General features: G+C 60.0%; 74 protein-coding genes and 3 tRNA genes (2 of these 77 running past the window's edge). 39 read left to right on the top strand and 38 right to left on the bottom strand.

The window, feature by feature from the left end; all coding sequences use genetic code 11:
- The 5 genes from NPS58_RS03900 to NPS58_RS03880 form a co-directional block, all read right to left on the bottom strand.
- A protein-coding gene (locus NPS58_RS03900) for a hypothetical protein (RefSeq protein ID WP_274113692.1) crosses the window boundary here: on the bottom strand, positions 1-18 show its 5' portion. The gene continues 636 nt to the left of window position 1, outside the view; 18 of the gene's 654 nt are visible here — the first part of the coding sequence; its start codon is at positions 16-18; its stop codon lies beyond the left edge, outside the window.
- Complete coding sequence (gene dnaB, locus NPS58_RS03895) at positions 18-1,358, bottom strand: replicative DNA helicase (RefSeq protein ID WP_274113690.1); 1,341 nt, start codon at positions 1,356-1,358, stop codon at positions 18-20. The genes NPS58_RS03900 and dnaB overlap by 1 nt, the downstream gene beginning before the upstream one ends.
- Complete coding sequence (locus NPS58_RS03890; RefSeq protein WP_274113688.1) at positions 1,355-2,359, bottom strand: replication protein; 1,005 nt, start codon at positions 2,357-2,359, stop codon at positions 1,355-1,357. The genes dnaB and NPS58_RS03890 overlap by 4 nt, the downstream gene beginning before the upstream one ends.
- Before the next feature lie 317 nt (positions 2,360-2,676).
- Positions 2,677-2,877 (bottom strand): hypothetical protein, encoded by a 201-nt coding sequence (locus NPS58_RS03885; protein WP_123108931.1) that lies wholly within the window; start codon positions 2,875-2,877, stop codon positions 2,677-2,679.
- Between the two features lie 27 nt (positions 2,878-2,904).
- Positions 2,905-3,099: a Cro/CI family transcriptional regulator gene (locus tag NPS58_RS03880; RefSeq protein ID WP_274113684.1), complete on the bottom strand. Its 195-nt coding sequence runs from the start codon at positions 3,097-3,099 to the stop codon at positions 2,905-2,907.
- A 104-nt stretch (positions 3,100-3,203) separates the two neighbouring features.
- Here NPS58_RS03880 and NPS58_RS03875 point away from each other — a divergent pair, with 104 nt between their 5' ends.
- Positions 3,204-4,085, top strand: coding sequence for a LexA family transcriptional regulator (locus NPS58_RS03875; RefSeq protein WP_274113682.1), 882 nt, complete (start codon positions 3,204-3,206; stop codon positions 4,083-4,085).
- A gap of 38 nt (positions 4,086-4,123) precedes the next feature.
- The gene (locus NPS58_RS03870) at positions 4,124-4,684 is read left to right on the top strand and encodes a hypothetical protein (protein ID WP_274113681.1); all 561 of its coding nucleotides are present in this window, start codon (positions 4,124-4,126) and stop codon (positions 4,682-4,684) included.
- Positions 4,685-4,755: 71 nt separating this feature from the next.
- Here NPS58_RS03870 and NPS58_RS03865 read toward each other — a convergent pair whose 3' ends face one another.
- Entirely contained in the window at positions 4,756-5,073 is a 318-nt protein-coding gene (locus NPS58_RS03865) for a DUF1654 domain-containing protein (protein ID WP_274113680.1), read from the bottom strand.
- A gap of 477 nt (positions 5,074-5,550) precedes the next feature.
- On the opposite strand from NPS58_RS03865, the gene NPS58_RS03860 reads away from it, so the two are divergent.
- On the top strand, positions 5,551-5,787 hold the full coding sequence (locus NPS58_RS03860; protein ID WP_274113679.1) for a hypothetical protein: 237 nt from the start codon (positions 5,551-5,553) through the stop codon (positions 5,785-5,787).
- A 350-nt stretch (positions 5,788-6,137) separates the two neighbouring features.
- Positions 6,138-6,347, top strand: a complete 210-nt coding sequence (locus NPS58_RS03855; protein ID WP_024717824.1) for a hypothetical protein — start codon at positions 6,138-6,140, stop codon at positions 6,345-6,347.
- Between the two features lie 334 nt (positions 6,348-6,681).
- Here NPS58_RS03855 and NPS58_RS03850 read toward each other — a convergent pair whose 3' ends face one another.
- Positions 6,682-6,900 carry a hypothetical protein gene (locus NPS58_RS03850; protein ID WP_274113677.1) on the bottom strand — a complete coding sequence of 73 codons (219 nt, stop codon included), beginning with the start codon at positions 6,898-6,900 and terminating at the stop codon, positions 6,682-6,684.
- On the opposite strand from NPS58_RS03850, the gene NPS58_RS03845 reads away from it, so the two are divergent.
- From NPS58_RS03845 to NPS58_RS03800, 10 genes are all read left to right on the top strand, one after another.
- Entirely contained in the window at positions 6,890-7,699 is an 810-nt protein-coding gene (locus tag NPS58_RS03845; protein ID WP_274113674.1) for a hypothetical protein, read from the top strand. The two genes, NPS58_RS03850 and NPS58_RS03845, sit on opposite strands and share 11 nt — an antisense overlap.
- 20 nt (positions 7,700-7,719) lie before the next feature.
- Positions 7,720-7,974 carry a hypothetical protein gene (locus NPS58_RS03840; protein WP_274113672.1) on the top strand — a complete coding sequence of 85 codons (255 nt, stop codon included), beginning with the start codon at positions 7,720-7,722 and terminating at the stop codon, positions 7,972-7,974.
- Positions 7,971-8,195 (top strand): hypothetical protein, encoded by a 225-nt coding sequence (locus NPS58_RS03835; RefSeq protein WP_274113670.1) that lies wholly within the window; start codon positions 7,971-7,973, stop codon positions 8,193-8,195. The genes NPS58_RS03840 and NPS58_RS03835 overlap by 4 nt, the downstream gene beginning before the upstream one ends.
- A gap of 163 nt (positions 8,196-8,358) precedes the next feature.
- Positions 8,359-8,481, top strand: coding sequence for a hypothetical protein (locus tag NPS58_RS03830; protein ID WP_274115399.1), 123 nt, complete (start codon positions 8,359-8,361; stop codon positions 8,479-8,481).
- 44 nt (positions 8,482-8,525) lie between these two features.
- A complete protein-coding gene (locus NPS58_RS03825; RefSeq protein WP_274113668.1) occupies positions 8,526-9,626 on the top strand; it encodes a hypothetical protein in 1,101 nt (366 codons plus the stop codon).
- Between the two features lie 7 nt (positions 9,627-9,633).
- Positions 9,634-9,780 (top strand): hypothetical protein, encoded by a 147-nt coding sequence (locus NPS58_RS03820; protein WP_274113666.1) that lies wholly within the window; start codon positions 9,634-9,636, stop codon positions 9,778-9,780.
- Positions 9,781-9,789: 9 nt separating this feature from the next.
- A complete protein-coding gene (locus NPS58_RS03815; RefSeq protein WP_274113664.1) occupies positions 9,790-10,650 on the top strand; it encodes an ATP-binding protein in 861 nt (286 codons plus the stop codon).
- Entirely contained in the window at positions 10,647-11,144 is a 498-nt protein-coding gene (locus NPS58_RS03810) for a single-stranded DNA-binding protein (RefSeq protein ID WP_274113662.1), read from the top strand. Before NPS58_RS03815 ends, NPS58_RS03810 begins: the two co-directional genes overlap by 4 nt.
- Before the next feature lie 250 nt (positions 11,145-11,394).
- Positions 11,395-11,706, top strand: a complete 312-nt coding sequence (locus NPS58_RS03805) for a hypothetical protein (protein WP_274113660.1) — start codon at positions 11,395-11,397, stop codon at positions 11,704-11,706.
- Positions 11,707-11,762: 56 nt separating this feature from the next.
- Positions 11,763-12,269: a hypothetical protein gene (locus NPS58_RS03800; RefSeq protein WP_274113658.1), complete on the top strand. Its 507-nt coding sequence runs from the start codon at positions 11,763-11,765 to the stop codon at positions 12,267-12,269.
- A gap of 66 nt (positions 12,270-12,335) precedes the next feature.
- Here the strand turns inward: NPS58_RS03800 and NPS58_RS03795 are convergent, their stop codons facing one another.
- On the bottom strand, positions 12,336-12,905 hold the full coding sequence (locus tag NPS58_RS03795; protein ID WP_274113657.1) for a hypothetical protein: 570 nt from the start codon (positions 12,903-12,905) through the stop codon (positions 12,336-12,338).
- A 232-nt stretch (positions 12,906-13,137) separates the two neighbouring features.
- Here NPS58_RS03795 and NPS58_RS03790 point away from each other — a divergent pair, with 232 nt between their 5' ends.
- Positions 13,138-13,407 carry a hypothetical protein gene (locus NPS58_RS03790; RefSeq protein ID WP_274113656.1) on the top strand — a complete coding sequence of 90 codons (270 nt, stop codon included), beginning with the start codon at positions 13,138-13,140 and terminating at the stop codon, positions 13,405-13,407.
- 40 nt (positions 13,408-13,447) lie between these two features.
- On the opposite strand, the gene NPS58_RS03785 is transcribed toward NPS58_RS03790, so the two are convergent.
- Positions 13,448-14,038: a hypothetical protein gene (locus NPS58_RS03785; protein ID WP_274113654.1), complete on the bottom strand. Its 591-nt coding sequence runs from the start codon at positions 14,036-14,038 to the stop codon at positions 13,448-13,450.
- A gap of 85 nt (positions 14,039-14,123) precedes the next feature.
- Between NPS58_RS03785 and NPS58_RS03780 the strand changes: the two genes are divergently transcribed.
- The 11 genes from NPS58_RS03780 (at position 14,124) to NPS58_RS03730 (ending at position 18,659) form a co-directional block, all read left to right on the top strand.
- On the top strand, positions 14,124-14,687 hold the full coding sequence (locus tag NPS58_RS03780) for a hypothetical protein (protein ID WP_274113653.1): 564 nt from the start codon (positions 14,124-14,126) through the stop codon (positions 14,685-14,687).
- An 84-nt stretch (positions 14,688-14,771) separates the two neighbouring features.
- Positions 14,772-14,960 carry a hypothetical protein gene (locus tag NPS58_RS03775; protein ID WP_274113652.1) on the top strand — a complete coding sequence of 63 codons (189 nt, stop codon included), beginning with the start codon at positions 14,772-14,774 and terminating at the stop codon, positions 14,958-14,960.
- On the top strand, positions 14,957-15,274 hold the full coding sequence (locus NPS58_RS03770) for a hypothetical protein (RefSeq protein WP_274113650.1): 318 nt from the start codon (positions 14,957-14,959) through the stop codon (positions 15,272-15,274). Before NPS58_RS03775 ends, NPS58_RS03770 begins: the two co-directional genes overlap by 4 nt.
- A complete protein-coding gene (locus NPS58_RS03765) occupies positions 15,271-15,492 on the top strand; it encodes a hypothetical protein (protein WP_274113648.1) in 222 nt (73 codons plus the stop codon). Before NPS58_RS03770 ends, NPS58_RS03765 begins: the two co-directional genes overlap by 4 nt.
- On the top strand, positions 15,489-15,881 hold the full coding sequence (locus NPS58_RS03760) for a phage protein NinX family protein (protein ID WP_274113646.1): 393 nt from the start codon (positions 15,489-15,491) through the stop codon (positions 15,879-15,881). Before NPS58_RS03765 ends, NPS58_RS03760 begins: the two co-directional genes overlap by 4 nt.
- Complete coding sequence (locus tag NPS58_RS03755; protein ID WP_274113643.1) at positions 15,878-16,228, top strand: hypothetical protein; 351 nt, start codon at positions 15,878-15,880, stop codon at positions 16,226-16,228. Before NPS58_RS03760 ends, NPS58_RS03755 begins: the two co-directional genes overlap by 4 nt.
- 46 nt (positions 16,229-16,274) lie before the next feature.
- Complete coding sequence (locus tag NPS58_RS03750) at positions 16,275-16,508, top strand: hypothetical protein (protein ID WP_274113641.1); 234 nt, start codon at positions 16,275-16,277, stop codon at positions 16,506-16,508.
- A gap of 52 nt (positions 16,509-16,560) precedes the next feature.
- Complete coding sequence (locus NPS58_RS03745) at positions 16,561-16,941, top strand: hypothetical protein (RefSeq protein ID WP_274113640.1); 381 nt, start codon at positions 16,561-16,563, stop codon at positions 16,939-16,941.
- Positions 16,942-16,984: 43 nt separating this feature from the next.
- Positions 16,985-17,161, top strand: a complete 177-nt coding sequence (locus NPS58_RS03740) for a hypothetical protein (protein ID WP_274113639.1) — start codon at positions 16,985-16,987, stop codon at positions 17,159-17,161.
- Positions 17,162-17,205: 44 nt separating this feature from the next.
- The gene (locus NPS58_RS03735) at positions 17,206-17,610 is read left to right on the top strand and encodes a helix-turn-helix transcriptional regulator (protein ID WP_274113637.1); all 405 of its coding nucleotides are present in this window, start codon (positions 17,206-17,208) and stop codon (positions 17,608-17,610) included.
- Positions 17,496-18,659 carry a tyrosine-type recombinase/integrase gene (locus NPS58_RS03730; protein WP_274115346.1) on the top strand — a complete coding sequence of 388 codons (1,164 nt, stop codon included), beginning with the start codon at positions 17,496-17,498 and terminating at the stop codon, positions 18,657-18,659. Before NPS58_RS03735 ends, NPS58_RS03730 begins: the two co-directional genes overlap by 115 nt.
- A gap of 79 nt (positions 18,660-18,738) precedes the next feature.
- Here the strand turns inward: NPS58_RS03730 and NPS58_RS03725 are convergent.
- The 9 genes from NPS58_RS03725 to thrS form a co-directional block, all read right to left on the bottom strand.
- Positions 18,739-18,815 (bottom strand) — tRNA-Pro (locus NPS58_RS03725).
- A 106-nt stretch (positions 18,816-18,921) separates the two neighbouring features.
- Entirely contained in the window at positions 18,922-19,278 is a 357-nt protein-coding gene (locus NPS58_RS03720) for a MerR family transcriptional regulator (RefSeq protein ID WP_010222411.1), read from the bottom strand.
- Positions 19,259-19,561, bottom strand: coding sequence for an integration host factor subunit alpha (gene ihfA, locus NPS58_RS03715; RefSeq protein WP_002553164.1), 303 nt, complete (start codon positions 19,559-19,561; stop codon positions 19,259-19,261). Before ihfA ends, NPS58_RS03720 begins: the two co-directional genes overlap by 20 nt.
- Before the next feature lie 3 nt (positions 19,562-19,564).
- Positions 19,565-21,940, bottom strand: a complete 2,376-nt coding sequence (gene pheT / locus NPS58_RS03710; RefSeq protein ID WP_274113635.1) for a phenylalanine--tRNA ligase subunit beta — start codon at positions 21,938-21,940, stop codon at positions 19,565-19,567.
- Positions 21,941-21,976: 36 nt separating this feature from the next.
- Positions 21,977-22,993: a phenylalanine--tRNA ligase subunit alpha gene (pheS, locus tag NPS58_RS03705; protein ID WP_274113633.1), complete on the bottom strand. Its 1,017-nt coding sequence runs from the start codon at positions 22,991-22,993 to the stop codon at positions 21,977-21,979.
- Positions 22,994-23,097: 104 nt separating this feature from the next.
- The gene (gene rplT / locus NPS58_RS03700; protein WP_010222414.1) at positions 23,098-23,454 is read right to left on the bottom strand and encodes a 50S ribosomal protein L20; all 357 of its coding nucleotides are present in this window, start codon (positions 23,452-23,454) and stop codon (positions 23,098-23,100) included.
- A 29-nt stretch (positions 23,455-23,483) separates the two neighbouring features.
- Complete coding sequence (gene rpmI, locus NPS58_RS03695; protein WP_027620572.1) at positions 23,484-23,678, bottom strand: 50S ribosomal protein L35; 195 nt, start codon at positions 23,676-23,678, stop codon at positions 23,484-23,486.
- Positions 23,679-23,738: 60 nt separating this feature from the next.
- On the bottom strand, positions 23,739-24,290 hold the full coding sequence (gene infC, locus NPS58_RS03690) for a translation initiation factor IF-3 (protein WP_274115345.1): 552 nt from the start codon (positions 24,288-24,290) through the stop codon (positions 23,739-23,741).
- Entirely contained in the window at positions 24,290-26,212 is a 1,923-nt protein-coding gene (gene thrS, locus NPS58_RS03685) for a threonine--tRNA ligase (RefSeq protein ID WP_274113630.1), read from the bottom strand. Before thrS ends, infC begins: the two co-directional genes overlap by 1 nt.
- 383 nt (positions 26,213-26,595) lie before the next feature.
- Between thrS and NPS58_RS03680 the strand changes: the two genes are divergently transcribed.
- Together NPS58_RS03680 and NPS58_RS03675 are read left to right on the top strand one after the other, a co-directional pair.
- Complete coding sequence (locus NPS58_RS03680) at positions 26,596-26,889, top strand: hypothetical protein (RefSeq protein WP_274113628.1); 294 nt, start codon at positions 26,596-26,598, stop codon at positions 26,887-26,889.
- Between the two features lie 160 nt (positions 26,890-27,049).
- Complete coding sequence (locus NPS58_RS03675; RefSeq protein ID WP_007956027.1) at positions 27,050-27,262, top strand: cold-shock protein; 213 nt, start codon at positions 27,050-27,052, stop codon at positions 27,260-27,262.
- 109 nt (positions 27,263-27,371) lie between these two features.
- On the opposite strand, the gene NPS58_RS03670 is transcribed toward NPS58_RS03675, so the two are convergent.
- Both NPS58_RS03670 and NPS58_RS03665 read right to left on the bottom strand, forming a co-directional pair.
- A complete protein-coding gene (locus NPS58_RS03670; RefSeq protein WP_274113626.1) occupies positions 27,372-27,683 on the bottom strand; it encodes an I78 family peptidase inhibitor in 312 nt (103 codons plus the stop codon).
- Positions 27,684-27,823: 140 nt separating this feature from the next.
- On the bottom strand, positions 27,824-28,126 hold the full coding sequence (locus tag NPS58_RS03665; RefSeq protein WP_274113624.1) for a hypothetical protein: 303 nt from the start codon (positions 28,124-28,126) through the stop codon (positions 27,824-27,826).
- 192 nt (positions 28,127-28,318) lie between these two features.
- Here NPS58_RS03665 and NPS58_RS03660 point away from each other — a divergent pair, with 192 nt between their 5' ends.
- Entirely contained in the window at positions 28,319-28,525 is a 207-nt protein-coding gene (locus NPS58_RS03660; protein ID WP_274113622.1) for a hypothetical protein, read from the top strand.
- Here NPS58_RS03660 and NPS58_RS03655 read toward each other — a convergent pair.
- Genes NPS58_RS03655 through NPS58_RS03625 form a run of 7 tightly spaced genes read right to left on the bottom strand, consistent with a single transcriptional unit; the run spans position 28,497 to position 35,402 of the window.
- Complete coding sequence (locus NPS58_RS03655; RefSeq protein WP_274113620.1) at positions 28,497-29,471, bottom strand: nucleoside hydrolase; 975 nt, start codon at positions 29,469-29,471, stop codon at positions 28,497-28,499. The two genes, NPS58_RS03660 and NPS58_RS03655, sit on opposite strands and share 29 nt — an antisense overlap.
- A gap of 38 nt (positions 29,472-29,509) precedes the next feature.
- The gene (gene rbsD / locus NPS58_RS03650; protein ID WP_274113618.1) at positions 29,510-29,914 is read right to left on the bottom strand and encodes a D-ribose pyranase; all 405 of its coding nucleotides are present in this window, start codon (positions 29,912-29,914) and stop codon (positions 29,510-29,512) included.
- On the bottom strand, positions 29,911-30,819 hold the full coding sequence (rbsK, locus tag NPS58_RS03645) for a ribokinase (RefSeq protein WP_274115344.1): 909 nt from the start codon (positions 30,817-30,819) through the stop codon (positions 29,911-29,913). Before rbsK ends, rbsD begins: the two co-directional genes overlap by 4 nt.
- A 13-nt stretch (positions 30,820-30,832) precedes the next feature.
- On the bottom strand, positions 30,833-31,855 hold the full coding sequence (locus tag NPS58_RS03640; RefSeq protein WP_274113616.1) for a LacI family DNA-binding transcriptional regulator: 1,023 nt from the start codon (positions 31,853-31,855) through the stop codon (positions 30,833-30,835).
- Positions 31,856-31,858: 3 nt separating this feature from the next.
- Complete coding sequence (locus NPS58_RS03635; RefSeq protein WP_274113614.1) at positions 31,859-32,851, bottom strand: ABC transporter permease; 993 nt, start codon at positions 32,849-32,851, stop codon at positions 31,859-31,861.
- A complete protein-coding gene (locus NPS58_RS03630; RefSeq protein WP_274113612.1) occupies positions 32,848-34,398 on the bottom strand; it encodes a sugar ABC transporter ATP-binding protein in 1,551 nt (516 codons plus the stop codon). Before NPS58_RS03630 ends, NPS58_RS03635 begins: the two co-directional genes overlap by 4 nt.
- 47 nt (positions 34,399-34,445) lie before the next feature.
- Positions 34,446-35,402, bottom strand: coding sequence for a sugar ABC transporter substrate-binding protein (locus NPS58_RS03625; RefSeq protein ID WP_274113610.1), 957 nt, complete (start codon positions 35,400-35,402; stop codon positions 34,446-34,448).
- Between the two features lie 335 nt (positions 35,403-35,737).
- Here NPS58_RS03625 and NPS58_RS03620 point away from each other — a divergent pair, with 335 nt between their 5' ends.
- From NPS58_RS03620 to NPS58_RS03610, 3 genes are all read left to right on the top strand, one after another.
- Positions 35,738-36,826, top strand: a complete 1,089-nt coding sequence (locus tag NPS58_RS03620; protein WP_274113608.1) for an asparaginase — start codon at positions 35,738-35,740, stop codon at positions 36,824-36,826.
- A 153-nt stretch (positions 36,827-36,979) separates the two neighbouring features.
- Positions 36,980-37,249 (top strand): DUF1654 domain-containing protein, encoded by a 270-nt coding sequence (locus tag NPS58_RS03615; RefSeq protein ID WP_274113606.1) that lies wholly within the window; start codon positions 36,980-36,982, stop codon positions 37,247-37,249.
- 6 nt (positions 37,250-37,255) lie between these two features.
- Positions 37,256-37,948: an endonuclease I family protein gene (locus NPS58_RS03610; RefSeq protein WP_274113604.1), complete on the top strand. Its 693-nt coding sequence runs from the start codon at positions 37,256-37,258 to the stop codon at positions 37,946-37,948.
- Between the two features lie 3 nt (positions 37,949-37,951).
- On the opposite strand, the gene NPS58_RS03605 is transcribed toward NPS58_RS03610, so the two are convergent.
- The 5 genes from NPS58_RS03605 to NPS58_RS03585 all read right to left on the bottom strand — a co-directional run bounded on the left by NPS58_RS03605 (position 37,952) and on the right by NPS58_RS03585 (position 39,592).
- Positions 37,952-38,377, bottom strand: a complete 426-nt coding sequence (locus NPS58_RS03605; RefSeq protein ID WP_274113603.1) for an HD domain-containing protein — start codon at positions 38,375-38,377, stop codon at positions 37,952-37,954.
- 14 nt (positions 38,378-38,391) lie between these two features.
- Positions 38,392-38,550 (bottom strand): hypothetical protein, encoded by a 159-nt coding sequence (locus tag NPS58_RS03600; RefSeq protein ID WP_274113601.1) that lies wholly within the window; start codon positions 38,548-38,550, stop codon positions 38,392-38,394.
- 53 nt (positions 38,551-38,603) lie between these two features.
- The gene (locus NPS58_RS03595; protein WP_274113599.1) at positions 38,604-39,173 is read right to left on the bottom strand and encodes an SPOR domain-containing protein; all 570 of its coding nucleotides are present in this window, start codon (positions 39,171-39,173) and stop codon (positions 38,604-38,606) included.
- 108 nt (positions 39,174-39,281) lie between these two features.
- A tRNA-Val gene (locus NPS58_RS03590) sits at positions 39,282-39,358 on the bottom strand.
- A 157-nt stretch (positions 39,359-39,515) separates the two neighbouring features.
- Positions 39,516-39,592 (bottom strand) — tRNA-Val (locus tag NPS58_RS03585).
- Between the two features lie 187 nt (positions 39,593-39,779).
- Between NPS58_RS03585 and NPS58_RS03580 the strand changes: the two genes are divergently transcribed.
- A complete protein-coding gene (locus NPS58_RS03580) occupies positions 39,780-41,063 on the top strand; it encodes an NAD(P)/FAD-dependent oxidoreductase (RefSeq protein WP_274113597.1) in 1,284 nt (427 codons plus the stop codon).
- Positions 41,064-41,084: 21 nt separating this feature from the next.
- Here the strand turns inward: NPS58_RS03580 and NPS58_RS03575 are convergent, their stop codons facing one another.
- A complete protein-coding gene (locus NPS58_RS03575) occupies positions 41,085-41,825 on the bottom strand; it encodes a peptidase C39 family protein (protein ID WP_274113595.1) in 741 nt (246 codons plus the stop codon).
- A 161-nt stretch (positions 41,826-41,986) separates the two neighbouring features.
- Between NPS58_RS03575 and NPS58_RS03570 the strand changes: the two genes are divergently transcribed.
- On the top strand, positions 41,987-42,163 hold the full coding sequence (locus NPS58_RS03570; RefSeq protein ID WP_274113593.1) for a hypothetical protein: 177 nt from the start codon (positions 41,987-41,989) through the stop codon (positions 42,161-42,163).
- A gap of 55 nt (positions 42,164-42,218) precedes the next feature.
- On the opposite strand, the gene NPS58_RS03565 is transcribed toward NPS58_RS03570, so the two are convergent.
- Both NPS58_RS03565 and NPS58_RS03560 read right to left on the bottom strand, forming a co-directional pair.
- Entirely contained in the window at positions 42,219-42,968 is a 750-nt protein-coding gene (locus NPS58_RS03565) for a TerC family protein (protein ID WP_274113591.1), read from the bottom strand.
- Between the two features lie 31 nt (positions 42,969-42,999).
- Positions 43,000-43,242, bottom strand: coding sequence for a hypothetical protein (locus tag NPS58_RS03560; protein ID WP_274113589.1), 243 nt, complete (start codon positions 43,240-43,242; stop codon positions 43,000-43,002).
- 137 nt (positions 43,243-43,379) lie between these two features.
- Between NPS58_RS03560 and nhaR the strand changes: the two genes are divergently transcribed.
- Positions 43,380-44,276 (top strand): transcriptional activator NhaR, encoded by an 897-nt coding sequence (gene nhaR, locus NPS58_RS03555; protein WP_274113588.1) that lies wholly within the window; start codon positions 43,380-43,382, stop codon positions 44,274-44,276.
- Here nhaR and NPS58_RS03550 read toward each other — a convergent pair.
- Positions 44,266-45,411, bottom strand: coding sequence for an MFS transporter (locus NPS58_RS03550; protein ID WP_274113586.1), 1,146 nt, complete (start codon positions 45,409-45,411; stop codon positions 44,266-44,268). The genes nhaR and NPS58_RS03550 overlap by 11 nt on opposite strands.
- A gap of 216 nt (positions 45,412-45,627) precedes the next feature.
- Between NPS58_RS03550 and sstT the strand changes: the two genes are divergently transcribed.
- Entirely contained in the window at positions 45,628-46,839 is a 1,212-nt protein-coding gene (gene sstT, locus NPS58_RS03545; protein WP_274113584.1) for a serine/threonine transporter SstT, read from the top strand.
- Between the two features lie 96 nt (positions 46,840-46,935).
- Positions 46,936-47,577, top strand: a complete 642-nt coding sequence (locus tag NPS58_RS03540) for a YceH family protein (RefSeq protein ID WP_274113582.1) — start codon at positions 46,936-46,938, stop codon at positions 47,575-47,577.
- A gap of 34 nt (positions 47,578-47,611) precedes the next feature.
- Here NPS58_RS03540 and NPS58_RS03535 read toward each other — a convergent pair whose 3' ends face one another.
- Positions 47,612-48,448, bottom strand: coding sequence for a shikimate 5-dehydrogenase (locus tag NPS58_RS03535; RefSeq protein WP_274113580.1), 837 nt, complete (start codon positions 48,446-48,448; stop codon positions 47,612-47,614).
- Positions 48,449-48,702: 254 nt separating this feature from the next.
- Between NPS58_RS03535 and NPS58_RS03530 the strand changes: the two genes are divergently transcribed.
- Positions 48,703-48,885: a hypothetical protein gene (locus NPS58_RS03530; protein ID WP_274113578.1), complete on the top strand. Its 183-nt coding sequence runs from the start codon at positions 48,703-48,705 to the stop codon at positions 48,883-48,885.
- Between the two features lie 308 nt (positions 48,886-49,193).
- Here NPS58_RS03530 and NPS58_RS03525 read toward each other — a convergent pair whose 3' ends face one another.
- Positions 49,194-49,661, bottom strand: coding sequence for an anti-virulence regulator CigR family protein (locus tag NPS58_RS03525; protein WP_274113576.1), 468 nt, complete (start codon positions 49,659-49,661; stop codon positions 49,194-49,196).
- Positions 49,662-49,951: 290 nt separating this feature from the next.
- Here NPS58_RS03525 and NPS58_RS03520 point away from each other — a divergent pair, with 290 nt between their 5' ends.
- Positions 49,952-50,014: the start of an isochorismatase family protein gene (locus NPS58_RS03520; RefSeq protein ID WP_274113574.1), read on the top strand. It continues 456 nt past the right edge of the window; 63 of the gene's 519 nt are visible here — the first part of the coding sequence; the start codon lies at positions 49,952-49,954; the stop codon falls past the right edge of the window.

Below are 50,014 nucleotides of genomic sequence, written 5' to 3'. Positions count from 1 at the left end.
CGTTCTGCGCTCTCTCATCAGAAATTCACCTGCACGACGTTGTCTTGGCGGGAACGGTTAGCCAGCGGCATGAACCGAGAGCGGTCACCCTGGAATGCAGTGGGGACCGTGCCGATCTCGCCGTCACGGTTCTTGCGGATCAGGATTTCCCCGATGCCTTTGTCCTGGGTGTTGGGGTGGTAGACTTCGTCGCGGTACACGAACATCACGATGTCGGCGTCCTGCTCAATGGCGCCGGATTCGCGCAGGTCGCTCAGTACCGGGCGCTTGTCTGGGCGCGATTCGCAGCCGCGGTTGAGCTGGGACAGGACGATCACTGGGCAATCCAGCTCGCGAGCCAGCAGCTTGATCTGGCGCGACATGGCGGTAACGTCTTCGGTACGCCCCTTGCCCTCGCCCTCCATCAACCCCAGGTAGTCGATGACCACCAACCCAAGGCCACCCATGCGATGGGCCTGGCGCCGGGCAATGGAGCGTATGCGCGGCATGGTCATGACTGGCACGTCAGATACGCAGATCGGCGCGTCACGCAACCTGAGAGTCGCTGCAGCCAATTCGGTGGAGTAGTCACTTGCACACTCGCCAGTCTTCAGCGATGGAAGCGGGATACCGCCCACCGCCGCCAGCAGGCGATCCATGAGCTGGGTCTTGGTCATTTCCAGGCTGACAACAAGCACCGGCTTGCGCTGGTTGATCGCCACGTCCGCAGCGACGTTCATCGCCAGCGTGGTCTTGCCCATCGCTGGGCGGCCAGCAACGACGACCATCTGCCCTGGCTTGAGGCCCTGGGTGTACTTGTCGAGATCAGGAATGCCAGAGCCCAGGCCATCCATCACTACGCCGCTTTCGAACCGATCCAGGCGCGCCTGCAGGGTCTCAATGTGCTCGGCGAGGATATCGCCGATCATCTGGCACTCGCCGTCGTTACCGGTGGCGTCCAGGCCCAACACGATGGACTGGGCCAGCGAGATCTTGTCCTCGATATCGGCCTGCTCATGCGCCACCTCGTTGATGCGCTCAGCGGCGGCGGCCAACTGGCGGCAGATAGCACGGTCACGGATGATCTGGGCGTAGGACTTGGCGTTTGCCACACTCGGGGTGTTCGCCTGGATCTCGCCGGCATAGGCCAGGGTTCTGGTGCCACTCGGAAGCTCTGCGCGGCGATCGCTCAGGGTGATCACGTCCACCGGCTGGCCGTCGGCGTGCAGCTCCAGGATCAGGCGGTACAGGTCGGCGCTGTCTTCCCAGGCGAATGCGTCGGCTGCCAGGTCGCTGGACAGCACGTCGATCAGGTGCGGCTGGCGCAGCATTGCACCCAGTACGCCGTGCTCGGCTTCGAGGCTGTGGAGTTCGTTCATTGCGCGGCCTCCGCAATTTCGCGGAACACTGCACGGCTGACCAGGGCCTCAAGGCGCGGGGCCACGTTTGCGCCACGGAAAAACACCTGGCTACGGTTGTTGGCCTTCTGGAAGAAGCCAAGCCAGAAGCCCTGGCCGCTCTGGTGGTCGGGCGATTCGTTCCAGCGCTCGGCGATCATGCTGCGCAGGACCCGGTCGGTTTTGACAGTAACCGCTGGCAGGCTCGGGCAGATCTTGTGGTACAGGTCGATGATCTTGTCGACGGGAACGCCGGCCTCGGAGGCGCCGTTCGGGTTGCGCTTGAACTCTCGGCCCAGCCAGTTGACCAGGAAGCGGCGCCAGTCCTTCTTCGGCTTGCTCCCGCTGGCCCAGGCGGCGGCACGCTTGATTTCGGCTTCAACGTCAATCGGTGCGTACGCTTGCGCCCATTTGGTGATCAGGGTGGTGTCGACTTCGAAGTCCTCCCCATTGAACGAAACTTTCGTGGTTTCGGTTGCCTCGGGCTCGAGCTGGGCGGGTTCAGCCCCCTGGGGGGCAGTAATCTGTTCCGTAGGAACAGTTACTAGGGGTATTTCTTTCGTATAAAGAAGGGAGTCGTCGGAAATTGGTAGTTTCGTTACCGTTGCGAAACTACCAATTTTGGTAATTTCGACTGATTTTGGTTGAGTCGATTTGTCTTTCTTGGGCTCCTGGTAAACCCACTCAGTCGGGTTACAGATGCCGATATCGCCACGGCTTCCGCCAACGCGGTACAGAACGCGACGAGCCAGAAGGTTACTGATTGCACGAGAGGCATGAGCAGGCAGGATGTTGGTCATCTTAGCCACCTCATCGGCAGTCACACGGCGGTGCTCAAGGTTGTAACCGACCACCATGCGGGTGATGGCATGCAGCGTTTTGAACTCCGCCGGGGACAAGTGCACTGCTGCCAGCGCATCCATCAGCTGATTGTCCATCCGGGTAAACCCCCTGGACTTGTCAATGTGGACGATGTTTGTCATGATTCTTCTCGCTGAACTTGCTGTAGAAAGAGCCGACCTCGTCCGTCGGCTTTTTTGTGCCTGGAATTCAGAGAGGGCCTCTGCCCTACCCTCAAGAGTCCCTCGCAGAGGCCCTTATTGGGGGCACAAGCTGCAAGACCTTCGCTTTCCGCCTCCCGACCTCGGAAAGCGCACCACTGGCAATTGATGCCTCGATCATTTCGTTGATGGCTCGGTCGAAGCTCCAACCGTTTGCGCTCATCAACCCCTCAACTTGTCGCCGCGTATCAGGCGGCAACCGTTCTAGCTCTACGGTCATTTGGGCCTCCAAAGGGCCTTCAGCCCGCGATATCTTCTTGCTTGTCCTGCATCAGCTCTTCGATAACGCCGTTGGCTACGGCCCACTCGATAATTTCGTAGAGGTAAGTGGCGTGCTGCATACGAGTCTTCGTTGCTGCCTTGCGGAGAATCCGGTCAAGAACAGGTTCGAAACGAACCTTCACCGGAATGGCGCGTTTCTGACTGGGGTCCTGATACATGCTGTGTTTCCTGTGTGGTTGAAATGGTTAGGCTGCGTTCTTCTGAGATGGGAACGGCCGCGTTTCCTGGGCGACGTAACTCCCATCCGGCTGCTCAACAACGCGAATGTCCCTTTTGGCAGTAAGCGCCTTGTGAATTGCCGGGGCCGTCACACAAAGAAGCCTGGCGGCCTCGGACTGCCCTTTTTCAGCAACGAACTTGTCGAGGGGGGTCTCTTTCATGATCTGGCCTCGGTTGTACATAGGCCGGATATTAACCATCGGTTGATTCTTTGTCCATACCGATGGTTTCTTCTATTTTTTAACCGTTGGTATACATTCGGCCAATGACCAAAAAACGAATCCTCCCCCCTGACCGCCTCGCTGAATGCGAAGCGGCGCATGAGCTGTTCTTGGCCAAAAAGAACGAAATGAAGCTCAGTCAGAAGAAGATTGCGGATGAGGCCGGGATGACCCCTGCTGCCGTGAATCTGTATTTCAAAGGCATCAACCCGCTGAATGCGAAGTTCGCTTCGGTTCTGGCTCGTCTTCTGGATGTGCCTGTTGAGAAATTCAGCCCCAGGCTTGCCGATGAGATTCGTGGCCTGCGCTCAGTCCCTGCCGGTGACACAGATCACAAGACCGGGGCGGCCGAAAAGGTAATGGCAATGCTTCGCGAGCACGCCGGAAAGAAGCTTGACGATGCTGCCCAGCAGAAGATCGCAGCAGCAGTGGCTGAGAGCCTGGCGGATGAACCGAAGACGAACGTGATCTCGGCGGACTTCTCCGGCCTGAAGGTCAAGAAGGATGAAATCTTCATCCCGCAGTACGACATCCGCGCATCAATGGGCCACGGCCAGGTCCCCCCGGATTACACCGAGGCGATCCGTAATGTGATCGTGAAGGAGTCGGTACTGCAGGAAAAAGGCGTGACCTACACGTCTCAGTCTGCGCTGGCGATGATCTTCGGCTGGGGTCAGAGCATGGAGGGCACGATCAACGACAAAGACCCACTTATTGTGGATCGGGGCGTAAACGAGTTCGTCGGGGAAGGAATCTATGTGCTGACCTGGCATGGCCACCTGTACATCAAGCGTCTGCAATTCCACGATGAAGAGCACTTCTGGCTGATCTCCGACAACGAGAAGCACAAAGATCAGCAGGCACGCATTGATGACGTGACCATTCACGCCAAAGTGCTGTTGATCTGGAATGCGAGGAAGGCGTAGCCAGCCTTCAAAAACTCACTGCGCCGGGGGAACAAGGAATGGACATCCTGCTTCAGAAAAGAATTTTTGAATTTGAAGCTGCCAAGCCCCCAAAGAATCTTTCAAAATTTGTTTGCAGGAGCGGTCGCCAGCGCAGTGACTTCAAAGACCCCAAGGAATGGGACCTATACGCGGCTCTGTACAAAACCTTGATATCGATTCGAGGTCATGAACATTACCCCATCTTGGCGAACCGATTGTTTGAATACCTAGATCGCCACCCTCCTTCGCTGATTCCAAATTCAAAATCACAAACGAATCCTCTCTCTCGCAAGGAAAAGAAGTTGCGGCGAGCCGAGAGGAGGGCCAAAGGCAAGCGAGGCCCAGGTTTGGCCGAACAGTTGAAAAAGGCTAAGCCTTCGACTGCCACCATGATCGAGACATGGAAATCCGCTCCAGTGATTGGGCTTGGATTGGAAAGCCGTCTTACGCCAGCCCCAAAGGCAAGGCGAGAGGATGTAAAAATCGACAGGCACACTCGGCCTATAAACAATCAGGATCGGCCTCACATCCTTTATGCTGCAGGCTGGTCGCTAAACTCAGAAGACTCATCGACCTAGAGCTTGAACGATGATTTTTTGCTCCCGCCGTGACCAGAAAGCCCGCCATGTCGCGGGCTTTTTTGTGCCCACTAGAAAGGCGGCCCCTCCTCCAGGTACTCAAGTTCTTCGGATGGCGCCTCGCGGTCATCGTCGCTTTGCATCTCCCATTCGATTTTCACGCTGCCGTCATCGTTGAAAGTCATCTCCAGGCCGTCCGTTTCGGAAAGCAGCCTCATGATTTCCTCCCACTCCGCCTCCCCGTCCGTATCGAGCCGATGAATCACGACCCAGCGCTGCTCGCGCGCGATCGGGTGATTAATCATGCTGGATACTCGAAGCCCTAGCCGCTCTAGCCCGGTCATCACTTGGCGCTCCTGCTGCGGCGCCGACTTCTTCTGCTTGGCCATGTCACCTCCTCATTAACTGTATATCCATCCAGTTATTCAGATCATATCTCACACCCTCGAAAAATAAATTAACCATCGGTATTGACGTTAATAATATACCGATGGTTAACTACATCCATCGAGGCGCTACACAGCCCCTCGGGAGGCCCTCAAGCCTCTCCGCTCTTTACACATCGATGGGAACCTCGCGGATCGATCCCGGCAACGGCACAGCGCGAGCAATAAATTCGATCCCCATGCCAGCTATGGAACTGGTGAACAGACCGCATTGCCTCTACCGGCGACCGGCGCCAGACAGCCCCGAAAGGCTGCCCACGACAGGGATCACCCTGTACGGCTGACGAAGGTGAAACGCCCTAACCGAGAGAACGACCCGGGCATGCAATGCGCCCCGCCACCCCGGCGGTAATAGGACAGAACGATTCACCTCTGCCGGCTCAATGAGCCGGCTTTGGGAATCCACCTGGAGAAACGACCATGGGAAGAGCCGTAACCGTAGCGCTTGAGCCCTTGCTGAAAGCAGGCTGCACCCTCAATGCCGTCACGGAAGAGGATGGGGGTCAGTGGCTCAAGGTGACACTGCCCGATGGCAGGCACATCGGCAGCTGGTGCCTGGACTGCCTCAACTTCGACTGCCGAAGCATCCATTCATCTGGCAATGCTTGGATGGAGGAATGGCTGATTGGCAACAACGTGCCGTATGTGCACGGCTGAACAGACGATTCCCCGGTGCGCCTCAAGCGGGGCGCATCAGGGGGAATCTACTGGAGTAAGCCGAAATGAGAAATTCGGAAAAACCGAATATTTGCCAGAAATGCCAACGTATCCACGACAAGGCAACTTCGATAGCTATTGGCAGGTTTCGACTCGAAGGGCCGGTCGGATACGTAGCACGGGATGTGCCCGATGCCCCGATTCGAGAGACGCGAGATCTAGCTAACGCCGACTACTTCCAGCATTGGTGCCGCTCTGATGATCAGCAAGAGCTGTTCGAAGTATGACGATTTCACTCGCAGCCATTCCCACGAGTGGCTGCTGGGAAATCAACCGCCCTGGAGGGCAGCATGTACTGCACCGATGATGAGATGAAGATCACAAAGACCGGGCGCGTCACCATCACGAAAGACGGCATCAGCGTCGAAGGCTTCAACGTTAAGGGCGCGATGTGCCGAGACGTTGCAGTTATGGCCGCAGCCTGGGCGATTGGCGAGCTGCAACGCGAGATGCTGAAGACCATCGCCAAGCCAGGCGGCGGGAACATCGGCGTCGACTGAACTACCAGCGCCACGTCAGCCTGACGTTAACTGCCCGATGCTCTGCTCCCCATCGCAGGCTGCATCGGTGATGTGACTTGGAGTTTGTCTCGGTGGATCAGGGGCGCCCTGCGTGCGGGGTGCGGCCAGTTAGGTAGCGCTGCCGAAGCTGGCATAAGTCTTTGGGGTTCGAATCCCCGCCAAGTCACATCACCGATGCACCTTTCTTCATCCGCGTTCGGCTTGAATCGGAACCCAGTAGCAGTGATGCCAGGCCCCGCTACCGGCTGCAAGGCTGGTCAGGCGATTCTACGGAAGCGCGGGTATCAGGCTTAGCCATAGGCGCTGGCAGGTGTCAGCAAGCCGAATCATCGATGCAGATCGCATCACCGTAGGCGAATCCGGGGCCTTCTTGGCCAGACCAGATGCATGTGAGGTAGCGCTCACCGCCTGCACCCATTCCCTTCACATCGACCGCATTGGCAGGCGCCAGGCCACCTTTCACGGTGGGTTTGGTCACCTTCGCCTGGCTCCTGGCCAATGCGGTCATATCGAGGCTCAAGATGAACAGCATCAAGTACACCAGCGATGGCCGCAAAGTTGTCGTCGTCGGAAAGCTCAACGCCGAGCAAACGATCGTGCAGGAAATCTTCGTCAGCAACGGCCAGGAAATCCCAAGCGACGAGAACTTCGTCGTGAAAAGCCTGCACGATGCTCCAGCCGTATCGTGGAAAGGCAACGACCTGAAGAAGCAAGAAGAGCGGTATGAGCGTGAAACCAAAAGGCTGAAGGATGATCTTGAATCCCAATCTCGCCGCTTGGGTATCGCCAAGGAGAAGGCAAAGTCCCATGCCGACGCTCTGATGGCATTTGCTAATAAGGCCGAAGACACGCAGTTGGACACTCTGAAGAAGTTCCTCTCCGGCGAAATCACGCACCTCTACAAGGGCGGCTACAGCCCTGAAATTTTCGAGTGGGCAGACGACCTCAAGTCATTCGACACCGATAACGACTCGTGGAATCGCCGAGTCAAGGTTGACGGGATGAAGCTTGTTTCGCTGTTCGGCTACTCGGACGGCAATCTCACCTACCGACTTCACACCTATCGCGACGGCAGTGGCGGGAGCGCAGAGATCCGACCTGCTACCAGCTACGAAGAGGCCCTTGAGTGGGCGCAGGCCGACTTCGATAAGCAGTGTGCTGACTATTTGTCTGGCACCAACCAAAACCTCTACCTCGAAACCTGGCAGAAGATCGAAGGCATCGTGACGCCTCCCGGTGTCGTCGAGAAGTACGAGGCCGCGAAGAACAAGGCAAAGAGCGATCGCATTGCACGACTTCGTGACGAGCTCGCGAAGCTGGAAGCCGAGTAACCCACCACCTGGAGGCGACCATGAATCGCGACCATGAGCTGTATGCAGACAGCGCCCAGGCGCGCGCTTTGGATCGTCGCTTGTCCGGTGACGACGTGCATTGGGCTGAAGGCGTAACCCCCGAGCAGGCCGCCGAGAACAACCGGGCGTGGCTTGCAATGATCAGGCAGCAGGAAGCCTTCAGGAAAGCCAGCGGCAAGAAAGCGATGGCCGCGGCGCTCGACAAGATGGAAGCAAAGTGTGGAAACGGCGCTGCCACGAGGAGGACCGCATGAGCAGGCACGAAAAAGCGGTTGAGATCATTGATGCGCGCTTCGACGCCCTTCGACAGTCCAGCTCAGCAATGCTCCACGGCGAGACATCCATGGCAATCGAGATGGCTTATGCCCTGGGTGCCATCGGCACCGACCTCTACCGACACTACGTGGCTCGCCGCCACAAGATCCTTGAGCGTGACCACCAGCAAACCATGGAAAGCATGGGGAGGCACCAATGAGCACTGCACCCGTTAAATCCCTGATTCACGAACAGGTCGAGGAAGCCCAGGCCGCCCAAGTGCGCGGCACCTTCCACTTTCCCCGCGATATGCTTGTTCGGGATCTGCGCCACCCCATGAAGGCTGACTGGCTGAAGCGCCGGCCTATTGCCCGGCCGAGACCGTGCCCATGACCTCCTTCCAGCGGGCCCGCCGAATCGCCACCTGGCGCGGTTCCTTCATCGCCCTCACCTTCTGCACCGGCTGGCTCCTCCTGAGCGCCCTGGCCGGCTGCATCACCCAGTAATCACCATATCAGCGCCCACCGCATGGATGGCGCGGGAGATTCGCATGTCTGCACAAACCGAGCTGGCCGCTGTGCCGCCGAAAGAAACCGCACTTCAGGTGTTCCAGGCTGCCAACGGCCTTGACCCTTACCTGCAAAAGATACGCGACGAGATTGACGCCTTCGTGCCGGATGTCACCACCCGCAAAGGGCGCGAGGCCATCGCCTCGATCGCCTACAAAGTGGCTAGGTCCAAGACCTTGCTGGACAACGTCGGCAAGGACCTGGTCGCCGAGCTCAAGGAGATCCCGAAGAAGATCGACGCCGAGCGCAAACGGATGCGCGACACGCTGGACGCGTGGCAAGCAGAGGTGCGCCGGCCTCTCAATGCCTGGCAGGCTGACGAAGATGATCGGGTCGACCGCCACAATAACGCGATTGCTCGCCTAAAGCTCAACGCCGAAGCTCTGGACGGCATCACCGCCGAGGACCTGGCTGACCGGATCGCAAAGGTTGAAGCGGTCACCCTGGGCCAGCAGTGGGAAGAATTCGAAGCCGAAGCCGCCCGGGCCAAGGACGATTCGCTGAAGGTGCTGCGCGCTGCCCTCGCCATCCGCCAGCAGTACGAAGCAGAACAGGCTGAACTGGCCCGCCTGCGTGCAGAGGAGGAAGCACGCGGGCAGAAGGAGCGCGAGGAGCGCATCGCCCGGGAAGCTGCCGAGCTCGCTCGCATCGAAGCCGAACAGAAGGCCCAGGCCGAACGTGAAGCAGCCCATCGCCGCGAACTCGAAGCCAAGGCCGCCGCAGATCGCCGCGAGCTGGAACTGAAGCTGCAGGCCGAACAGGCAGAACGCGCCGCAGCTCAGGCCGAAGCCGACCGCATCGCCGCCGTGCAGCGCGCTGAACAAGAGCGCTTGGCAGCTGAGCGTCGGACAGCGGAAGCCGCTGAGCAGGCCCGCCAGGACGAACGCCGCCGCGCTGATGCAGCGGCCGCCGAAATTGTCCGCCAGCAGGAAGCCCGCGAGCGGGACAAGCTGCACAAAGCAAAAATCAACCGTGCCGCCCTTGATGCATTCGTAGCCGGCGGCATGACCGAGGAGTGCGCCAAGCAGGCCATCACCCTAATCGCGCAGCGCAGGATTCCCGCCATCACCATCGCTTACTGAGGCGCCCATGAACACAACTCCCCGCCTGGCCGCCCAGTTCGACTGGAAGATGGTCGGAGCCTTCTCGCCCGAGCAATTCAACGGCGAGCAGCGCAAGGTGTACGAAGACGAGGCCGCGCGCATCCAGCGGCAGTGGGACAACCAACCGAACTGAGGACATCCTATGTTCAAGAAAGCCGAACGCAAGCAGGCCAAGCTACGGCTGGCACTTGCCGGGCCATCAGGGTCTGGAAAGACCTTCTCCGCGCTGCTCATGGCCAAGGGCCTTGGCGGTCGAATCGCGGTCATCGATACCGAGCACGGTAGCGCGTCGCTGTACGCCGACATTGCCGACTTCGATGTGCTCGAGTTACACGCGCCCTACTCGCCTGAGCGCTACGCCGATGCAATCACTGCCGCCGAGCAAGCCGGCTACAGCGTGTTGATTATCGACAGCTACTCGCATGAGTGGACCGGCTCTGGTGGCTGCCTGGAGTCGAACGAGAAGCTCGCGCACCAGAAGTTCAAGGGCAACACCTGGGCGGCCTGGAGCGAAACCACGCCGCGTCACCGCAAGCTGACCGACAAGATCCTGACCAGCCCGCTGCACATCATCTGCACCATGCGGAGCAAGACCGAGACGGTTCAGGGCGAAGGCAAGAAGGTGATCAAGCTCGGCATGAAGTCCGAGCAGCGGGACGGCACAGACTACGAGTTCACCGTGGTGCTCGACATCACCCATGACGGGCATGCGGCCATCGCCAGCAAGGACCGGACGAAGCTGTTCGATCAGCCCGAGGTGATCAGCGAGGACACAGGGCGCCGCCTTCTTGCCTGGCTGAACGACGGCAAGTCGCAGGCCGACCTGCAGACCACGGCGCTGCAGGATGCTCTGTCGAAGATCCCGGTTACCGAGACCATGCAGGAGCTGCAGAGCGTGTACTCCGCCGCGTACCGAATCCTTGAGCAGTCACCTGACCACCTGGCACAGCTGAACGCGGCCAAAGACCAACGCAAAGCAGAACTCGCGGAGAAAGCAGTATGAGGGGCATCAACAAAGTCATCCTGGTCGGCACTTGCGGCCAGGACCCGGAGGTCCGCTATCTGCCGAACGGCAACGCGGTCACCAACCTCAGTTTGGCCACCAGCGAAGCCTGGACCGATAAGCAGACCGGCCAGAAAGTCGAGAAGACCGAATGGCACCGCGTAGTGCTGTTCGGCAAGGTCGCGGAGATCGCCGGCGAGTACCTACGCAAGGGGTCGCAGTGCTACATCGAAGGCAAGCTCAAGACCCGCGAGTGGGAGAAGGACGGCATCAAGCGCTACAGCACTGAGGTGCATGTCGATATCAACGGCACCATGCAGCTTCTGGGCGGCCGGCCAGATAACCAAGGCGCCGGCCAGCAACAACAGCGACAGGCTCAACAGCAACGGCAGCAGCCCCGCCAGGCGCCCCAGCAGAACCAGCAGGCCGCGCCGCCGGATGACTTCGACGACGATATCCCGTTCGCCCCGCTGCACCACCTGGCCGGGACGTAGCCATGAAGGCCCAACGGTTACGCCTCATCTACCCCACGGCCTATTACCAGGGCCGGGCCTGCCGCCAAGATGGAAAGTGCCGCCTCTCTCAGCCCTACGGAAACATGACCGTCGACGGCGGATGGTGGCTTGCGGGTTGGCACGATGCCGATATGGAACTCACCCATGAAACTCAAACGAATGGCCCTACAGCGCCACCAGCGCCGGGCACAGGTTCACTTGCCGCCTAGCGGACTGAAGGAGGTGGTGTATGGCTGCGAGCCAGCAAGACCGGTCGGCAAAGGCAGCCAGCAAGCGAAAGGCTGTTGGCGAGGAAGAGCTGCGAATGCGGGCCCGCCAAGGAACCCGGAATGTTCTGGCCGAACTGATGGAGTGGCACGGAATTGAAGAGCAAGGCGAGGCTATGACCCTGGCCCTGCATCATCTTCACGCCATGGGCCCGGAGGGGTCGAGGCCATTCTTCACGCCTCCGCGCCACGAAATCACAGTCTCTCCAATCGTGGCGCGAAGGCTAGAACTCGCCTACCAGCGCCAAGCACTTCGCATCTGTCACGACGAATAACCCAAATCACACGACCGCATCCGGCCACGGAGGGCGGCGTATGCATGGAGAAAGCCATGATCGGCACACCCTGCGAATACGTTCAGCAGTATTACCAGGTCCCGGCGTGCATCGGACGACGAGTGATCGCCTACGGCAAGCCTGGCGTCATCACCGCCGACTTCGGTCATTACGTCGGCATCGTGCTCGACGAAAGCACGAAGCGCCAGCCAGGCCGGTACCACCCCGTCGACGGCATTGAGTACGGCGAGATGGCGGGCGCCCTACCCAGGCCTCCACGCCGCACCAACTACGACCGGTACTACGACGAGGAATGGACCTGCGACTTCCACGAGTTCTTGGGGATCAACCGGCCTCACCGTGAGAAACGCAGGCATGATGGCCAGTGGCAATACCGTATGTATCGCACCCGCTCCGGCCATACCGCTTACGACTGGTCCTCTGACCGAGACGTGCAGGGCGAATGGTCGACAACGGCAGCACTCGCCAAGACCAGCTACAAAGCCGTGCTGAGCAAGCGCAAAGCCGATGCAGCGGCCTGGAAAAATCGCCTCGTCGCCTGACCCTTCGGCTCTGCCCGCCAGCGCCTTTCCTTTCAATAGCTTAGGTCAGCGCAACAAGGATCACGATTAGTTTTTAAGGGCGCCCTTTTTCCCTCGCGAAGGTCTAGGTGCCCCAGTCGACGAGGCCGACTCTGCCTCAAAAACAGCGACAGACAAGTGATCATGAATTTCAGAAAGCATCTTCATCCATCTGTCGTAATGCAGGTTCCGCTGCTCAGCATCCAGCTCGGCCCAATATGGATGCGTAAGCATGGAATGAGCATCATCAAAAAAAACCTCAGCCAAGCCCAAAGCCTTGGCCGATCTTTTAGCGGCATGCCTAGGTAGTGGGAGAAGTGGATACAAGTCGTCAATAGAAATCGACTTACAAATACCTTGAAGTTCTTCCAAAGCCTTCAGCGCGGATTGGTCTACATCATGTTCATCGAGATGCCTAAATCCGAAACGAAGCCCGATGAAACCTGCTTTCCTGTCGAGAGCCAACAATGGGCTAAGCATCCTTGCCGCAGCTAGCTGAGCCCGATCCCTGTTTAAAGAGCGATTAGCGAAAATTGATTGGACAGAAACCCACAGGGCGACAATGACAGCGGCCATCGTGCCTATTGCCGATAGCGCGTCCCAGCTCCAACAGTCCATCTTGTTCTTCCTTTAAACACGCATCGCGACCAAGTGTCGCCAAGCCGAATACCAATACCCCACTTCAACAAATCACGCCACCCCGGCGAGGCTGGTGGCTGCCTGGAGATAACCATGAGCACATTCGCAGTCTTCGGCATGACCGCCGACGTAGCGCTGGCTGAGGCCAGGAAGATTACCAAGACGACCAAGCCGAGCGGGAAAGCTGGCTGCCCCCCCCCTAGAGCTGACCTTGGCTGAATGGGAGCAGGCCGTGGCTGACTGCGCTGCAGCGATCATGGCCGGCGAGAAGGTGAAGCAACTGAGCCAGATGTTCGATGCACCGCAGTACGCCCAGCAGTTCATGGAGCTTGCGCGTAAGACAGGCCAGTGCCGCGATCTACGCATCAGGGCCAAATGCGTGATTACCGACGCCAAAGGCAAACCGGTGATCAATCAGAAGACCAAGATGCCGAAAATTGGGTGGACTGACTACACGCCCGACTTCTCGAAAGCGGCCTAAGAGGATTGCCCGTGTCCGCAAAAATCCGATCCGACATGAATCAACTCGGATGGGAATCTAGTAGCCACGGATGAGATTTTTCCATCTGCATAAATAACTGAGGTTGGGTTTTACGCAACTCTCGATAGTAATCGAGGCAGCGTGGTGGTCGTTCGATCTGAAGGGCAGAGTTCACACCATCAGCAAGCGACAAAGTCGGACCGAAGTAGATGGATTTTTGAGCGCTTACGACCATGTCCATACCGTCCGAGTAACCCTGCACCACACAAGTCTTTAAAGCTTCGGTAACGATTCCTTTTTCCCGAGAATTCAAACGGGCTGATCCGGCCTCTAGTTGCATCAGTTCTGTGACGAAGTCGTTTTGAGCGTCTGCCTCTTTGAGATTTACCAGATGACTGGATGTAAATGTATCCAAGATCGAAAAGAGCGTAAGCGCTGCCGTACACGTCGATGCAAGCCAAAAGCTAGGACTCATTACATCTTCAAAAAGAAGAATAGTAATTGCCAACGCAAGGCCTGCGGCAAGGCATCCCGCTGCTCCCCAATAGCGACTTTCCAAAATTGCGAGCACGGCCAGTACAAGCCCCGTAAAAAAAGCTCCCGCTGCGAATACTAATTGAAATTTGTTCATGGCTAATCGACTCCGTACTCCATGAAATTATCACTCTTATTCAATAACTTAACGACTGAGCTGGCACTACAGCAAGGAACATTTCATGCCCATAGAAAACCGATCCGGCAACACCGAACAGATGGTCAGCGTGCCGCGTGACAAGTTTGAAGAAGCCTTGCGCATCGTCGGCAGCTACGGATTCAAAGAATTTGCAGAAGAGGTTCGGGCTCTTCTCGCTCAGCCAGCCGCCCAGCACCAGGGCGAGCCGCTGGCCGAGATCGTTTCATTCGGAGAAGGCTTGAAAGAAGTCGCCTGGCGGAAAGGTCAAATGCCTGAGGTCGGCGCCAAGCTTTACCTCCACCCACCAACCTCCGCCGGCTTCAGCGCCGGTGATATGGCTGACCAGGGTGCCAAGGCATTCAGGGATGGACAGCGGGCGATCACCGAACTGAACGAAGACCTCCGCGCGATCCTGGGCCGTCCGGGCTTCACCTGTATCGGTATCGCCCAGGCACTGCGCAAGATGGGCCACACCATCGCCAGAAAAGCCGAAGAAGAACAGGCCACCGTTATCCATTGGTTGCTTGGACACTATCTGAAGCACGGCTCTGACTGGCGCCAGCACGCCTCGGATGAGCTGAAAGCAGCCAGCCAATCCCCCGAATGACCATGGAGTACATTTGTACTCCTACTTGATTTAACCCCCTCTCCCCTCTATTCACTGCCGCGATATGGCGGCCAAGGATCTGCCGTGGGCAAAACAATCATCCTGACCGGGAAAGCGGTCGTGAACTTCCGCAAGGTCATGAAAAACGTACCTGACGATGAGGTTCAGGACCTGGTGAGCATGAACGACACCCGGGAAGACCAGATCACCGAAGACGACCTGCTCGACATCGAGTGGATTCATGACGACGTGACCATCGAGGTGAAGGAATGACCCGCCTCGCCCTCTGCCTCCTGCTGCTGGCCACCCTGGCCGGCTGCGAGCCCATGACGCCAGAACAGCTCGCCCAGCACCGGGCGGCCAGGCCAGACACCCACGTAGAGGTGATGCACGACGATCACCGGCAGGTCACCTGCTGGAAGTACGGCGGTGGCAATGGCGGGATCTCCTGCCTGCCGGACTGGATGCTGCACAGGTCGGACCTGGCCCGCAACGAGCGCCAGCTCTCCCCGCACGAACAGACCGACAACCAACCTACACCCGCACTGGCGCCTGGGCGCTGGATTGATGAGAGGTATCAGCTGTGAGCGAATTCACGGATACGCAGCGCTTGGACTTCATGCTGTGCAAATTCCGAAAGGTAGTGGTTGAGGTATTGCCATTTGGCGGAAGGGACATCTATGTCGAAGAAGGCTTCATGGGCAACAAAACGTACGGAGCGGTCAGGCTGACCAGCCCGAGTGCCCAAGAAGAGGATCAGGCAAAAAGGATGGCGATCGATATCGCGCTGCAGGGGCAGCCATGACCGACCTGATCGAAGTAAAGACGTCAGACCTGGCAGGCGAGGCGCTGGGCTGGGCCGTTGGCAAGGCCGAAGGGCTGAACCTTGAACTGGTCCCGCCGCAGTACGGCAACCCCTGGCGGGTGTTCGCCCGGTACCAGGGCCAGGCCATCGAGCACACCAAACGCTTCAACCCTTGGGAAGACTGGACACTTGGTGGCCAACTGATCGACAAGCACCACGGAAGCACCCAGCACTGCCCAGGCCTAAGCGAAGAAGTCCAGTACAGCGGCGGCCCGGGGCTTGCTGGCGCCTGGTGCTACGGGCCCACTGCACTAGTCGCATTTTCCCGGGGCTTCGTCCACTACAAACTCGGCCATACCGTCCAGGTGCCGAAGGAGCTGATGCCATGAAGACTCTCGGCGAAATCATCGAAGCCGCGAAATCCGGCGAACGCCCTGACTACGAGGACCTGCGGCTGGCTGTATGCGCCATGGATGCGCTCATGACGTTTGATCGACAGGCCATCTGGAAGCTGGCCGAGGCCGAAACGGAAGGCAAGAAACCGTTCTTGGTGTACAGCTGTGTCTGGCAACGCGACGAGAACTTCGGTCGCTTGAAGCGGGCAATGGGGAAGGACCCGCGGAGCTGGCTCGGCCCCAATAACGACCCCGACAGCCCAGCAGTACAAGAACGCCGGCGCATGTCGAGCGCCATCATGGAGGGGGTTGCACGCCGCGCACAGGAGAAGAAGCAATGATCCTGTCACTGATGTACATGGCCTACCTGATCTACAGGGGTCCGCGATGAGCCGATTCATTGCCGTGGTCCACGGCTGGCACGTCAGCAGTAAAGGCTTCGATGTGCACGAGCTGAACGCGACCACCCAGCAAACCGCTGATGACGAAGCATGCCTGCTTGCTGCGAGACGTGACGCCGCCTTTGACCGAACAGCCTATGTAGTGGTCGAGGTTGACGACCGCGAACACCTGCCCCGGCGCCTGACTTGGCGCGAACGCCTCACCGGCAAGATTCAGTAACCCCACCCCCTACAACAACTCAAGCCTGCCGGTAGGTGGGCGAGGACCACTCATGCCTGAAATCACCTGTCACCAAGGCCACACCATGCGAGTCAGCACAGATCAGTGGGTGGAGACATTGACCCTGGACCAGTTGCGCTACGCCCGCGACAAGATGGCCGAAAAGATCAAGACCGCCGAGGCCCAGCCCAAGCGCTGCGTGTGGCGAGTCTGCCGCGGTGGCTTGGTCGAGGAGAACTACCGGGAAGAGGACTACGAGAAGGCAGCCGACCACTTGCTGCGCATATTCAAAGAGCATTTCGTCGAAGAGGCGAAGGCTTTCGTCGAGCGTCATTACGGCACGCTGCGCTTCGAGCGCGAGATCCCTCACATCTCCGTCGAGCTAGTCAGCCAGTTCGAATTCGACAACGAGTGGTTCCCGGCCAAGGCCTAACCCCTCCTCACCTCTGCCGCCATGCGCGGCGTGGAGATAACCCATGAACCTGATCGACTGCTACGTCACGAAGATCCTCGGCGAGCCGTACCGCAAGTTCGGCCACTGGTGGGTCGACGTGGAATACGACAGCTGGGGCAGAACCAGCACCACCAGGCTCATGTTCCGTACCGAGCAGGCCGCCCGGACCGCGTCTGTCGGCCACCACTTCCTCGCATAAACCTTCCTACTGTGCCGCCGCCGGCGGCGTGGAGACAAACATCCATGGCAAACGCCAGCGCGGCACCGGCCGCACGAATTCTGCCGCGCATTCTCCGCGCAGGCGAAGCTCCAAAGTACCTCGGCATGTGCCGAGCTGAATTCAACAAAACCGTCAGACCGTATGTGAGCGAATTCCCCATCGGAGAGCGCGGCGTCGGCTTTGACCGGGAAGAACTGGATGCCTGGATGAACGATTACATCCTGGCCATGGCAATTGCGAAAGACGGCGCTCAGGGACGACAATCACCCGGCAGCGAGCGTCCATCAGGAGATAAAGGATGGCGCGAAAGACAATCACGGGCCTTTCCCAAAGGAACGGCATTTGGCACATCGACAAGAAAATCAACGGAGAAAGACTTTACGAGAGCACTGGAACTGGTGAGCGGGAAGAAGCAGAGCGCTACCTGATTCACCGGCTCGAGCAGATTCGCCAGCGGAAGGTTTATGGGGTTCGTCAGGTACGCACGTTCAGGGAAGCAGCAACTCGCTACATCCTTGAGCACCGAGACCAGCCGTCGATACGTTTGACGGCTTTGTGCCTGAAGCAGCTGGATCCTTACATCGGAGACCTGCCGCTAACCCATATTGACGATCAGGCCCTGGAGGCGTTCATTGCGGAACGCCAGTCCGACCAGGTGCTACCAGACGGCAAGGTAAAGCCCGCGGTAACCAACCGCACAGTGAACATCGCGATCGAGCGCGTGATCCGGGTTCTGTCGTTGTGTGCAAGGAAATGGCGAGACGAGGAGCGCAGGCCGTGGCTCGATAGCGTGCCACTGCTGAGCAAGTTGGAAGAGAAAAGATCTAGCAGGAAGCCCTACCCATTGTCCTGGGAAGAGCAGTCGATCCTTTTCGGAGAGTTGCCGGCTCACCTACAGACGATGGCCTTGTTCAAGGTGAACACAGGGTGTCGCGAGCAGGAGGTCTGCAAATTGAAGTGGGATTGGGAGATTTCAGTACCAGAGCTGGGAACGAGTGTGTTCCTGATCCCCGCCGACTTCGGCGGCCGGCACGCCAACTCGGGAGTAAAGAACCGAGATGAGCGCCTGGTGGTGCTGAATAGCGTGGCCAAGTCGATCATCGACAGGCAGCGTGGCATCAGCCGGGAGTGGGTTTTCCCGTACAACGACACCGCGATGCATCGTATGAACGATTCGGCCTGGAAGAAAGCACGGGTGAGAGCAGCGAAACTCTGGCAGGAGAAAAACCTTCGCCCTGCTCACCCTGGATACGCTTCTATCAGGATTCACGATCTGAAGCACACTTTCGGCCGCCGCCTGAAGGCTGCCGGGGTAACCGAGGAAGACCGCAAGGCGCTGCTCGGGCACAAGAACGGGAGCATCACCAGTCACTACTCGGGCGCCGAGCTTGGCCAACTGATCGAGGCGGCAAACATGGTATCAGCCACTGATTCGAGAGGACCAGTGCTGACGATTCTGAAGAGGAGGCAGGCGTGAAAATTGGAGAAGTCACGCAAAAGTCACGCACATGAAAAAGGCCAGTTCTCACGAATCTGGCCTAAGTCATTGAATATAATGGTCGGGACGGAGTGATTCGAACACTCGACCCCTTGCACCCCATGCAAGTGCGCTACCGGGCTGCGCTACGCCCCGACTGGGCTTGAAGCATGTTCCCCTAGTTGCTGAGAACGTTGAAGAATTTACCCTAACCTTTTGAATTATGGAAGCATTTTTTCCAAAATTCATGGCCCGATAGAGGTTACTTCTTCAGCACCACCAATACATCCTCAAGCTCGACAATCATCTGCCGGATCAATTGTTTGTATTGGGTGGTGTCGTCCTTGGCTTCATCGCCAGAGAGGCGCAAACGCGCCCCGCCTATGGTGAAGCCTTGGTCGTACAGCAGCGCGCGGATCTGGCGGATCATCAGCACGTCCTGGCGCTGGTAATACCGTCGGTTGCCGCGGCGCTTCACCGGGTTGAGTTGGGGGAATTCCTGCTCCCAGTAGCGGAGCACGTGCGGTTTTACCGCACAAAGCTCGCTGACTTCACCAATAGTGAAGTAGCGTTTGCCTGGAATCGGCGGAAGCTCGTCGTTATGACTTGGTTCCAGCATAGGCCTCAACTCGGGCTTTCAACTTCTGCCCTGGACGAAAGGTGACGACTCGACGCGCCGTGATCGGGATCTCTTCCCCTGTCTTGGGGTTGCGGCCCGGCCGCTGGCGCTTGTCACGCAGGTCGAAATTGCCGAATCCGGACAATTTGACCTGCTCGTTGTCTTCTAGAGCGTGCCTGATTTCCTCAAAGAACAGTTCGACCAATTCCTTGGCCTCACGTTTATTCAGGCCCAGCTCCTCGTACAGCCGTTCGGCCATCTCAGCTTTCGTCAGAGCACCCATACGCTATTTCCTTAACGTGGTGTTCAACCTTTGTTCGAGCGAGGTGAGGATGTTTTGGGTCGCGGTATTCACCTCTTCATCATTAAGAGTGCGCGATGGATGCTGCCAGGTCAAGCCAACGGCCAGGCTTTTTCTATCAGGATCAATACCTTTACCCTGATAAACATCAAACAGCCTGAGGTCTGTCAGCCATTCGCCTGCATTGTCACGAATTACTTCAAGCACCGAGCTCGAAGCAACATCACGTCCTGCTACCAAAGCCAGGTCACGACGGACTTCAGGGAATTTCGACAGTTCGCTGAACTTCGGCAGGCGGCCTTCGGCCACTTCACCCAATACCAGCTCGAAGACAAACACCGGACGGTCCAGGCCCAGGGTCTTGGCCAGCTCCGGGTGGATCGCACCGAGGTAACCGACTTCGCGACCGGCACGCTCGATGCGGGCAGTTTGGCCCGGGTGCAGCGCCGGGTGCTTGCCCGGTACGAAGCTGAATTCGGCCAGCGAACCCGAGAAGCCCAACAGGGCTTCTACATCAGCCTTGACGTCGAAGAAGTCGATGGTGTCGCGACCGTTGGCCCAGCCTTCCGGCAGGCGGCTGCCGCACACCACGCCAGCGAGCATCGGTTGCTGCTGCAGGTTGCCCAGCTGGCCGACAAAGCGCAGACCGCTCTCGAACAGGCGCACGCGGTCTTGCTGGCGGTTGAGGTTGTGCTGCAGCGACTTGACCAGGCCCGGCCACAGGGAGGCACGCATGGCCGCCATGTCGCTGGAGATCGGGTTGGCCAGCAGCAGCGGCTCGACGCCCGGGCTGAACAGTTCGAATAGTTTCGGGTCGATGAAGCTATAGGTGATGGCTTCCTGGTAACCGCGGGCAACCAGCAGGCGGCGCAGGGCCGGCAGTTCGCCACGAGCCTCGGCCTTGGCTTGCGGGGCCAGGCGCGCTCGCGGATAACGAACCGGCAGGCGGTTGTAGCCGTACAGGCGGGCCAGCTCTTCGATCAAATCGACTTCCAGGCTGATGTCAAAGCGATGGCTTGGAACTTCGACCTGCCACTGCCCGGCTTCACCGCTGGTTTTCAGGCCCAGGGCGTTGAGCAGGCGCTCGACTTCCGCGGTGTCCATGTCCATGCCGAGCATCTGATTGATGCGCTCGGAACGCAGGGTCACCGGTGCAATCTTTGGCAGGTGCTGTTCGCTGACGGTTTCGATAACCGGACCGGCTTCACCGCCGACGATCTCCAGCAGCAGACCAGTGGCGCGCTCCATGGCTTCGCGGGCGAGCTGCGAGTCGACGCCACGCTCGTAGCGGTGCGAAGCGTCGGTGTGCAGGCCATAGGAACGGGCCTTGCCAGCGACCGAAATCGGCTCGAAGAAGGCGCTTTCAAGGAAGATGTCACGCGTGGTGGCAGACACACCACTGTGCTCGCCACCCATGACGCCGGCGATAGCCAGGGCGCGGGTGTGGTCGGCGATAACCAGGGTATCGCTGCGCAATGCTACTTCCTGGCCATCAAGCAGAACGAGCTTCTCGCCCTCCTCGGCCATGCGCACACGGATACCGCCATTGATTTCGGCGAGATCGAATGCGTGCAGCGGCTGACCCAGCTCGAGCATCACATAGTTGGTGATGTCGACGGCAGCGTCGATACTGCGTACGTCAGCGCGACGCAGGCGCTCGACCATCCACAACGGGGTCGGACGCGACAGGTCGACGTTGCGGATGACACGGCCCAGGTAACGCGGGCAAGCGGCTGGGGCCAGGACTTCGACCGGGCGTACTTCGTCGTGCACGGCAGCAACGGCGGGGACTTGCGGGCGAGTGACCGGCTCGGCGTACAGGGCGCCAACTTCACGGGCCAGGCCAGCCAGGGACAGGCAGTCGCCGCGGTTCGGGGTCAGGTCGACCTCGATACTGGCGTCGTCCAGGTCCAGGTACACGCGAATGTCTTCGCCCACCGGGGCGTCGGCAGCCAGTTCCAACAGGCCGTCGTTCTCTTCGCTGATCTGTAGCTCGGCCGCCGAGCACAACATGCCGTTGGATTCAACGCCACGCAGCTTGGCTTTCTTGATCTTGAAGTCGCCCGGCAGTTCGGCGCCGATCATGGCAAACGGGATCTTCAGGCCAGGGCGCACATTGGGCGCGCCGCACACTACCTGGAAGGTCTCGCTGCCGTTGCTGACCTGGCACACACGCAGCTTGTCGGCATCTGGATGCTGCTCGGTGCTCAGCACCTCACCCACGACGATACCGCTGAATTGGCCGGCAGCCGGGGTAACGCTGTCGACTTCAAGACCGGCCATGGACAGACGGGCAACCAGCTCGTCTCGGGATACCTGCGGGTTGACCCAACCGCGCAGCCATTTTTCACTGAATTTCATCCTGCTCTCCTGAAAGATTCGTTACGGGTGCGCGACCTAGCGAAATTGCGCAAGGAACCGCAAGTCGTTGTCGAAGAACAGACGCAAATCGTTGACGCCGTAACGCAGCATGGCCAGACGCTCGGCGCCCATGCCGAAGGCAAAGCCCTGGAACTCTTCAGGGTCGATGCCAGACATGCGCAGCACGTTCGGGTGAACCATGCCGCAGCCCATGACTTCCAGCCAGCCGGTCTGTTTGCACACACGGCAACCGTTGCCGCTGCACATCACGCACTGGATGTCGACTTCAGCCGAAGGCTCGGTGAAGGGGAAGAAGGACGGACGGAAGCGGACCGCCAGTTCCTTTTCGAAGAACACCCGCAGGAACTCTTCGATGGTGCCTTTAAGGTCGGCGAAATTGATATCGCGATCGATCAGCAGGCCTTCGACCTGGTGAAACATCGGCGAGTGGGTCAGGTCCGAGTCGCAGCGATAGACGCGGCCCGGGCAGACAATGCGGATGGGCGGCTGGCTGGACTCCATGGTCCGTACCTGCACCGGCGAGGTGTGGGTGCGCAGCAGCATGTTGGCATTGAAGTAGAAGGTGTCGTGCATTGCCCGGGCCGGGTGGTGGCCGGGAATGTTGAGTGCTTCGAAGTTGTGGTAGTCGTCTTCGACCTCAGGGCCCTCGGCGATGCCGTAGCCAATATGGGTGAAGAACTGCTCGATGCGCTCCAGGGTGCGGGTGATCGGATGCAGACCACCGGAGGTCTGGCCACGGCCCGGCAAGGTCACATCAATGCATTCGGCAGCCAGGCGGGCGCTGAGCTCGGCCTCTTCAAAAGCTGCCTTGCGCGCGTTGAGCACCTCGGTGACGCGCTCTTTGGCGTCGTTGATCAGCGCGCCAACTTTTGGCCGCTCTTCGGCAGGCATGTTGCCCAGGGTCTTCATCACCTGGGTCAGTTCGCCTTTCTTGCCAAGGAATTGAACCCGGATCTGTTCCAGGGCATTGATGTCTTCAGCGCGTTCCACGGCCTCCAGGGCTTGGGAGACCAGCGCGTCCAGGTTTTCCATGTACAGACTCCAGATACAAAATAGGGGAAGAGCGCAGGCTCTTCCCCTATTAAGACGTTTAACACCCGGCGCCGGAAATGACGCCGGGTGATTGTCGGGGGTACTTAAGCCAGCGAGGCTTTAGCCTTCTCGACAATCGCAGCAAACGCCGCTTTTTCGTTCACTGCCAGATCGGCCAGAACCTTACGGTCGATTTCGATCGACGCTTTTTTCAGGCCAGCGATCAGGCGGCTGTAGGACAGACCGTTGATACGCGCACCAGCGTTGATACGAGCGATCCACAGAGCGCGGAACTGACGTTTTTTCTGACGACGGTCGCGGTAGGCGTATTGGCCTGCCTTGATGACCGCTTGCTTGGCTACACGGAATACGCGCGAGCGTGCGCCGTAGTAACCTTTAGCCAGTTTCAGAATTTTCTTGTGACGCTTACGAGCGATGACGCCACGCTTTACACGAGCCATGAGTAATTTCCTCTATCTTTGACCAAAAATTAACGAAGGCGCAGCATGCGCTCGACTTTTGCAACGTCCGACGCGTGCAGCAGGCTGCTACCGCGAAGTTGACGCTTACGCTTGGTCGACATTTTGGTCAGGATGTGGCTCTTGAAAGCGTGCTTGTGCTTGATGCCGTTAGCCGTTTTCAAGAAACGCTTGGCTGCACCGCTTTTGGTTTTCATCTTTGGCATGTTCGGATACTCCGCATTCAGTTGATAAACATAACCGCAAGGCCTGCCGTGCCCTGGTGGTTATTTCTTTTTCTTGGGGGCGATGACCATCATAAGCTGGCGTCCTTCCATCTTCGGATGCTGTTCGACGGTACCGTATTCGGCGAGGTCAGCTTCGACCCGCTTCAGCAGTTCCATACCCAGCTCCTGGTGAGCCATCTCACGGCCGCGAAAACGCAGGGAAATCTTGGCCTTGTCCCCATCACTAAGGAAACGTACCAGGTTGCGTAGTTTTACCTGGTAATCCCCTTCCTCCGTCCCTGGACGAAACTTGATTTCTTTAATCTGGATCTGCTTCTGATTCTTCTTGGCGGCGGCCTGCTGCTTTTTCTTCTCGAAAAGGCTCTTGCCGTAGTCCATGACGCGGCAAACAGGAGGTACCGCGTCGGCAGAAATCTCTACCAGATCCAGCTTCGCTTCTTCAGCGATACGAAGCGCTTCATCGATCGAGACGATGCCAATCTGCTCGCCGTCAGCGCCAATTAACCGAACCTCGCGTGCCGAGATATTCTCGTTGATCGGGGCCTTCGGTGCAGCTCGTTTATCGTTTCTCATATCACGCTTAATAGTAATTACTCCGATTCTTGGCGACCACGCCGGGAAACCGACTGCGCAAGGAACTCCGCGAACTGGGCGACCGGCATGGAGCCAAGGTCTGCGCCTTCTCGGGTACGTACGGCGACGGTTTGCGTTTCGACCTCACGGTCCCCTATAACCAAAAGGTAAGGGACCTTGAGCAAAGTATGCTCGCGGATTTTAAAGCCGATCTTCTCATTTCTCAAGTCGGACTTGGCACGGAATCCGCTTTCATTGAGAGTTTTTTCAACATTCAGGGCGAATTCGGCCTGCTTGTCGGTGATATTCATGATCACCGCCTGGGTTGGCGCGAGCCAAGCCGGGAAAGCACCTTCGTAGTGCTCGATCAGAATTCCGACGAAACGCTCGAACGAACCGAGGATCGCACGGTGCAGCATGACTGGATGCTTACGGCCGTTGTCTTCGGAGACGAATTCTGCGCCCAGACGGATCGGCAGGTTGAAGTCGAGCTGCAGGGTACCACACTGCCAGACACGGCCGAGGCAATCTTTGAGCGAGAACTCGATCTTCGGACCGTAGAAGGCGCCCTCACCCGGCTGCAGGTCGTACGGCAGGCCGGCGCTGTCGAGTGCTGCAGCCAACGCGGCTTCGGCGCGATCCCACAGCTCATCGGAACCCACGCGTTTCTCAGGACGGGTGGACAGCTTCATTTCGATGTCCTTGAAGCCGAAATCGGCGTAGACATCCATGGTCAGCTTGATGAATGCGGCGGACTCGGACTGCATCTGTTCTTCGGTGCAGAAGATGTGCGCATCATCCTGGGTGAAGCCACGCACACGCATGATGCCGTGCAGGGCGCCCGATGGCTCGTTACGGTGGCAAGCACCGAACTCGGCCAGACGCAGCGGCAGCTCGCGGTAGCTCTTCAGGCCCTGATTGAACACCTGCACGTGGCAAGGGCAGTTCATCGGCTTGATGGCGTAGTCGCGGTTTTCCGACTGGGTGGTGAACATGTTGTCGGCGTAGTTGGCCCAGTGACCGGACTTTTCCCACAGGGAGCGATCGACCACTTGCGGGGTCTTGATCTCCAGGTAGCCGTTGTCACGCTGCACCTTGCGCATGTACTGCTCGAGCACCTGGTACAGGGTCCAGCCGTTGGGGTGCCAGAACACCATGCCCGGCGCTTCTTCCTGGAGGTGGAACAGGCCCAGGCGCTTGCCGATCTTACGGTGATCGCGTTTTTCCGCTTCTTCGATGCGCTGGATATACGCAGCCAGCTGCTTCTTGTCGGCCCAGGCAGTGCCGTAGACACGCTGCAGCTGCTCGTTCTTGGCATCGCCGCGCCAGTAGGCGCCCGACAGCTTGGTCAGCTTGAAGGACTTCAGGAAGCGGGTGTTCGGCACGTGCGGACCGCGGCACATGTCGACATATTCTTCGTGGTAGTACAGGCCCATGGCCTGTTCATCCGGCATGTCTTCGACCAGGCGCAGCTTGTAGTCTTCGCCGCGGGCCTTGAACACCTCGATCACCTCGGCGCGCGGGGTGACCTTCTTGATGACGTCGTAATCCTTGTCGATCAGCTGCTGCATGCGCTGTTCGATCGCCGCCATGTCGTCAGGCGTGAAGGGACGCTCGTAGGCGATGTCGTAATAGAAACCTTCGTCGATGACCGGCCCGATGACCATTTTGGCGGTCGGGTACAGTTGCTTGACGGCATGACCGACCAAGTGAGCGCACGAGTGACGGATGATCTCCAGCCCCTCTTCGTCCTTGGGCGTGATGATTTGCAGACTGGCGTCGTGCTCGATCAGGTCGCAGGCATCGACCAGCTTGCCGTCGACCTTGCCGGCGACGGTGGCCTTGGCAAGGCCGGCACCGATGGATGCGGCGACTTCGGCTACGGATACGGCCTTGTCGAAGGAACGTTGACTGCCATCGGGAAGAGTAATAATGGGCATGGCGCCTCCTCTCCTAGTGGTGACCCCTACCAAAGGTCACGTGGGTTGGGATGAGCCAGTACGCGATCCGCCCCTGTCCTTGCCGAAGCAAAGCCTGCCTCACAGTGGCAGAAGCCCGAGAGCCTGCCAGGGAACGAACCAGAGTGACTGGAATAGTAAAAAATAGTTGGGAGCTGCAAGCCGCAAGCGACAAGAAAAGCCAGCGGCGAACTCAAGCCGAGCATGCTAGCACAAAGCTTTGCGCTGATTGAGGGCGGATTAGCGCGGTTCGGTAGAAATATTCTGAATTTAAGCCTTGGCGGTGAACTTGCGCGGATTTTTTCTGCTCAGAGTTTGTGAAGCGTCCTACTCTTGTGAGACTCGACCCCAAGGAGTGTTTGGTTATGCGACTTCAGTCTCTACTGGCCCTGGCGGCTGCTTCTGTCCTGCTGCTGCCGTTGGGAGCCCATGCCGGCAAGCTACCCGCAGGCTACCAGTCCAATTGCGTGGCCCAAGCGCAACAGCAAGGCCTGGCGAAGGCTGCCGCCGAACAGCACTGCAGCTGTGCCGGGAAAGTGATCGAAAAGGAATTCACCGATGCGGAAATCAAGGATCTGGACAGTTCGGATGGCATTGACGCCAACACCATGAAGCGCGCGCAAGAAAAAGTTGCAGCTGCTTGCGCCCCGAAAAAATAGGCATTTGGCCCTGTAATCCATCGCAAATTTGCTCCAGATCAGCAATCTGCGAAGGTAAAAGGGGCTACAAGCCCATAATTAGACTATGATGGTCGGCGTGCACCCTGTTGGCCTCGGCAACACCGCACTACTGAAAATCATGTTTCCTGGAGATACACCCATGTCTAATCGCCAAACCGGCACCGTAAAATGGTTCAACGATGAGAAAGGCTTCGGCTTCATCACTCCACAAGGTGGCGGCGACGATCTGTTCGTTCACTTCAAGGCTATCGAAACCGACGGTTTCAAAAGCCTGAAGGAAGGCCAGACCGTTTCCTTCGTTGCCGAAAAAGGCCAGAAGGGCATGCAGGCTGCACAAGTTCGTCCAGAGTAAGATCTGACGAATAAAAAAACCCGTCCATGTGACGGGTTTTTTTGTGCCTGCAGGAACCAGCGTGAACCGCGCTTGCGACCGCGGGCAAGCCCGCTCCTGCACCGCAGGTTCAGCCGCAGTTGACGCGCGTGACGACGCCCTGGGCATCAGTGTTCAGGTTCAGGCGCTCGGAGCGGTACTCCAGGGTGATCACATCATGAGGCCCCAGGGCGCGAGCCAGTTGCGAACCGCTAGCCTTGCGAGCCTGCTCCAGCAACTGGGGGGTGACCGGCTTGCCGACGGCGAACTCGGCACCACTGGCCTGGCAACGGCCGTCAGTGTTCGCAGCCACGGGCTCGGTCGTCTTCGACGACGAACCGCCAGTGCTGCAACCGGCCAGAGCGGCAACTGCCAACAGGCTCATCAATGATGCACGGAACATGAATCCTCCTTTAAATACGGAATGCTGCCTATCTGACAGCCTCACTGGTTTTTCGTTGCAAAACCCGCAAAGTCTGCCTGAGCCAGCGCACTCAAGGAAAACCTAATCGTCACGGGATTTTGCACAAGCCCTGCCTACAGTCAGTACAGGTCGATGTAATCGCTCGCAGGTTTGGGCCAGTTGTTCTTCAGCGCATTGAACACCTGCAGCACCCAGCGTTCGTCTTCCGCGGCCTGTGCGCCGACGCAGCCGGATCCCGCCGCCCAGGTTTCCAGACGAAAGGCCAGGCCGTCGAGCTCACGACCGCCCACCACCTGGGAAAGCCAGGCAATGCCCCCACGGTTGACCCGCAACTGGCTGTGCTGGCCGTTGTTGCCTGCAGCAAGCAAGCTGCGCACCGCTTCAACGGTAAACTGTTCTGGGTTGTTCAAATCGATCTGCACAGCGCGCTTCCGACAAACTGGAAACCGTTAGTTTGCCACGCCCCCTGCCCTTATGCCTAAGTCGCAGTGCCTTGCCACGCCTTGGCATGATTTACTGCACTCCTTGGGCAACGGCAGCTTGGCCTTGCTCTTCAATCGCCAGGGCCCGGCGTTTGAACCCATAGTGCGCGCAGTTTTTATCCGGAAATGTTCATGACAAACCACATCATCGATGCCGACATCAAGGTCAAATGGCCCGAAGGCCAGAGTGCCTACAGCCCAGCCAGTGCCGAAGAGCTGATGCTGATTGCCGTCGACCTGCTGGTCAAAGACCTGGGCAACGAAGCGGCGCGCAGCTTCGTCGAGCAGGTGTTCGAGCGCTACGCACACACTACGCCAGACGCCCAAGCCGCGTACTGAGCAGGTCGAAAAAGCCCTGGGCATCGGCACGATCGATCCACATCACATTCGCTGGCTGCCCCAGCGCGTTGTACCAGTCGGTTATGGTCTGGCCGTAGGTCGGGCCTTCGCGGCTGTCGACTTGCATATGAACCTGTCGCCCGGCAAACAAGTCGGGCTTGAGCAGGTAGGCGATCACGCTGGCGTCATGCACCGGGCCGCCGGGGATGCCATAGCGCGCCATGTCGGCGGCGACATAGGCATCGAGGATTTCCACCACCCGCTTGCTGGCCCGGGTGTTCACGGCGGCCAGTTGCTGAAGCCGCGCCTCGCTGGTCAGCACCTGGTGGGTGACATCCAACGGCAGGTAAGTCAGCTTGACGCCACTGCTGAGCACTACCTCTGCCGCCTCTGGGTCGGCGAACAGGTTGAATTCGGCCACCGGCGTGATGTTGCCACCGTTGAAGTGCGCGCCCCCCATCACCACCACTTCCTTGATACCCCGAGTGATTTCCGGTGCCTGGATCAGCGCCAGTGCAAGGTTGGTCTGCGGACCGAGCATAGCCACCGTGACACTGCGCCACTCGGCGGCCCCCAAGGTGTCGATCAGGTACTGCACCGCGCCACCTTCAGCCAGCCCCAGCCTGGGCTGGTACACCGCAACACCCGGTAGCCCCTCATCGCCATGGATATCGGCCGCATAGACCGGCGCCCGCAACAGTGGCCTGGAGGCACCGGCATACACCGGAATATCTTCGCGCCCTCCCCACTCCCTGGCCAGGCACGCATTGCGCGACGTCTTGTCCAGGCGCACATTGCCGGCCACGGTCGTGATGGCGCGAATGTTCAGCGCCTCGGGCGATGCCATGGCCAGCAGCAACGCCACCACATCGTCGGCGCCTGGGTCGGTATCGATGATCAGCTCGATCGGGGCAGCCCGGGCGGCATCGGCCGTCAGCAGCGACATCAGCAGTACTCCTTGAAGCAAACGTTTGGTGGTTGCACCTAAAAGGTAACACCTGCAATCAAGGCAATGTTGCTGTACGGCTTGCATTCGCCGGTGCGCACCACGGCGCGGGCACCGCGGCTGAGTTGCTTGAACTCGGCGTGGCCGAGCAGGTTGCGGACGCCGAGCTGGCCGTGTGCGAAACATTGCTCGATGGTGGTCAGCGCGGGGGGATTGGCCTTGAACAACTCATTGGCCAGCACATGACTTTCCACCTGCATTTCGCTCAGTACGGCCCGCAACGTACTGGCAAAGTCCGGGACACCTGGGGTTAGCGCCAGGTCTATCAGTTCGACACCGGGAGGCACTGGCAGACCGGCATCACTAATCACCAGAATGTCGCCATGGCCCAGGGAGGCGACAACTCGGGACAGCGCGATGTTGAGCAAGGCGGTCTTCTTCATGGCTGTAACTCGACCAGGTAAGGGATCGAAGGCTGGGCGCCAGCGCGAGTCACCGACAGCGCCGCCGCGCGCTGGCCGAAGGCAATGGCCTCACCATCCTCCATGCCCCGCGCCAGGGCTGCGGCAAAGCCGCCGACAAAGGTGTCGCCAGCGGCCGTGGTGTCCAGCGGCTGGACCACCGGCGCCGGAAAGTGGCGCATGCCCTGGGCATTGGCAAACAATGCGCCCTGGGCGCCGAGGGTGACAATCACGTTTTTCACCCCCAGGGTGCGCAGATGGCTGGCCGCCACTTCAGCGCCGGTCAGGTCAATCACCGGCAGGCCAGTCAGGGCCTGGGCCTCGCTCTCGTTGGGAATCAGGTAGTCAATGGCGTGGTACCAGTCCTGGGGCAAGGGACCGGTGCACGGCGCCGGATTGAGGATCACCGTCTTGCCCAGCGCGCGACCGCGCCCCAGGGTGTAGGCCACCGTCGCCGGCGGCACCTCCAGCTGGCAGATGATGACTTCGGCGCCTTGCAGCAGCTCATCGAAAGCCTGCACCGATTCTGGCAGCAACTGGCCATTGCCACCGGGAATGATGACGATGGAGTTCTGGCTGCTTGCATCGACCACAATCAGCGCCAGGCCACTGGAGACACCAGCGCACACGCCTACTCCCTGGCAGTCGATCCGTTCATCGAGCAGGGCTTGGCGCAGGTGCTCGCCGTAGGCATCGTCGCCAACCTTTCCGATCATCGCCACCGGTGCCCCCAGGCGCGCCGCAGCAACCGCCTGGTTGGCGCCCTTGCCGCCCGGCACAGTGGCAAAGGACTCGCCCGCCAGCGTCTCGCCTGCGCGTGGCAGGCGCTGGGCGCGGGCCACCAGGTCCATGTTAAGGCTGCCGACCACCACTACCTTGGCGTGCATATTCGTGTTGCTCTCAGCGGTAATCATTGAAAAGGTCCGGGCGTGGCGCGGTGGACTCGCGCAGCACGATCTTCGGCGCAACAATGCGTTGCTCCGGTGCGCCACGCAGAGGCTGGGCAATGCGTGACAGCAACAAGGCCGCAGCGCTCTCGCCCAACTCGCGAATCGACTGCCCCACCGTCGTCAGTGCAGGAAACACATAACGGCTGAGCTGGATGTCGTCGAAACCGATCACCGACAGCTCGCTCGGTACGCAGATGTTGCGCTCGGCGGCAGCGCGCAGCACGCCGATACCGATCATGTCGTTGCCGGCAAATATTGCCGTCGGACGCTGCCCTTCCAGCAGGCGCGCCGCCGCGGCGTAACCGCCAAGGCTGGTGAAGTCACTGCTGAGAATACGCTCCTGGGCCACCGTCACTCCCGCCTCGGCCAGGGCGCGCTCGAAGCCCGCCAGGCGCAGCTGGGCGACACTGGTGTTGTTCGGGCCGCCAATGCAGGCGATATCGCGATGGCCCAGGTCAAGCAGGTGCCGGGTCGCAAGATAGGCACCCTGCTCATGGTCGATACGAACGATGTCGGCCTCGACCCCCTCCAGGGCACGGTCGACGATCACCATGGGCGTGCGCACGCTGGCCAGACTGTCGAGCAGGTCGCTGTCTTCACCCACAGAGGCGACGATCAGGCCGTCGATGCGCTTTTCCAGCAGCACGCGCAGGTAGCTACGCTGCTTTTGCGGGTTATCGTCGGAGTTGCACAGGATCACGCAATAGCCCTTGCGCTCGCAGCCGTCCTCGATGCCCCGGGCCAGCTCGGCGAAGTACGGGTTGACACTGTTGGGCACCAGCAGGCCGATGGTGGCAGTGCTTCGTGCCTTGAGCGAGCGCGCCACGGCGCTGGGCACATAGTCGAGCTCAACGATGGCGGCCTCCACTTTCAGGCGCACCTGCTCGCTGACCGGTCGGGTCTTGTTCAGTACATGGGACACGGTGGTGTAGGAAATCCCCGCCAGTGCCGCGACATCTTTGATCGTTGCCATTGTTCAGTTCCGCCGGCTTGCACGCCGGCTACGGTAGGTGTCGAGGACCACGGCGATCACGATGACCGCCCCGGTGATAATTCGTTTGGTGGGCTCCGAAGCGCCGATCTGCGCCAACCCTGCGGCCAGCACCGAGATAATCAACACGCCAAAAAAGGTGCTGATGACCGACCCGCGCCCGCCCATCAAGCTGGTGCCACCGATCACTACGGCAGCGATGACCTGAAGTTCAAGGCCTGACCCTGCATTGGGGTCGGCTGCCTCCAGGCGGGAAATCTGGAACAGCGCTGCCAGCCCGGCGAGCATCCCCATCAACGAGAACACCAGGACCTTGTATGGACGCGGGTCGATCCCGGCCAGGCGCACTGCCTCTTCATTGGTACCAATGCCGGTCAGGTAGCGGCCGAACACGGTGCGAGTGAGCACCAGCTGGGCGAGGATGATCACCAGCAAGGCGATGATGAACGACGGCGACACACCGAATGCCAACGGGTTGGAGAGCCAGGCGAAAGCGTCCCCGATGTAGGCGGTGCGCGAGTCGGTAAGCTGGTACGCCACGCCCCGCGCCATTTCCAGCACGCCCAGCGAAACGATGAACGACGGAATCCGCCAGGCCACGGTAATCGCGCCGGTCAGGCTTCCGGCCAATGCCGCCACGCCCATGCCCAGCAAGGCCGCTGGCAGCACGCTCCAGCCCCAGCCCAGTATCGCCACGCTGACCGCCGACGCCGCCAGGGCCAGCACCGATCCCACCGACAGGTCGATACCACCGATGATCAGGACGAAGGTCATGCCCACCGCCAGCACCATCAGGTCGGGAATCTGGTTGGCCAGGGTGCTGAAGGTGCCATAGGAAAGAAAGTGATCGCTCAGCAGCGAGAACAGCACGATCATCGCCAGCAATGCGCCGGCCAGGCCCAGGTAGGTGCCCAGGCCGTAGTAGGTGCCGCCACGCTTTACGCGGGGGACGGCGGTGTCCAGTGGAGTGGTTTTCATGGGGCCATCCTGGGTGCCGCCTCGTGCAGCAGCGCATCACGTTTTTGATAGCCGGCGAAGGCCGCGGCCAGTAGTTGGTCCTGGGTCCAGTGTTCGCGCTCGAAAGTGTCGATCAGGCGCCCGGCGCTGAGCACACCAATGCGGTCGCAGATCAGCATCAGCTCGCGCAGGTCGCTGGACACCACCACCAGCGCCTTGCCCTGGCGCGCCAGCTCGGCGAGCAGGCCGTAGATGTCGAACTTGGCGCCGACATCGATGCCGCGGGTCGGCTCATCGAACAGCAACACAGAGCAGTCGCGCTCGAGCCAGCGGCCGATCACCACTTTCTGCTGGTTGCCACCAGACAGCTCCCCCACTACCTGGTCGGGGCTGGAACTGCGGATGCGCATGGCGCTGATCTGCCGCTGGGCAAGCGCACGCTCGGCGCCGCCGTCGAGCAGGCCCGCACGGGAGATCGCCGGCAGGTTGCCCAGGGCGATATTGGCGCTGATCGATTGCGACAGAAGCAGCCCCTCGCCCTTGCGGTCTTCGGTGATCAGGGCAATGCCTTCACGGACGGCCGCCGCCGGCGAGTGGATGTGCACCGCCCGCAGCGGATTGCCGATCTCGACAGTGCCGTTGTCGGCTCGGTCGGCACCGTAGATCAAGCGCAGCAACTCGGTGCGCCCGGCACCGATCAATCCGGAGATGCCAAAAATCTCGCCACTGCGTACTTCAAAGGACACATCGCGAACTTTATCGGCCCGCCCCAGCCCCTTGACCTTGAGCAGTGGTGGGCCGATCTCGCGCTGCCCCAGGTCGATATGCTCGGCAAGCTCGCGCCCCACCATCAGGTTGACCAGTTGCGCGCTGCTGTAGCGATCCATGGGTTCGACACACACCAGCTTGCCATCGCGCAGCACGGCCACTCGCTGGGCGATACGCTTGAGCTCTTCAAGGCGGTGAGAGATGTAGACGATGGCCACGCCCCGCTGCTGCAGGCGCTCGATCTGGGTGAACAGCAACTCGACTTCCCGCGCGGTGAGCATGGCCGTCGGCTCGTCGAAAATCAGTACATGGCAGTCGCCGATCAGGTTGCGGGCGATTTCCACCATCTGCTGATGGCCGATGCCCAGCTCGCCCACCGGCGTGTCCGGGTCTATGGCCTCCAGGCCAACCTGCGCCATGGCCGCCTGGGCCATTTGGCGCAGGCGCTTGCGACTGATCCAGCCCGCGCAACTGGGCAGATTGTCGAGAAACAGGTTCTCGGCCACGGTGAGGGTCGCCAGTAGATTGAGTTCCTGCATGACCATGCGCACACCGGCACGCTCGGCAACAGCGCGACTGCCCGGTTGGTACGGCTGCCCCTGATACTGCATCTGCCCGGTGGTGGCCACTTCAAGGCCACCGATGATCTTGGAAAGGGTGCTCTTGCCCGCCCCGTTCTCGCCGGTGAGCGCCAGCACCTCGCCGCGATACAGGCCCAGGTCGATATCGCTCAGTACGGGCTGGGCGTAGGTCTTGCCGATTGCGCTGACTGAAAGCACGACATCCGCGGTCGCTGACATTGCCGATTCTCCTGGGCGCCCAACTCGGGCAGGCGCACCTTGTGCGACTACGGTTGGGTGACCAGTTCGACCGGGGTCTGGATGACATTGTCGGCATCCACTTCAGGTTTTTCGCCCTTGAGCATCTTCAGTGCCGCTTCAATGCCGAATACCGCCTGCCTGGCCGCGTACTGGTCGGCAGTGGCGAGCACCCGACCGTCCTTGAGCATCGGCTTGATGGCGTTGATGTTGTCGTAGCCGACCACCTGCACCTGACCGGCCTTGCCCGCCGCCCGCACCGCCGATACCGCCCCCAGGGCCATGCTGTCGTTGCCGGCCAGCAATGCCTTGATATCCGGGTGCGCATTGAGCATAGAGGCGGCCACCGCGTTGCCCTTGGCAATTTCCCAGTCGCCCGATTGCACCGAGACCACCTTCATCTGCGCCCCCTCCATTGCATCCTTGAAGCCTGCGGTGCGCTGTTGGGCGTTGGTGGTGGTGGAGACGCCCTCGATGATGCCGACCTGGTCACCGGCCTTGAGCTTTTCCTTAGCCAGGTACTCGCCTACCAGGCGTGCACCTTTGCGGTTATCGGGGCCTACGAAGGGAACGCTGAGGTTTTTGCTCTTGAGCACCTCGGGGTCCAGGCGGTTGTCGATGTTGACCACGGTAATACCGGCATCCATGGCCTTTTTCACCACCGGCACCAGGGCCTTGGAATCGGCGGGGGCAATCACCAGGGCGTTGACCCCGGAGACGATCATCTGCTCGACGATACGAATCTGGTTGCTCGAGTCAGTCTCGTCCTTGATGCCATTGGAGATCAGCTCGAAGTCACCTGCATGGGCCTTCTGGTAAGCCTTGGCACCATCTTCCATGGTCAGGAAGAACTCGTTGGCGAGGGATTTCATCACCAACGCGACCTTCGGCTTTTCATCAGCCAGGGCCTGGGAGAACGGGGCAACGAGTGTAAGCGAAGAGAGTACGGCGGCAGCCAGCAGGCGTCCTGGGAACGGCAGCTTCATGGGTTTACTCCGGATCTTATGATTTTTATCGGGTCGCAAACGTTTGCGTTAGCTAACTATGGAAATGTAACCAAACTTTGTCAAATCCGCTGCCGGAAACGGTCGGGATAGCGCGCGTAGGAATTATCGTTCAAACAACCGTAAAACCGAACACTCCTTGCATGCAATATTCGGAATCCCGAATAGACAAGGCCTCGCGCGGGGCCTGCAAATCAAATAAATTTAGTTTTAAATCAATAAGTTGTATATGAAAAGGGACGAACGGATGAGCTGGTACGTTTTCTGCTCGCTCTTGGGGGTTACACAGCTAACTCCATCAATAAGAGAGAACAACAATGAAAGCTGCGCTTAACTCCTTCGTCCCAGGGGCACTCGCCCTACTGCTGCTCCTGCCTGCCGGCGTCAACGCCAAGGAAGCCGAAAACCAGCAGAAACTCGCCAATGTGGTGATTCTCGCCACCGGCGGCACCATTGCCGGCGCCGGTGCCAGTGCCGCCAACAGTGCGACCTACCAGGCCGCCAAGCTGGGCGTCGACAAACTGATCGCCGGCGTTCCGGAACTGGCCAACATTGCCAACGTACGCGGCGAGCAAGTGATGCAGATCGCCTCCGAGAGCATCAGCAACGAAAACCTGCTGCAACTGGGTAAGCGCGTGGCTGAACTGGCCGACAGCAAGGACGTCGACGGCATCGTCATCACCCACGGCACCGACACCCTTGAAGAAACCGCCTACTTCCTCAATCTGGTCGAAAAAACCGACAAGCCGATCGTAGTGGTGGGCTCGATGCGTCCGGGCACCGCGATGTCGGCCGACGGCATGCTCAACCTGTACAACGCCGTGGCCGTTGCCGGTGACAAGCAATCGCGCGGCAAAGGTGTGCTGGTCACCATGAACGACGAGATCCAGTCCGGTCGTGACGTCAGCAAGACCATCAACATCAAGACCGAAGCATTCAAGAGCCCATGGGGCCCGCTGGGCATGGTGGTCGAGGGCAAATCCTACTGGTTCCGCCTGCCAGCCAAGCGCCACACCATGGATTCGGAGTTCGATATCAAGAACATCAGCAGCCTGCCTGCCGTGGACATCGCCTACGGCTATGGCAACGTGAGCGACACCGCCTACAAGGCCCTGGCTCAGAATGGCGCCAAGGCGATCATCCACGCCGGCACCGGCAACGGCTCGGTGTCGTCGCGCGTTGTGCCTGCACTGCAGGAACTGCGCAAGGAAGGCGTGCAAATCATTCGCTCCTCCCACGTCAACGCCGGTGGCTTCGTGCTGCGCAACGCCGAGCAGCCTGACGACAAGAACGACTGGGTCGTGGCCCACGACCTGAACCCGCAAAAAGCACGCATCCTGGCCATGGTCGCCCTGACCAAGACCCAGGACAGCAAAGAGCTGCAGCGGATCTTCTGGGAATACTGAGCGCTAGGCGCGGGCTCACCGTCGAGGTGGGCCTCGCCCTCTCCCACCCTCGCCCAACTACGATCAACAGACCACAGCAAAGCTGCGCGATCCGGGCCTCATGCGTTCTTTCACTGACGAGCAGTTGCGAAAACACTTACAGTAAAATACTGTATGCGCATACAGCCAAACAAGGAACGCTTCGTGACCAACACTTCCGCCCCTGCCAGCAGTTACGAGCAACTGGGCATTCGCATCCAGAAAATCATCAACTCGCCCACCGCACAAAAGGCCCGGGCCGCACTGATCTTCCGCCTGGAGCACGAATCTCCCGACGATTGGGCAACCCTACTCGAAGAAATCGCCGAGAACGACAACGTCACCCTCGCCTATCGGGACGACGGTGGCGTGCAGATTTTCTGGGTTGTGCCGAAGGAAGACTGATCGCGAATGAGAGTTTCGTTTTTTGCAGTCGCGTGCCTGCTGCTGAGTGTCACCACCGCCCACGCCGATGCACCTCGTACCTTCAGCGAAGCCAAGAAGGTTGCCTGGCGCCTGTATGCGCCGCAGTCCACCGAGTTCTACTGTGGCTGCAAGTACAACGGCAACAAGGTCGACCTCGCCACCTGCGGCTATGTACCTCGCAAGAACGCCAACCGTGCCGCGCGTATCGAGTGGGAGCATATCGTTCCTGCCTGGCAGATTGGCCACCAGCGCCAATGCTGGCAGGACGGCGGGCGCAAGAACTGCGCGCGCAATGACAAGGTCTTCCAGCGCGCCGAAGCCGACCTGCACAACCTGGTACCAAGCATTGGCGAGGTGAACGGGGATCGCAGCAACTTCAGCTTCGGCTGGCTGCCTGAGCAGCGCGGGCAGTACGGCTCGTGCCTGACCCAGGTGGACTTCAAGGCCAAGAAGGTCATGCCGCGCCCGTCAATTCGCGGCATGATCGCGCGCACCTACTTCTATATGAGCAAGCAGTACAACCTGAAGCTGTCCAAGCAGGACCGCCAACTATATGAAGCCTGGAACAAAACCTACCCGCCGCAGGCCTGGGAACGCCAGCGCAATCAGCGGGTAGCTTGCGTGATGGGACGGGGAAATGACTTTGTCGGCCCGGTGAACCTCAGAGCCTGCGGTTGAGGCTCAGGCCAGCGCCTGCAGGTAGGCACTGGCCTGCTGGTAGCGGGCCAGGCGGGCCATGTCTTCAGGACCGGGAAGGGCGATACGCGACAGGTCGCTGTTGTCGGCAAGGTCTGCCAGCTTGACCACCCGCGCCAGCGGGTCGCCACCCAGGCGGATGACGAAGGCCTCGTAGCTTTCGTTATCGCGCCGACTCAGCGCCTGCACCGCCGCCAGGATCTTCAGGGCGAAACCTTCACGGGCAAGGTCCGACAGGGTCATGGGCGAATCCTCGAGCACATCGTGCAGCACAGCGACGATGCGCTGCTCCACTGTCGATACCCTCAGCATCACCCGCAGCGGATGAAGGATATACGCGGTACCACCCTTGTCTTGTTGCCCTTCGTGCGCCCTTGCCGCTACCGCAATGGCCCGTTCCAATGTCGACATTAGGCCCCTCCCGCTCAATGCCCGCGCCATTTCAGGCGCGCCATGCTGTAGACATCGATCAACACGCCGTCACGCAAAGCATAGTCGCCCAATTGTCCTTCGACTTCAAAGCCATGGTGCTTGTACACAGCCAGTGCTGGCTGATGGGTAATGGCGGGGGATGCTTCCTTCATCACGACTCTCCTTGCGTTGAGCCGTGAGTGTACGGGGCCGGGAAACGAACTGGCTAGCGAGTCGCGCCGTGCTGGATGATCACCGAGTCGGTGCCCAGGCGGGCCATGACGTCGGCTTGCCGGGATTGCGCCTCGGCCTTGGTCGGGAATGGGCCAAGCAGCACCACCGGCTTGCCGTCACGGTAGGCGACCGAAGACGGGATCTGCTTCTCGATCAGGCGTGCGGTCATGTCGCTCAAGGCGCCCATGTTCGGGCCCTGGACGATCTCGACATCCCAGCCCTCCGGGGCCGGCTGGTCGGCCAGGGCTTCGGCGCGGCGCTGCAGGTCGGCTCCACCGCAGATTTCGCGAATGCGCAGGTTGCTGCCCTTGTCGGCGAGGATAATCTCGAAGCCGTCGGTTTTCTTGATCGCCACGTAGCTGCGGTACGGCAGGAAAGTGCCGGTATCGTCCTTGCTGCGCACCTGGCCGCAGATGTCGCCCCGGGTATCGGTCCGCACGTTAGCGAACTTGGCTGTCTTGGGGTTTGGCAGCTGTTCGGCAATCTGCTTGTGCACGCCTTCGATTTCATTTTCACAGCCGGCCAGCGCCAGAACTGCCATTACCATCGCCACTTTGCGCACGCGTCTATCTCCTGGATACAAGCGGCGGATTCTAGCATTTATGCCTGTCTTTTTTTGGGCCAACAGCAAAAAGGGCGACCCTTTCGGATCGCCCTTTCTGTCGAGATTTGGTAGGCACAATTGGACTCGAACCAACGACCCCCACCATGTCAAGGTGGTGCTCTAACCAACTGAGCTATGTGCCTGCTGTGGGGCGCATAATACGCAGGTACGAACCTGTCGTAAAGCGAAATTTCATAAAAAAATCAGCAGCTTTAGTCTTTCGAGCAAAGTCGCCCAAAACAAAAAAGGCGACCCTTTCGGATCGCCTTTTTTGCACCGCCAGCAGGGGCGGATTTGATTTGGTAGGCACAATTGGACTCGAACCAACGACCCCCACCATGTCAAGGTGGTGCTCTAACCAACTGAGCTATGTGCCTGCTGTGGGGCGGCATTCTACGGAATCGGCTGACAGTGTCAACTCTTTTTTTCACGCTAAGCCACTGAATCTTAAAAATATTTATGAAAACCCTCAGTAAAGGATTTTCAACACACGACTAGCGGGTGTTTATTATTATTGATAGCATCGGTACAGTCGTAAAAAATATAAAACAGAGGTTTCGCAGCATGGCCAATACCCCCTACCCTCAGTCCTACTACGCCGCATCGGCCAATCCGGTACCGCCGCGCCCGGCGCTGCAGGAAGAGGTACAGACCGATGTCTGCGTGATCGGCGCCGGCTACACCGGTCTGTCCAGCGCCCTGTTCCTGCTGGAGAGTGGCTTCAGCGTAACCGTCCTGGAAGCCGCCAAAGTCGGCTTCGGCGCCTCGGGCCGCAACGGTGGCCAGATCGTCAACAGTTATAGCCGTGACATCGACGTCATCGAGCGCACCGTCGGCCCCAAGCAGGCCCAACTGCTCGGCCAGATGGCCTTTGAAGGCGGTCGCATCATTCGTGAGCGCGTGGCCAAGTACAACATCCAGTGCGACCTTAAGGACGGCGGTGTTTTCGCAGCCCTGACCGCCAAGCAGATGGGCCACCTGGAGTCGCAAAAACGCCTGTGGGAACGTTTCGGCCATACCCAGCTGGAACTGATGGACCAGAAGCGCATCCGTGAAGTGGTCGATTGCGACCAGTACCTGGGCGGCATGCTCGACATGAGCGGCGGCCACATTCACCCATTGAACCTGGCCCTTGGCGAAGCCGCCGCGGTCGAGTCGCTGGGTGGCAAGATCTACGAGCAGTCCCCTGCGGTGCGTATCGAGCGTGGTGCCAACCCGGTCGTGCACACCCCGCAAGGTAAAGTGCGCGCCAAGTTCATCATCGTTGCCGGTAATGCCTACCTCGGCAACCTGGTACCGGAACTGGCCGCCAAGTCCATGCCATGCGGCACCCAGGTGATCACCACCGAGCCGCTGGGCGAAGACCTGGCTCGCCAGTTGCTGCCACAAGACTACTGCGTCGAAGACTGCAACTACCTGCTCGACTACTATCGCCTGACCGGCGACAAGCGCCTGATCTTTGGCGGCGGCGTGGTATACGGCGCGCGTGATCCAGCGAACATCGAAGCGATCATCCGTCCGAAGATGCTCAAGGCCTTCCCGCAGCTCAAGGACGTGAAGATCGACTACGCCTGGACCGGCAACTTCCTGCTGACCCTCTCGCGCCTGCCGCAAGTCGGCCGCCTGGGCGACAACATCTACTACTCCCAGGGTTGCAGTGGCCACGGCGTCACCTACACCCACTTGGCGGGCAAGGTACTGGCCGAAGCCCTGCGTGGCCAGGCCGAGCGTTTCGACGCCTTCGCCGAGCTGCCGCACTACCCGTTCCCGGGTGGCCAGATGCTGCGCGTACCGTTCAGCGCCCTGGGCGCCTGGTACTACAGCCTGCGCGACCGCCTGGGCTTCTAAGCCCGAGCCCGGCCGGCCCCGTCACTGCCCCAGCGCACTGACGGCCTGCCGGGCTGCTTGTTCCTGGCCCGCCTGGGCCAGGTCATTGGCCGCTTTCAGCCAGCGCTGGCGGTCTACCTGGGCTGGCAACTGGCCCGGCTGCTGCACCAGCACAGCCCAACTCCCCTCCTTGTTCCACGCCGATGTAAAGTCGTCGAAGTCCATCAGCATGCGCCGGTGATTACCGGTACGCAGCAGTACTCGCTGCTTGTAGCGATCGTAGCCGACCATCAAGGCGTAGCGCGGCTCGGCCCAGAAGGTCGACCCCTCGGAATAGCGCAACAGCACCGGATTCCCGGCCGACAACTGGGTCAGCAAGGCGTTGAGTTTCGGCTCCAGCGGATACACCACCATGCCGTATTGGCGAGCGACGTTCTGCATCGAGTCCTGCAGTTTGTCCACGCCCAGGGGCAGGCCCAACGGCTGCTCGAGCAGACCCGGGGTGATGCGCACCCCTTGTTGCGACAGCAGGGCTGCCAGCGCCATGGGCGCACTCTGGTTGGCATTGCCGCGGAAGAACGGCACCGAGCCGATTTCGACGCGCTGCGCCAAACCGTCCTTGATCGGGGCCGGTGGCTGGCTGGCACAGCCGGCCAGGGCAACAGCCAGCGCACAGGCCGTCAACAGGCGACGCGGGGAAAAGCATGAGAAAGACAGTGGCAGCATGAACACTCGCTTGTGCTGATGCCCGGCAGACAGCGCCCGGCCCTGGGTTGCGATCATAGGCTGGCCGGCGGTGCGGGTATAGCCCGACAGGGGCTTAGAACAAAGTAACCCAAGGGGCTAGACCATCGGTCAATGGCCTGCAACATGCCTTCGGCTAGACTACAGGGGTGTCCGCGTGGCGAGCATCATGGGCTGGCCAGGGACTTGAGGAGGCATACATGAGCCTGACTATGGCAATCATCATGCTGGTCGGCGCCTGGTTGAGCGTCGCCGCCGCCATGCTGTGGGGCGTCCTGCGGATTGCCCGCCGTCACCACCCGCACCATACCTTGCCGAAAAAGAGCAACGAGCCCGTACCTGCCCGGCGCAGCCGCCGGCAAGCCAACGCCCACTGAACCTGGAAAAACCTGTGGGAGCCAGCCTTGCTGGCTCCCACAGCGGTCCGGCTGATCAGCCTTCAGCAGCCTCACGCTTCAAGCGCGCCCGGCGCGACATGATGTTCAGCACTTCGATCGCCGTCGAGAACGCCATCGCCGCATACACATAACCTTTCGGTACATGGGCGCCGAAGCCTTCGGCGATCAGGGTCATGCCGATCATGATCAAGAAGCCCAGGGCCAGCATCACCACGGTCGGGTTGTCGTTGATGAACCGGGCCAGCGGGTCGGCCGCCACCAGCATCACGATCACGGCACTGACCACAGCGATGATCATGATCGGCAGGTGCTCGGTCATGCCCACGGCGGTAATGATACTGTCGATCGAGAAGACGATGTCCAGCACCAGGATCTGACCGATAGCGGCAGCAAAGCCCAGGGTGATGGTCGACGACGCCTTGGCTTCGGCCTGGGCGCGCGGATCGACGCTCTCGTGGATTTCCTTGGTCGCCTTCCACAGCAGGAACAGGCCACCGGCGATCAGGATCATGTCCTTCCAGGAGAAGGCATGGCCGAACACGTCGACCACAGGCTCGGTCAACTGGACGATCCAGGCCACCGTGCTGAGCAGGCCCAGACGCATCACCAGCGCCATGCTGATACCGATTCGGCGCGCCTTGGAACGAAATTCCTCGGGCAGCTTGTTGGTCAGGATAGAGATGAAAATCAGGTTATCGATGCCCAGCACGATCTCCATCGCCACCAGGGTGGCCAGGGCTACCCAGGCGGTCGGGCTTGCAGCGAGTTCCAGCAAATATTCCATGAATCAATCCTGAATCGAGGTAAGGGGTGGGTCAGATTTCTTGAGCGCTGTCGTCGCGCTCGGATTTTTCAGCCTTGTCGCCGCCCTGGGAGCCCGTGGCTTCACTCAGGGCCTGCTGGGCCGCATCGTTGGTTTTATCAATGGCTTCCTTGGCCGACTCGGCTGCCTGGTTGAGCATCTGCTGGGCGGACTTTTCCGCCTGCTCGCAACCGCTCATGGCCAGCAGGGCCAACAGCAACACCAAGGGTGTACCGATGGATTTGAAGTGAAGCATCTGTGGATCTCCATGCAAATGAATCAGTGCCTTATCACGGGCACCGTGATGGCTGGGGATTCTAAATATCTGGATACATCAGGAAAATTCGTATTTTCAGCAGTTATACTTCGGTTTTTACGAATCCGGACTCCGTAATGCTCAACTATCGACAGTTGCACTACTTCTGGGTGGTGGCCCGCACCGGCAGCATCGTGCGCGCCGGCGAGCAACTGAACCTGACGCCCCAGACCATCAGCGGGCAGATCAGCCTGCTTGAGCAAACCTACGGCATCGAGCTGTTTCGCCGGGTCGGCCGACAGCTGGAGCTGACCGAAAGCGGCCGTCAGGCCCTCACCTATGCCGAGCAGATGTTCCAGATTGGCGGCGAACTGGAGGCCATGCTGCGGGCGCGCCCGGATGAGCAGCAGATCCTGTTTCGGGTCGGGGTGGCCGATGTGGTGCCCAAGTCCATTGTCTACCGCCTGCTGGCGCCTACCATGGACATGGAAGACGCCCTGCGCCTGAGCTGCCGCGAAGACAAACTCGAACGCCTGCTGGCGGACCTGGCGATCCAGCGCCTGGACCTGGTGATCTCCGACAGCCCCATGCCCACTCACCTGGACATCAAGGGTTACAGCCAGAAGTTGGGCGAATGCGGGATCAGCTTTTTTGCCACCCCTATCCTGGCCGCCAGCCTTGGCCGCGACTTCCCGGCCTGCCTGCAGCATGCCCCGCTGCTGATTCCCGGGCAGGAAACCGTGGTGCGCAGCCGCCTGCTGCGCTGGTTCGCCGAGCAACAATTGCAACCCAGGATCGTCGGTGAGTTCGACGACAGCGCCTTGATGCAGGCCTTCGGGCAATCGGGCAGCGGAATTTTCATCGGCCCCAGCGTGATTGCCGATGAGGTGTGCAAGCAGTACGGCGTCGAACTGATCGGCCAGACCGACGCTGTGATCGAGTCGTTCTACGCCATCTCGGTGGAGCGCAAGGTCAAGCACCCGGGCATCATCGCTATCACCGAAGGCGCCCGGCGCCAGCTGTTCAACTGGTAGCGCGTATCCGCGCCAGGCCCAGCGCCAGCAGCACCGACAGACCGATCAGCAGCGCAGCGGCGTAACCCAGGCTGGCCAGCCCCAGGTGGTCGATCACCCGCCCGCCGATCACCGCGCCCAGGCCAATGCCGAGATTCGCCCCGGCGATGTTCAGCGAAGCGGCAAAGGCCGGCGCCTGGGGTGCAGCCTTGATCACCCGCACATGACTGACCAGAAACAACGCCGCCTGCGCCGCCCCCCAGATTGCCAGTGCCACGATCAGGCCATAGGTGGAATGAATGCTTGGCACCAGGGCAATCAACCCCACCAGCATCAGCGCGCAAAAACCTGCAGACGCCAGCAACGGGTGGCGATCCACGGCACGACCGCCCAGGCTGTTGCCAATCAGGCCCACTGCGCCAAAGCCCATCAGGTACCAGCCGACCCGCGCCCCGTCGAAGCCAGCCAGGCGCTCGAGGATATCGGCAAGGTAGGTGTAGGCGGTGAACATGCCGCTGAACACCAGCACCGACAGCAGCACATGCCCCTGCAGCAATCCGCTGCGCAGCAGCCCGAACTGGCCACGCAACGAGGTGACCTGGTTATGCCGTGGTGTACGCGGTAAATAGAGGTGCAGCAACAGTGCCTTGGCCAACGCCAGTACCGCGAGCAACGCAAACGCCGCGCGCCAGCCCAGGGCGTCGCCTACCAGGGTACCTACCGGAATACCGAACACCGTGGCACACACCACGCCAAAGCTGATCTTGGCAATGGCTCGCCCGGCATAGGCCGGGCCAACGATGTCTACTGCCGTTTCACTGGCCAGCGACCAGAACACCGGCAAGCCCAGCGCAGGCAGCAATCGCGCCAGACCCATCACATAGATGTTGGGAGCCACTGCCGCCAGGGCATTGCACGCGGCAAACAACAGCAGAATCCCCACAAACAAGCGCTTGCGCTCAAGGCGCGCGCACCAGGCGGTTAGAAAGGGACCGAAGCAGGCCACGGTAAAGGCAAACAGTGTAACCAGCAGCCCGGCCTGGGGGATGCTCACGGCCAGGTCGCGCGCGATGCCCGGCAACAGCCCGACGATCACGAACTCGGTGGTCAACACAGTGAAGCCAGCAGCAGCCAGCAACAGGATCGGCAGTAACATCTACACTCCAGAAGTTCTAAACATCCACGGCCTGCAGCCGTTTCAAGGGGGCGCGCATACTACACCCCGCGCGCGACCGACTGACACAGGACCGTCACCAAAAGTGGCTGCTGTGCTAAAGTCGCGCCCCTTTCACGGCCCTGAACGCCTGACGCCCGGTAATTCCGGCGTCGCGACGGGCTTGCAGCCCTCCTACAAGACCGAGAAATACCCGTCATGACACCCGTTCTAAAGCTGTTGAGCCGTATCAGCCTGGTGGTACAGATCATGATCGGCCTGGTGGCCGGTATCGCCCTGGCCCTGCTTGATCCCGAGATCGCCCTGAGCCTGGGCTTCATCGGCAAAGTATTTGTCTCTGCCCTCAAGGCCGTGGCACCGATCCTGGTGTTCATTCTGGTGATGGCCTCCATCGCCAACCATAAACATGGCACCGAAACCCACATTCGCCCGATTCTGGTCCTGTACCTGTTCGGCACGTTCGCGGCGGCCGTGGTCGCCGTCATCGCCAGCATGGCCTTCCCGTCGAACCTGGCGCTGAGCACCTCGGACGTCACCCTCAGTGCCCCTGGCGGCATCAGCGAAGTGCTGCAAAGCCTGCTGCTGAGCGTGGTCGACAACCCGGTGAACGCCCTGCTGAACGCCAACTTCATCGGCATCCTGGCCTGGGCTATCGGCCTGGGCGTGGCGATTCGTCATGCCGGGCAGACCACCCGCACCGTGGTCGAAGACTTGTCCAACGGCGTGACCCTGATCGTACGCGTGGTGATCCGTTTCGCACCGCTGGGTATTTTCGGCCTGGTGGCCTCGACCCTGGCCCAGTCGGGCCTGAACGCCCTGCTCGGCTACCTGCACCTGCTGGCCGTGCTGATCGGCTGCATGCTGTTCGTTGCGCTGGTGGTCAATCCGCTCATCGTGTTCTGGAAGATCCGCCGCAACCCTTACCCGCTGGTGCTGCTGTGCCTGCGCGAAAGCGGCATCACCGCGTTCTTCACCCGCAGCTCCGCCGCCAACATCCCAGTCAATCTGGCCCTGAGCGAGCGCCTGGGCCTGCACGAAGACACCTACTCGGTGTCGATCCCCCTGGGTGCGACCATCAACATGGCCGGCGCCGCCATCACCATCACCGTGCTTACCCTGGCCGCCGTACATACCCTGGGCATAGCCGTCGACATCCCCACCGCCATCCTCCTCAGCGTCGTGGCTGCCGTGTGCGCCTGTGGCGCTTCGGGCGTGGCCGGTGGTTCGCTGCTGCTGATCCCCCTGGCGTGCAGCCTGTTCGGCATTCCTAGCGAGATCGCCATGCAGGTGGTAGCCGTAGGCTTCATAATCGGTGTATTGCAGGACTCGGCGGAAACCGCGCTGAACTCCTCCACCGACGTGCTGTTCACCGCCGCGGCCTGCATGGCCGAAAAGCACAAGGCTGCCTGAACCTGGCACGCAGCCGGTGCGCACTGCACCGGCTGCTTGTGTTTTACCCTGTCGCGCCCCTAGGCTAGAGGCCTTACTTCGCATAGAGACAGGGTCATGTCCGACGATCAAGAATCCCCTTCCGAAGCCCGCTTCAACAGCACCGAGATCCGCGTCCTCGGTTCGCTGATCGAAAAACAGGCCACCAGCCCAGAAACCTACCCCCTGACCTTGAACGCCCTGGTGCTGGCCTGCAACCAGAAGACCAGCCGCGAGCCGGTGATGAACCTGAGCCAGGGCCAGGTCGGCCAGGCCTTGCGCAATCTTGAGGGCCAGGGCCTGACTCGCCTGCAGATGGGCAGCCGCGCCGACCGCTGGGAGCAACGAGTAGACAAGGCCCTGGAGCTGGTACCGGCGCAGGTAACCCTGCTCGGCCTGATGTTCTTGCGCGGCCCGCAAACCGTGAACGAACTGCTGACCCGCAGCAGCCGCATGCATGAGTTCGAAGATGCCGAGCAGGTGGTTCACCAGCTGGAGCGCCTGATTGCCCGTGGCTTCGCCTTGCACCTGCCGCGCCAGGCCGGGCAGCGGGAAGATCGCTATACCCATGCGCTGGGTGATCCGGCCGAGATCGACGCCATCCTTGCAGCGCGCCAGCAAGGGCCGGAGCGCAGTGGTGGCGCGGTATCGCTGGAACGCATCGAAGCACTGGAAGCCCGCATTGCCGCACTCGAAGAGCGCCTGGCCCAGCTGGAGTGACACTGTAGGAACGGGCTCGCCCCGCGATCGCGATCTATCGCGGAGCAAGCCCGGCATCTTGGGCAAACGCCACCGCCAGCTTCACCTGCTCCGGCGTCGGCCGCACCCCGGTATACAACACAAATTGCTCCAACGCCTGCAAGGCAATCACCTCAAGCCCGCTGATCACCGCCTTGCCCTGGCGCTCGGCCTCGGCGATCAACGGCGTGCGCGCCGGCATCGCCACCACATCGAACACCCATAGCGCTACTGCAATCGCCTCGCGGCTGAACGCCAGTTGCTCGGCCTCCACCCCGCCGGCCATGCCAATCGGCGTGACATTCACCAGCATCGGCGGGCACAGGTCACCCAGGTCTGCCTGCCAGCGATAGCCGCAGCTGTCGGCCAATTGCCGGCCAGCCTGCTCGTTGCGGGCCACGATAATGCCCTGGGTAAAGCCGGCATCACGCAGGGCGCTGGCCACCGCCTTGGCCATGCCGCCACTGCCCCGCAAGGCAAACGCCGTTGACGGATCGACCCGGTGCTGTTCAAGCAGCTGGCGCACCGCCAGGTAATCGGTGTTGTAGCCCTTGAGCGTACCGCCGTCGTTGACGAGGGTGTTGATCGACTCGATCGCCGCGGCCGAGGGGTCGATCTCATCGACCAGGGCCATACAGGCTTCCTTGTAAGGCATCGACACGCCACATCCACGAATCCCCAAGGCACGAATGCCATTCACCGCCGCTGGCAGGTCCTGGGTGGTCATGGCCTTGTAGTAGAAATCCAGGCCCAGCTGCTCATACAAGTGATTGTGAAAACGCACCCCGAAAGTGCCGGGGCGACCCGCCAGGGAGATACACAAGACGGTGTCTTTACCGGGAACGTGGGCCATTTGAAACTCCTTTGCGATCGAGCCGGCATTATGCACAGCACCCGCTTCTACCGTTGATCGACGCTTACAAAACCTTTACTCAGACGCACTGTGCAACGCTCGGTTCCACGCTACTACGATCCGCCGCCGGTCTACTACAGAGGCCACGCTGGTGAAGCCGGGTCGATGACAGTGATGAACACTATCGAGCCGGTTGATTTCAACCGGCCCGCCTCACCCCGTAAGGTAGGCCCATGAATCGCAGGAGAACCCCCATGGCACCTATCAGCATCATGTCCGTCATCGGCAGCGCCGTCCCCGCCCCCCTCAGGGCCCTGGGTCTGCTGGCCTGCTGGTACCTGGTCCGCGAAGGTGAGCAGGTGTCCGGCCCGCTGACGTCGCTGACCGATGCCCAGGCCCTTGCCAGCCGCTTGCAGTACCCGGGCATGCGCGCCTGAGGGTCAACCGTTTTTATCGTGCGTTGCTCCGCACAGCCCCCTTGCCCCGCCTTTTGGCGGGGCTTTTTATGGGCGGACGAAAGTCAGCTGGAATAAGTTTTTTCATCTGCACGATAGTGCTGCAACCCGATAGCGCGCCAAGCCTCTAACGCTTTATCTCTTTCTTCGCAGTCCATGACCGTCTCCGATAGCTGTTTCTCGGTAGAGATAAAGGCGGCCTGGAAGGTTCAGCGAAATTGAGGGCCCTCCACTGAGTGGGCTCCTCCCGGCTTAGTTAGAATGGTGAGCGACCAGCCAATGGCAACCTGCTAATCCAGCGCCCCGCTGAGAACTTCATAAATGATGCCAGTAGCTATCGCGACAAGTATCAGATCAGCCCCAGCCTGTTGCCACTCATATCCATCGTAACGTGGCAGGTGGCCAAGAAGCCTACCATCGAGCTTTTTTGCAATACCAGGAGGAAGCGGTTTTCCTCGCGCCAAGTTCTTCTGGATTCCAGGTGGTAGTGCTTGCCCCGGGCTCCAATAGTTGTGATAACTGCTCAGCACGCTCAGGACGCTGCCCCGATCAATGCTAGGGCCATGATCCCAGTCATTGTGCCCTGAGTTTTTGCCCTTGGCCCCGCCGCCCTCAGCGCCATGGTCTTGAACATTCTGCGGCTTCCCCTTTCCGCCGCCTTGACCTTTTCCATTACCGGGGTCAGCAAAGGCACTGGCTGAGCCTGTGACAAGGGCAACACTGGCAAGCAATGAAATCAGTGCTTTCGATTTGAGCATATCCGTTCTCTCATAAAGGGAAGCCCCCTCCAATGTAGACGACAATGTTGCAGGAAGTTCACTTGCCTCAAGACGTCTGAAAGACTGGCTTGTCAGCTCACTGCGATATTGCTAGTGTCGATCTATGACTAACTATTGCCTCACCTCGACTACCACCACCACGACCGCTGAAAGCGGAGCGTGCGAGGTGTCGTGAGCCAATAGCAGACGAACTTCAAAGGCCCGCCAGCGATGGACAGGGCCTTTTTTATGCCCTTGTGTCGCTGGCTCAAACGCAAGGAGATGCACCCATGTACGCCCTGTTGATACTCGATATGCAAGTCGGGCTTGTTCACGGCCCGGAAAAACCATGG

Origin of the sequence: Pseudomonas putida (assembly GCF_028682455.1) — a bacterium.
Lineage (GTDB): Bacteria > Pseudomonadota > Gammaproteobacteria > Pseudomonadales > Pseudomonadaceae > Aquipseudomonas > Aquipseudomonas putida_AA.
This window is presented reverse-complemented; position numbering and strand designations above follow the sequence as displayed.

What these genes read in the sequence shown, in the direction of transcription:
- NPS58_RS03880 (WP_274113684.1), bottom strand. Translation starts at nt 3,099, where the DNA reads ATGAAAGAGACCCCCCTCGACAAGTTCGTTGCTGAAAAAGGGCAGTCC.
- nhaR (WP_274113588.1), top strand. Translation starts at nt 43,380, where the DNA reads ATGCTCAACTATCGACAGTTGCACTACTTCTGGGTGGTGGCCCGCACC.
- NPS58_RS03835 (WP_274113670.1), top strand. Translation starts at nt 7,971, where the DNA reads ATGAGCAGGCACGAAAAAGCGGTTGAGATCATTGATGCGCGCTTCGAC.
- NPS58_RS03610 (WP_274113604.1), top strand. Translation starts at nt 37,256, where the DNA reads ATGAGAGTTTCGTTTTTTGCAGTCGCGTGCCTGCTGCTGAGTGTCACC.
- NPS58_RS03580 (WP_274113597.1), top strand. Translation starts at nt 39,780, where the DNA reads ATGGCCAATACCCCCTACCCTCAGTCCTACTACGCCGCATCGGCCAAT.
- NPS58_RS03565 (WP_274113591.1), bottom strand. Translation starts at nt 42,968, where the DNA reads ATGGAATATTTGCTGGAACTCGCTGCAAGCCCGACCGCCTGGGTAGCC.
- NPS58_RS03785 (WP_274113654.1), bottom strand. Translation starts at nt 14,038, where the DNA reads ATGAACAAATTTCAATTAGTATTCGCAGCGGGAGCTTTTTTTACGGGG.
- NPS58_RS03800 (WP_274113658.1), top strand. Translation starts at nt 11,763, where the DNA reads ATGATCGGCACACCCTGCGAATACGTTCAGCAGTATTACCAGGTCCCG.
- NPS58_RS03630 (WP_274113612.1), bottom strand. Translation starts at nt 34,398, where the DNA reads ATGTCAGCGACCGCGGATGTCGTGCTTTCAGTCAGCGCAATCGGCAAG.
- pheS (WP_274113633.1), bottom strand. Translation starts at nt 22,993, where the DNA reads ATGGAAAACCTGGACGCGCTGGTCTCCCAAGCCCTGGAGGCCGTGGAA.
- NPS58_RS03640 (WP_274113616.1), bottom strand. Translation starts at nt 31,855, where the DNA reads ATGGCAACGATCAAAGATGTCGCGGCACTGGCGGGGATTTCCTACACC.
- NPS58_RS03735 (WP_274113637.1), top strand. Translation starts at nt 17,206, where the DNA reads ATGGCAAACGCCAGCGCGGCACCGGCCGCACGAATTCTGCCGCGCATT.
- thrS (WP_274113630.1), bottom strand. Translation starts at nt 26,212, where the DNA reads ATGCCCATTATTACTCTTCCCGATGGCAGTCAACGTTCCTTCGACAAG.
- NPS58_RS03675 (WP_007956027.1), top strand. Translation starts at nt 27,050, where the DNA reads ATGTCTAATCGCCAAACCGGCACCGTAAAATGGTTCAACGATGAGAAA.
- NPS58_RS03760 (WP_274113646.1), top strand. Translation starts at nt 15,489, where the DNA reads ATGACCGACCTGATCGAAGTAAAGACGTCAGACCTGGCAGGCGAGGCG.
- NPS58_RS03660 (WP_274113622.1), top strand. Translation starts at nt 28,319, where the DNA reads ATGACAAACCACATCATCGATGCCGACATCAAGGTCAAATGGCCCGAA.
- NPS58_RS03615 (WP_274113606.1), top strand. Translation starts at nt 36,980, where the DNA reads ATGCGCATACAGCCAAACAAGGAACGCTTCGTGACCAACACTTCCGCC.
- NPS58_RS03780 (WP_274113653.1), top strand. Translation starts at nt 14,124, where the DNA reads ATGCCCATAGAAAACCGATCCGGCAACACCGAACAGATGGTCAGCGTG.
- NPS58_RS03635 (WP_274113614.1), bottom strand. Translation starts at nt 32,851, where the DNA reads ATGAAAACCACTCCACTGGACACCGCCGTCCCCCGCGTAAAGCGTGGC.
- rpmI (WP_027620572.1), bottom strand. Translation starts at nt 23,678, where the DNA reads ATGCCAAAGATGAAAACCAAAAGCGGTGCAGCCAAGCGTTTCTTGAAA.
- NPS58_RS03620 (WP_274113608.1), top strand. Translation starts at nt 35,738, where the DNA reads ATGAAAGCTGCGCTTAACTCCTTCGTCCCAGGGGCACTCGCCCTACTG.
- NPS58_RS03570 (WP_274113593.1), top strand. Translation starts at nt 41,987, where the DNA reads ATGAGCCTGACTATGGCAATCATCATGCTGGTCGGCGCCTGGTTGAGC.
- NPS58_RS03820 (WP_274113666.1), top strand. Translation starts at nt 9,634, where the DNA reads ATGAACACAACTCCCCGCCTGGCCGCCCAGTTCGACTGGAAGATGGTC.
- NPS58_RS03525 (WP_274113576.1), bottom strand. Translation starts at nt 49,661, where the DNA reads ATGCTCAAATCGAAAGCACTGATTTCATTGCTTGCCAGTGTTGCCCTT.
- rbsK (WP_274115344.1), bottom strand. Translation starts at nt 30,819, where the DNA reads ATGCACGCCAAGGTAGTGGTGGTCGGCAGCCTTAACATGGACCTGGTG.
- NPS58_RS03670 (WP_274113626.1), bottom strand. Translation starts at nt 27,683, where the DNA reads ATGTTCCGTGCATCATTGATGAGCCTGTTGGCAGTTGCCGCTCTGGCC.
- NPS58_RS03825 (WP_274113668.1), top strand. Translation starts at nt 8,526, where the DNA reads ATGTCTGCACAAACCGAGCTGGCCGCTGTGCCGCCGAAAGAAACCGCA.
- NPS58_RS03845 (WP_274113674.1), top strand. Translation starts at nt 6,890, where the DNA reads ATGAACAGCATCAAGTACACCAGCGATGGCCGCAAAGTTGTCGTCGTC.
- NPS58_RS03560 (WP_274113589.1), bottom strand. Translation starts at nt 43,242, where the DNA reads ATGCTTCACTTCAAATCCATCGGTACACCCTTGGTGTTGCTGTTGGCC.
- NPS58_RS03755 (WP_274113643.1), top strand. Translation starts at nt 15,878, where the DNA reads ATGAAGACTCTCGGCGAAATCATCGAAGCCGCGAAATCCGGCGAACGC.
- NPS58_RS03805 (WP_274113660.1), top strand. Translation starts at nt 11,395, where the DNA reads ATGGCTGCGAGCCAGCAAGACCGGTCGGCAAAGGCAGCCAGCAAGCGA.
- NPS58_RS03750 (WP_274113641.1), top strand. Translation starts at nt 16,275, where the DNA reads ATGAGCCGATTCATTGCCGTGGTCCACGGCTGGCACGTCAGCAGTAAA.
- NPS58_RS03540 (WP_274113582.1), top strand. Translation starts at nt 46,936, where the DNA reads ATGTCCGACGATCAAGAATCCCCTTCCGAAGCCCGCTTCAACAGCACC.
- sstT (WP_274113584.1), top strand. Translation starts at nt 45,628, where the DNA reads ATGACACCCGTTCTAAAGCTGTTGAGCCGTATCAGCCTGGTGGTACAG.
- pheT (WP_274113635.1), bottom strand. Translation starts at nt 21,940, where the DNA reads ATGAAATTCAGTGAAAAATGGCTGCGCGGTTGGGTCAACCCGCAGGTA.
- NPS58_RS03795 (WP_274113657.1), bottom strand. Translation starts at nt 12,905, where the DNA reads ATGGACTGTTGGAGCTGGGACGCGCTATCGGCAATAGGCACGATGGCC.
- NPS58_RS03625 (WP_274113610.1), bottom strand. Translation starts at nt 35,402, where the DNA reads ATGAAGCTGCCGTTCCCAGGACGCCTGCTGGCTGCCGCCGTACTCTCT.
- NPS58_RS03875 (WP_274113682.1), top strand. Translation starts at nt 3,204, where the DNA reads ATGACCAAAAAACGAATCCTCCCCCCTGACCGCCTCGCTGAATGCGAA.
- NPS58_RS03855 (WP_024717824.1), top strand. Translation starts at nt 6,138, where the DNA reads ATGTACTGCACCGATGATGAGATGAAGATCACAAAGACCGGGCGCGTC.
- dnaB (WP_274113690.1), bottom strand. Translation starts at nt 1,358, where the DNA reads ATGAACGAACTCCACAGCCTCGAAGCCGAGCACGGCGTACTGGGTGCA.
- NPS58_RS03530 (WP_274113578.1), top strand. Translation starts at nt 48,703, where the DNA reads ATGGCACCTATCAGCATCATGTCCGTCATCGGCAGCGCCGTCCCCGCC.
- NPS58_RS03745 (WP_274113640.1), top strand. Translation starts at nt 16,561, where the DNA reads ATGCCTGAAATCACCTGTCACCAAGGCCACACCATGCGAGTCAGCACA.
- NPS58_RS03885 (WP_123108931.1), bottom strand. Translation starts at nt 2,877, where the DNA reads ATGTATCAGGACCCCAGTCAGAAACGCGCCATTCCGGTGAAGGTTCGT.
- NPS58_RS03605 (WP_274113603.1), bottom strand. Translation starts at nt 38,377, where the DNA reads ATGTCGACATTGGAACGGGCCATTGCGGTAGCGGCAAGGGCGCACGAA.
- NPS58_RS03865 (WP_274113680.1), bottom strand. Translation starts at nt 5,073, where the DNA reads ATGGCCAAGCAGAAGAAGTCGGCGCCGCAGCAGGAGCGCCAAGTGATG.
- NPS58_RS03680 (WP_274113628.1), top strand. Translation starts at nt 26,596, where the DNA reads ATGCGACTTCAGTCTCTACTGGCCCTGGCGGCTGCTTCTGTCCTGCTG.
- NPS58_RS03890 (WP_274113688.1), bottom strand. Translation starts at nt 2,359, where the DNA reads ATGACAAACATCGTCCACATTGACAAGTCCAGGGGGTTTACCCGGATG.
- NPS58_RS03815 (WP_274113664.1), top strand. Translation starts at nt 9,790, where the DNA reads ATGTTCAAGAAAGCCGAACGCAAGCAGGCCAAGCTACGGCTGGCACTT.
- NPS58_RS03655 (WP_274113620.1), bottom strand. Translation starts at nt 29,471, where the DNA reads ATGTCGCTGCTGACGGCCGATGCCGCCCGGGCTGCCCCGATCGAGCTG.
- NPS58_RS03740 (WP_274113639.1), top strand. Translation starts at nt 16,985, where the DNA reads ATGAACCTGATCGACTGCTACGTCACGAAGATCCTCGGCGAGCCGTAC.
- NPS58_RS03850 (WP_274113677.1), bottom strand. Translation starts at nt 6,900, where the DNA reads ATGCTGTTCATCTTGAGCCTCGATATGACCGCATTGGCCAGGAGCCAG.
- NPS58_RS03535 (WP_274113580.1), bottom strand. Translation starts at nt 48,448, where the DNA reads ATGGCCCACGTTCCCGGTAAAGACACCGTCTTGTGTATCTCCCTGGCG.
- rbsD (WP_274113618.1), bottom strand. Translation starts at nt 29,914, where the DNA reads ATGAAGAAGACCGCCTTGCTCAACATCGCGCTGTCCCGAGTTGTCGCC.
- NPS58_RS03600 (WP_274113601.1), bottom strand. Translation starts at nt 38,550, where the DNA reads ATGAAGGAAGCATCCCCCGCCATTACCCATCAGCCAGCACTGGCTGTG.
- NPS58_RS03870 (WP_274113681.1), top strand. Translation starts at nt 4,124, where the DNA reads ATGGACATCCTGCTTCAGAAAAGAATTTTTGAATTTGAAGCTGCCAAG.
- NPS58_RS03810 (WP_274113662.1), top strand. Translation starts at nt 10,647, where the DNA reads ATGAGGGGCATCAACAAAGTCATCCTGGTCGGCACTTGCGGCCAGGAC.
- NPS58_RS03575 (WP_274113595.1), bottom strand. Translation starts at nt 41,825, where the DNA reads ATGATCGCAACCCAGGGCCGGGCGCTGTCTGCCGGGCATCAGCACAAG.
- NPS58_RS03840 (WP_274113672.1), top strand. Translation starts at nt 7,720, where the DNA reads ATGAATCGCGACCATGAGCTGTATGCAGACAGCGCCCAGGCGCGCGCT.
- rplT (WP_010222414.1), bottom strand. Translation starts at nt 23,454, where the DNA reads ATGGCTCGTGTAAAGCGTGGCGTCATCGCTCGTAAGCGTCACAAGAAA.
- NPS58_RS03550 (WP_274113586.1), bottom strand. Translation starts at nt 45,411, where the DNA reads ATGTTACTGCCGATCCTGTTGCTGGCTGCTGCTGGCTTCACTGTGTTG.
- NPS58_RS03860 (WP_274113679.1), top strand. Translation starts at nt 5,551, where the DNA reads ATGGGAAGAGCCGTAACCGTAGCGCTTGAGCCCTTGCTGAAAGCAGGC.
- NPS58_RS03770 (WP_274113650.1), top strand. Translation starts at nt 14,957, where the DNA reads ATGACCCGCCTCGCCCTCTGCCTCCTGCTGCTGGCCACCCTGGCCGGC.
- NPS58_RS03720 (WP_010222411.1), bottom strand. Translation starts at nt 19,278, where the DNA reads ATGCTGGAACCAAGTCATAACGACGAGCTTCCGCCGATTCCAGGCAAA.
- ihfA (WP_002553164.1), bottom strand. Translation starts at nt 19,561, where the DNA reads ATGGGTGCTCTGACGAAAGCTGAGATGGCCGAACGGCTGTACGAGGAG.